We start from the raw sequence: 57671 nt of genomic DNA, 5'->3' as shown, positions 1-57671 counted from the left end.
CCGGCCTTCTCGAAGGCGGCGCGGACCTGGCGTACGACCTTGTTGTGGTCCACGTTGCCCGCCGCGGCGACCACGAGGTGGGTCGGGTCGTAGTGCTTCTTGTAGAAGCGGCGGATGCGGTCGGCGTCCAGGGCGTTGATCGTGTCGACCGTGCCGAGCACCGGGCGGCCGAGCGGGGTGTCGCCCAGCATGGTGTGCGCGAACAGGTCGTGCACGCAGTCGCCGGGGTCGTCCTCGGTCATCGCGATCTCTTCGAGGATGACGCCGCGCTCGGCGTCGACGTCCTCCTGGAGGATGAGGGAGCCCGTCAGCATGTCGCAGACGACATCGATGGCGAGGGGGAGGTCGGTGTCGAGCACGCGCGCGTAGTAGCACGTGTACTCCTTCGCCGTGAAGGCGTTCATCTCGCCGCCGACCGCGTCGAGCGCGGCCGAGATGTCGAGGGCGCTGCGCTTCTTGGTGCCCTTGAAGAGGAGGTGCTCCAGGTAGTGCGTGGCGCCGTTCAGGGACGGGGTCTCGTCGCGGGAGCCGACGTTGGCCCAGATGCCGAAGGTCGCCGAGCGCACGGAGGGCAGCGTCTCCGTGACGACGCGCAGGCCGCCGGGGAGGGTCGTCCTGCGGACGGTGCCGATGCCGTTCTCGCCCTTGATGAGGGTTTGGGTACGGGCGACGGCCCGCGCCTCCGAGGAGGTGCGGGCCGTCGTCGTGGTGCTACGCGACGTCACTTGTCGGTGTCGTCCTTCGTGTCGTCGTCCTCTTCACCCTCGATGACGGGGATGAGGGACAGCTTGCCGCGGGAGTCGATCTCGGCGATCTCGACCTGGACCTTCTGGCCCACGCCGACGACGTCCTCGACGTTCTCCACGCGCTTGCCGCCGGCGAGCTTGCGGATCTGCGAGATGTGCAGCAGACCGTCCTTGCCCGGCATGAGCGAGACGAACGCACCGAAGGTCGTCGTCTTCACGACGGTGCCCAGGTAGCGCTCGCCGACCTCCGGCATGGTCGGGTTGGCGATGCCGTTGATCGTGGCGCGGGCGGCCTCGGCCTGCGAGCCCTGGGCGGCACCGATGTAGATGGTGCCGTCGTCCTCGATCGTGATGTCGGCGCCGGTGTCCTCCTGGATCTGGTTGATCATCTTGCCCTTGGGGCCGATGACCTCACCGATCTTGTCCACCGGGATCTTGACGGTGATGATGCGCGGCGCGTTCGGGGACATCTCGTCCGGAACGTCGATCGCCTCGTTCATCACGTCGAGGATGTGCAGACGCGCGTCGCGGGCCTGCTTCAGCGCGGCGGCCAGGACCGAGGCGGGGATGCCGTCGAGCTTGGTGTCGAGCTGGAGCGCGGTCACGAACTGCTTCGTACCGGCGACCTTGAAGTCCATGTCACCGAACGCGTCCTCCGCACCGAGGATGTCGGTGAGGGCGACGTAGTGCGTGTCGCCGTCGATCTCCTCGGAGATCAGACCCATGGCGATACCGGCGACGGCGGCCTTCAGCGGCACACCGGCGTTCAGCAGCGACATCGTCGAGGCACAGACCGAGCCCATGGACGTCGAGCCGTTGGAACCGAGGGCCTCGGAGACCTGGCGGATCGCGTAGGGGAACTCCTCGCGCGAGGGGAGCACCGGCACGATGGCACGCTCGGCGAGCGCACCGTGGCCGATCTCGCGGCGCTTGGGCGAACCCACGCGGCCGGTCTCGCCGACCGAGTACGGCGGGAAGTTGTAGTTGTGCATGTAGCGCTTGCGCGTCACCGGGGAGAGGGTGTCGAGCTGCTGCTCCATGCGGAGCATGTTCAGCGTGGTGACGCCCAGGATCTGGGTCTCGCCACGCTCGAACAGCGCCGAGCCGTGCACGCGCGGGATGGCCTCGACCTCGGCGGCGAGCGTACGGATGTCCGTGACGCCGCGGCCGTCGATGCGGACCTTGTCCTTGATGACGCGCTCGCGGACCAGCTTCTTGGTCAGCGCGCGGTAGGCACCGGAGATCTCCTTCTCGCGGCCCTCGAACTTCGGGAGCAGCTTCTCGGAGGCGATCTCCTTGACGCGGTCCAGCTCGGCCTCGCGCTCCTGCTTGCCGGCGATGGTCAGCGCCTGGGCGAGCTCGGTCTTGACCGCGCCGGTCAGGGCCTCGAGGACGTCGTCCTCGTAGTCCAGGAAGACCGGGAACTCGCCGGTCGGCTTGGCGGCCTTGGCGGCGAGGTCGGACTGGGCCTTGCAGAGCGCCTTGATGAAGGGCTTCGCGGCCTCGAGACCGGCGGCGACGACCTCTTCGGTCGGGGCCTCGGCGCCGTCCTTGACGAGCTGGATGGTCTTCTCGGTGGCCTCGGCCTCGACCATCATGATCGCGACGTCGCCGTCCTCCAGGACGCGACCGGCGACAACCATGTCGAAGACGGCGTCCTCGAGCTCGGTGTGCGTCGGGAAGGCGACCCACTGGCCCTTGATGAGCGCCACGCGCGTGCCGCCGATCGGGCCCGAGAAGGGCAGGCCGGCCAGCTGCGTGGAGCAGGAGGCGGCGTTGATCGCGACCACGTCGTACAGGTGGTCGGGGTTGAGCGCCATGATCGTCTCGACGATCTGGATCTCGTTGCGCAGGCCCTTCTTGAAGGAAGGACGCAGCGGGCGGTCGATCAGGCGGCAGGTCAGGACCGCGTCCTCGGAGGGGCGACCCTCACGACGGAAGAACGAACCGGGGATCTTGCCGGCGGCGTACTGCCGCTCCTCGACGTCCACCGTCAGCGGGAAGAAGTCGAGCTGGTCCTTGGGCCGCTTGGAAGCGGAGGTGGCCGACAGCACCATGGTGTCGTCGTCCAGGTACGCCACGGCGGATCCGGCGGCCTGCTTGGCCAGGCGGCCCGTCTCGAAGCGGATGGTGCGGGTGCCGAACGTGCCGTTGTCGATGACGGCCTCGGCGTAGTGGGTCTCGTTCTCCACTGTTCTCCTACGTGTCTACGTTTCGTCTTCGCGCCCCTGGGCCCGTGTGGCCCGGGGGCGGCGTCCCGTCGGTCCTCGGCGGACCTCGTCCCGCGCGGAGCGGCCCTTGCGGGGCCTGTCCGGCGTGGACCGGGACTGGGTGGAGAAGCGCGCCGTGTGTGCGGGCCGGTCTTCGATCGAAGCACCCGGGATGTCCCGGGGGCCACTACCGAGGACCGGCGGCGGCTGGTGCGCCTCTCCCTCGTCGGGGTGGTGCTCGCTGTCCCCGTGGGCGTCGTGGGCGTCGATATCCCTACCCGCGAGGACGTGCGTATGTCACCAGACTACAAAGCGTCGGTGACACCGCGCATGTACAGCAGCTTGTACGGCAGCTTGTACGGCAAAGGGCTCGTGCCACTTTGCATGTACAGCAAAGGGAGCGGTCCACTTCGAGTGCCTCGAGTGGGAACCGCTCCCTTCACGACGTCTTACTTCGCGCCCGCCGCACCGCGGCGGATGCCCAGACGGTCAACCAGGGCACGGAAGCGCTGGATGTCCTTCTTGGCCAGGTACTGCAGCAGACGGCGGCGCTGACCGACCAGGATCAGCAGACCACGACGGCTGTGGTGGTCGTGCTTGTGGGTCTTGAGGTGCTCGGTCAGGTCCGAGATACGGCGGGAGAGCAGCGCCACCTGGACCTCGGGGGAGCCGGTGTCGCCCTCCTTCTGGCCGAACTCGGTCATGATCTGCTTCTTCGTAGCGGCGTCGAGCGACACGCGTACTCCTCGTGATGTCTTCGAGTGCCTCCGAGTGCCCCTGGTCTACATCTCAGGGGAGCTTCCGTGACTCGGGAGGCGGGGTGGGGCCGCCGGGCGCTTCTGTCAGGCCCTCCGAGCGGAGGTCAGGGGGAGCGTAGACATGCGGCCGTTACACAGGTTACCAGTCTGGGATCGATGCCTTGCCGGGGGCCTCCGCCGCCCCGCGTGGGCCGGGCTCAGCCGCTGCTGCGGTAGCCGTCCATCAGGGAGACCCTGGGGCCCTCGTCCTGTTCCCCGGTCTGGCGCTGAGCTTCCTTCTTGCCGAAGACCACGGTTCCGCGCTCGTACACGATGTCGAAGTCGTCGGCGAACATGTCCATGCTCGGCCGGTCCGAGCTGTCCGGAAGGATGAGGAGCAGCCGTTCCTTACCTGTCGCGGGGTCCAGGCGGACCATCGAGGAGAGGGCGGCGCCCGCGCTCTCCCGGTAGGCGATCACCTTGTCGCCACTCATCCTGACGGGGTACATCGGACGATCAGGCTTGGCGTCGAACGTGCGTACAGCCTTGCCTGTCCTCAGGTCGAAGGCGACGATCTCGTTGGGCTTCTTCTTGGAGAGGCCCGCTTCGAACATGTCACGAGGTTGGGTCGCCACATAGAGCTGCCGGTGGCCGACCACCACGCCACTGCACCGCTCGACCTCGGCACTGAAGGTCTCATCACAGTTGTGGACGTACCGCCGGTCGGTCAGGGTGATCGTCGCGCGGTGCCTGCCCCTGTCGTCCAGCGAGTGCAGGTACTCGATGGTCCCTTCCTCGCCGGTGGAGACGGCGATGACGGGCGGCTTCGAGGAGGCCAGGTAGACGCTGTTGATCCCCTCGGCGACCCGGTACGTCCACTCGGTCTTGCCCGTACGCGGAGAGACCTTCTGGACGCGGAACCGCGGATCGGCCGAGTCGCCGCACGACTGGAGCGCCAGCAGACCGCGACCCCCGGCGAATCCGACGTCGGTGCAGGAACGGACCTTCGCATCGGACCAGAGCCGCTTGCCCGTCGTCATGTCGTACGCGGCCGAGCCCCGCCCCCAGGTGGCCACGACCGTGCCACGGGTCATCGTCACGTTGACGTCCGTCGAACCGCCGCTTTCGGCAGGCAGCGGCTTCTCCCAGAGCTTCTTGCCCGTGTCGATGTCGACCACGGCCAGGTGGTCGCACGGTGTCCGCGGCTGCGGACCCTTGTCCCCCTTGGCGTGCCCACTCTTCGCCGGTCGCTTCCCGGGTACGGCGACGGCCGTCCTGCCGTCGACGCTGACGTGCCGGGTGACGGCGCAGAGCGGGCCGGCGAAGCGGGTCTCCCACTTCTCCTCGGCCGTCCCTATCTCCAGGCCCCTGATGACGTCCGCGAAGCTCTTGGCGGCTATGGAGCCGGAGACCCATGTGCCCTTCGTCGAGGCGGTCCGTCCTTCCTTCAGCTCCTCGGTCCATCCGACGGCGAGCTCACCTTCAGGGGTCTTCGGGACCGTCTCCACGGTCTCCCTGATCGCGTCGGGCGGCTGCTGAGCGGCGGACGGTACCGAGTCCTCCCCGTCGGTCAGACTCCACAGGGCCCAGCCGCCCGCGAACAAGGTGGCGGTCAGGGCCAGGACGACGCCGAGGACCAGCACGGTACGGCGCCTCTTGCGTGCACCGACGGCGAGCGTGGACTGGGTGTACGCAGAGGGGGGCGGCGGGCCGAAGCTCACGCTGGCAGACCTTTCATGAGGGCGGGGCGTCGGCAGAGGCAGGCGTCGAGACGTCAGCTGGTCAGGGCCCGTGCCGACGCGTACACGTCGAACACCGCGAGGGTCAGCGGGACGAGGGTGAGCAGGACGAAGGACTCGGCGATCTCCAGGAAGCGGCCCCAGAAGGGCGTCACGCCGGTGCGGGACGTGATGAGACCAATCCCCGCGACCACCGCGATCGCCGCGGCGATGCCCGCGACGAGCCAGACGGTCCTCAGGTCGAGGGCAGCCGAGTCGCCGGACAGGGCATCACGCATGAGGTCCCACGGAGGATTGAGGCAAAGGCCGATGCCGAGCAAAAGCAAGGAAGCGAGGCCCGCGGCGAGGGCGGAGCCGACCTGCGCGGTGTAGCGGAAGAGATGTGCCCGCATCATCATCGCGATCCCGGTGGCAAGGGCGAGAAGTTGACCCCACACGTTGTCGGAGAAGCCAAGGACCGCTGAGGCCCCGATGACTACCACAGCACAGCCGCCCACAAGTCCTACGAGCAGCTCGTGACCGCGACGGGCCTGAACCGCGATCCGGTGGGCGTCGACAGGATCCTGCTGGGCGGACTGCGCGCCGTACTCCTCGCGCGTGGCGTGCGGTGATGCGAAGCCGATGGGCAGTCGGGCGAACCGCATGGAGAGCCCGGGCAAGAAAGCGAGGGCTCCCACGGCAAAGGGGGCGCACATGGCGGCGGTCTCGACCGGCGCCAGATCGCGGAGGCTCGCGATGAACGTGGCGAGCAACCCGACGGCCGAGGCGAAGACACAGGCGACGAACGGGCCGTCACCCCGCGGTGACACCAGCGTGAGCAGCGTCGAGGCGATGAGCACCATCGTGCAGGCGAGCAGGAACTGGAGGCGGCCGATGCCCTCATGGTTCGTCACCGGCAGCAGTCCGGAACCCGCGACGGCCACATTCGCGAGGGCGCCGAGCCCGAGTGCGAGTGCCGCGGGGCGGTCGTCGTAGATCCGGGCACGTGCGGCGGACAGGGTGAGCAGCAAGAGCCCGGCGACAGCTGCCAGGATCCCGGGAAGGCTGTGCATGTCGTGGCGTGGTGCGGCACTCCACGCCACGAAGGCGAGAAGGAAGGAGAGCGCCGAGGCGCCGGTGAGCCCTGCGCTGCGCGTCAGGTCGGCGTTCCACAGCGCTCGGTCACGGGTCACCGCGGAGGCGACCGCTTCGGAGACATCGTCGAACACAGCCGGCGGAAGCGACTCCGAGAAGGGACGCAACGTCAACAACTCACCGTCGAGAATGCGCTGCGCGGCGAATGAGCGGGCACTGTCGAGGACCGCTCCGTCTCGCCGAACGAGGTGATAGCCGACCGGCGCCCCCTCGGCGGGTCCCTGCTGTGAGAGACGCAGGATCTCCGGGTAGATGTCCGCGACAGGAATGTCGTCGGGCAACGCCACGTCGATCCGGCTGTCGGGCGCGACGATGGTGACACGGCAGAAGCCGAGTCCCGCGCCGGTCACCGGAGCGGCGTCCTGGCCGGACCGGCCGCTTCCCGCGACCGCCGCGGAGGCCGTCATGCTCACCTGTTACTCCCCCTCACATGCTGGTGCTGTGCCCGTGATGCGCAGCATCGTGCGTTACACATGATGCCTGCGGGACGTGGAACACCGACCCGACTGTGCCCCAACCAGCAATGCGCCGTCGTCCACATCCATTCAGCTGGCCGGATCTCGAGCCCGTCGGCACTCGCGAACGGTGAAATGGACTGATTCTTCGGCCTGTTGGCCTTTGGGGCTCACGGCCGGATTTACATGTGCTCACGTGCACATTCGGCACCCTATCCCTCACCCGCCCCGTCGAATGTCAGTAGGATCACGCCGCGGAGCGCGTTCGCCCGACACGGGGAGGCGGACGGAACGCCGAGGCTTCGCAAGAGAATTGGTGCGTAGTGAGCCACATCATCGTCAAGCGTCCGCCCCGGGCTCTGCCGTCCGCAGTGCCCACCGAGGAAGTGGTGCTACAGCCACCGCCCGAACTGCCGAGGGGGGAGCAGGAGGGCGCGATGATGCAACTGCTGCCCATGCTCGGCATGGGCGGCTCAGTGGTCTTCTTCTTCATGCCCAGCGCCCACCCGTTCATGAAGATCATGGGCATGGTCATGGTGGCCTCGACGGTGGCGATGACGGTCGCGATGCTGATCCGCTACCGGCGCGGCACACAGGGCCAGCTGTCGGACCTGCGCCGCGATTACCTGCGGTACCTGAAGCAGACTCGACGGTCCGCCCTGGACACGGCCAGGGCTCAGCGGGACGCGCAGTACTACCTCCACCCCTCGCCCGATCAGTTGTGGGCCCTGGTGGCCGAAGGCAGTCGCGTATGGGAACGCCGTACCGGGGACGAGGACTTCGGACAGGTCCGCGTCGGCCTGGGTCCTCAGGGGCTCGCCACTCCCCTCGTTCCCCCGCAGACCGCTCCCGTGGACGAACTGGAGCCGCTCACCGCCGGCGCGATGCAGCGTTTCCTTGCCTCCCACAGCACGCTCGAAGGACTGCCCATGGCGGTCTCGCTGCGCGCTTTTTACCACGTGACGGTCAGCGGCGATCCGGAATCGGTACGGAGCTCGGCGCGCGCCTTGACTGCTTCTCTGGCCTCTCTGCACTCGCCCCAGGATCTGGTGATCGCGGTCGCGGTCGGTTCGTCGTCCTCCGACGCGTGGGAATGGACCAAGTGGCTCCCGCACTGCCAGGAGACGGCCGTCGGGGACGGGGCCGGCAGCCGCCGTCTCGTCACGCGCGACCCCGCGGAACTGGAGACGATGCTGTCGTCACGGCTCCAGGGACGGCCACGCTTCCACCCCGACGGGGCTCCGGTGCCGGACCAGCCGCACATCGTCGTCGTACTCGACGGCCTGTCGCTGCCTCGTGGTTCGGCGCTGGCCTCCCCCGAGGGCATGCAGGGCGTGACGATCGTGGAAGTCGTGCCCGGTGAGCTGACCAGCGGACGCGGCGATCTTGCTCTTGTGGTGGGCCCCGCGACACTACAGATCGAGTCGCGCCACGGTCTCGTGTACGAAGGCACTCCTGATCTACTTTCCTACGAGGCCGCGGAAGCCCTCGCCCGCCAGCTTGCCCCCTTGCGCATGGCCTCGGGCGGAGATGACGACGAACCGCTGCTCGCGAACCTGGAGTTCACCGATCTGCTCGGTCTGGGCGACCCGGAATCGGTGGACACCGGCCGCACGTGGCGCCCACGCTCCCCGTCGGAGCGACTGCGCGTGCCCATCGGCGTCGGCGAGGACGGCCGCCCTGTCATGCTCGACCTCAAGGAGGCGGCGCAGGAGGGGATGGGCCCGCACGGGCTGTGCGTCGGCGCCACCGGTTCCGGTAAGTCCGAGCTGCTGCGCACTCTGGTCCTCGGGCTTGCCGTGACGCACTCCTCCGAGACCCTCAACTTCGTTCTCGCGGACTTCAAGGGTGGTGCGACCTTCGCGGGCATGGCCCAGATGCCGCATGTCGCAGCGGTGATCACGAACCTGGCGGACGACCTGACCCTCGTCGACCGCATGGGCGACTCCATCCGGGGTGAGCTCAACCGTCGTCAGGAACTCCTGCGCGACGCGGGCAACTACGCGAACATCCACGACTACGAGAAGGCGCGAGCGGCGGGTGCTCCACTCCAGACGATCCCGTCTCTGGTCCTGGTGATCGACGAGTTCAGCGAACTGCTGACCGCCAAGCCCGATTTCATCGACATGTTCGTGCAGATCGGCCGCATCGGGCGCTCACTCGGCGTCCATCTGCTGCTGGCATCACAGCGTTTGGAGGAAGGAAGGCTGCGAGGTCTGGAGACCTACCTGTCATACCGGGTCGGACTGCGCACCTTCTCTGCCGCCGAGTCACGCGCGGCGCTCGGCGTGCCGGACGCGTATCAGCTTCCCAATGTCCCGGGTTCCGGTTACCTCAAGTTCGGTACGGACGAGATGGTGCGGTTCAAGGCTGCATACGTCTCCGGGGTGCATCGGCCCGGAGACGGGCAGGCGGCCGCAGCGAGCGGACCGCGTCAGGTGGACCGCAGGCCCGTGCTGTTCACTGCTGCTGAAGTCCCGGTGCGATACGTCCCTGCGGTACCGGGGCCACGCGTCCCGGCCGCCGCGACCACGGACGACGCCCTCGCCGACACCGTCCTCGACGTCATCGTCCGTCGCCTCGAAGCACAAGGCCCGGCCGCACACCAGGTGTGGTTGCCGCCGTTGGAAAGCCCTCCGTCCCTGGACGCGCTGTTGCCGGGGCTCACCGCCGTACCAGGGCGCGGGCTGACCCAACCGGGATACGAAGGCGCTGGGCGCCTCGTCGTGCCGGTAGGGCTGGTCGACAAGCCGTACGAGCAGCGACGCGATCCCCTGTGGTGTGATTTCTCGGGGGCCGCGGGCCACATGCAGATCATCGGAGGCCCTCAGTCCGGCAAGTCGACGCTCCTGCGCTCGCTGATCGCATCCTTCTCCCTGACCCACACCCCCCACGAAGTGCAGTTCTTCGGACTGGATTTCGGCGGTGGCGGGATGGCGTCCGTCGCCGGGCTGCCGCATGTCGGTGGCGTCGCGTCACGTCTCGATCCCGAGCGTGTGCGACGCACCGTCGCCGAGGTCTACGGCGTTCTCACGCGGCGCGAGGAGTACTTCCGCACGGCGGGCATCCCCTCGATGGCCGACTTCCGTGCCCGCAGGTCTCGCGGAGACATCTCCGTCACCGATCAACCGTGGGGGGACGTCTTCCTCATCATTGACGGGTGGGGCAACTTCCGCGCCGATTATGAGGCGTTGGAACCGGTCGTCCTCGACATCGCGGCGCGGGGTCTCGGCTACGGCATCCATCTGATCCTGGCCGCATCCCGGTCGATGGAGGTCCGCGCGAACCTCAAGGACCACCTCATGAACCGGCTCGAGCTGCGGCTCGGCGACACGATGGACTCGGAACTCGACCGCAAGGTCGCCGCCAACGTCCCCGCCGGCGTGCCAGGTCGAGGTCAGTCCCCGCAGAAACAGCACTTCATGGCGGCGGTGCCGCGTATCGACGGTTTGTCGTCCGATACGGATCTTGCCGACGCCACAGCGGTGTTGGCTGTCGAAGTAAACCGCCATTGGTCGGCGCCCGGGGCACCGAAGGTCCGGCTGCTGCCCCGGGAACTTCCCGCGGCCCACCTCCCGCCGGGGAACGCCTTCCCCGACCGCGGAATATCCTTCGCCCTCGACGAGGACACCCTTGAGCCGGTGTTCGTCGACTTCGACCAGGACCCGTTCTTCCTCGTCTTCGGCGAGAGCGAATCCGGCAAGTCCAATCTTCTGCGCCTGCTGATCCACCGATTGACGGAGCGGTACAGCGGAGACGTCTGCAAGCTCTTCGTGGTCGACAACCGGCGTTCCCTGCTCGATGTCACACCGTCCTCCCATCTCGCCGAGTACGTCCCCATGTCCAACGCCATGGAGCACCATGTGGCCGCCCTGTCCGACCTGATCCAGCGGCGCACGCCGACGGCCGACGTCACCGCCCGGCAACTGCGTGAACGCAGCTGGTGGCAGGGGCCCACCGTGTACGTGATCGTCGACGACTACGACCTGGTCTCCACGTCGAGCGGCAACCCGCTGGGCCAGCTCGCCGAGCAGCTCCCGTTCGCCCGGGACGTCGGTGTGCGTTTCATTGTCGCGCGCTCCACCGCCGGTGCGGGTCGCGCCGCGTACGAGCCGTTCATGCAGCGTATGCAGGAGCTCGGTGCCCAAGGCGTCGTACTGGCCGGTGATCCCAATGAAGGAGACATCCTGGGTGGGGTACGCCCCCGGCCCATGCCGACCGGACGGGGAATCTTCGTGTCGCGGAAGCGTGGGAAGCCCTTGGTCCAGACGGGCCTGATGCCCGAGCAGCACTGAACCCGCGCCGGCGCGCTTGCTGTTCCGGCCCCTTCTCCTGGGCTGCCTCAGCAAGCTCTGAACAGCGGCAGCATCACCCAAGTAATGTGAGCCACACGCTCTTTCGTACGTTGTGAAGGGACCGCTCCGCCATGACCGAGGCACGGGACACCGAGGCGCAGGACAAGGCCCGCAAGGAACGCGAGAAGGAGGAGCTCTACGCCCTCGACATCTCCGGAGCCGAGTGGCACAGCGCTCCCGGCGCGGAGGAGCACGAGGAGCGAGTGGAGATCGCCTACCTCCCCGAGGGCGCGGTGGCCATGCGATCCTCCCTGGAGCCCGCGACGGTACTCCGGTACACCGAGGCGGAATGGCGCGCCTTCGTCCTGGGAGCACGGGACGGCGAGTTCGACCTGGAACCGTCTACGCGCAACGGCGGGATCGAGGCGGAGTAACCACGCACTACGTCCGCCGTTCTTTCCGACGCAGCACATACGAGAACGGGGTGGGCGCCTCCCGCACGCGCCCACCCCGGTGGTCGAGAACCACCCCGGCTCACTGGAAGTAGCTGGCACCCTTCAGGTCGCCGCCCTTGTAGTCGCCGCCGGCCTGCCCGACCTTGTGCCCGATCTCGACGAGCGCACGGTGGATGGCGGCAGCACGGTCGTCCCACTCCTTCTGCTTGCCGACATACCTCGTGTGGGCTTCACCCTCCCACCCTTCAGCCACCTTAGCGACCGCACGCTTGATGTCGGCCAGGTCGGCCTCCAACTGCTTTGCCTGAATGCCGAGTTCGGTCGCAATGTCGTCGAGGCCGCTGTATTTGACCGCAAGTTCATTCACGTTGACGTTTGGCATGACTGGCCCGTTTCTCGGTAGATGTAGGGGAATTGGATCGGTGAGGAGCTCGCCCCTCAGTAGCTGTTGATGGCCGACTTCGTGGCGCCGTACTCGACGTCGATGCCGCTCATCGTGGACCGAATCTGGTCCTCGAGGCCTTCTGTGAGCTTCTCGTTCCCACTGATGCCCTCGAGGAAGTCCACCAGAATGTTGCCGATGGCCTGCATGTTCTGGTTGATCTCTCGCTGCTTGCCGTCGAATGCGTGCGCACCGATTCCTCGCCAGTGGACCTCCATCGTGTCGAGGGTTCCCTGGAGACGCTTGAGCTGCTTCTGAACCGAGTCGTACTTGGCTACGATCTCCTTCTTCAGGAGTGCCACTTGCTCATTATTGAGTTTCCTGCCGTCAGCCACGACTGGGCTCCTTTCGTGAAACTTGCTTGGATATCAGAGGGTGCTCCGGGACTCACGCTCTACGGCGAGCGCGCAGTGCGGCGAAGGCGCCTCCGCCGATCGCGATAACTGCAACGACAGCGCCGAGAATCGCCCACGACTGGCTGTCGCCATCAGATGACTTCTGGCTTGTGCTCGAACCGTTCGCCTGCGTTTCCGGGCCCGGCTCACGTGGGCGGTCCTTTGCCGCCTCCTTCGCGGAAGAGGACGACGACGGGCCGGGAGATTCGTCCGCGTGGGTGGCCATATTGGTGAGCGGGTCGATGTTCGCCGGGCCAGGCTTCCCGTTGCCCTTGAGGAGGTGCTGCGCCGGCCTGATCAATCCGTAACCCAGATAGTCGCTCGGCTTGTCCTTCGGCCAGTCACGACCGGCGGTGTCGATGAGGACACGGAGCACCTGGTTCGCAGTCCAATCGGGGTGCTCGGACCAGATGAGGGCTGCGGAGGCGGACGTGATGGCGGTGGCCGCGCTGGTTCCGCCTCCGTTGTCGCAGTAGGAGCGGAAGGTTGCGTCGCACCAACGGGGGATGCCCAGTCCGGGCGCGGCCAGATCCACGTACTTGCCGAACTCCGAGTACTTCGCGACCTTGCCGTTCCGATCAGCCGCAGATACGCCCGTGACCCCGGGGTAGGCCGCGGGGTAGCCGATGTAGTTCTTCTTCTCGGCGTCGTTTCCCACGCCGGCGAACATCAACTTCCCCTTGGAAGCCGCATACTTCACCGCAGCTTTTTCAGCCGGGTACATGAAGTCGCTGCCGAAGGACATGCTGATGATGCGGGCGTCACTGTCCGCCGCGGCCCGGATCGCCTCGGCGCTGTCGCTCTCCTGCTTGTCATCGAAGGTGGTCCGAAAAGAGACGATTCCAGCTCCGGGAGCCAGCCCTTTGAGCCCCCCGCCGCGACCGGAGCCGGCGATGAGTTCCGCCATCGTCGTGCCGTGACCGTCATAGTCGTCCAGCGGCCCCCCTCGCTTGCGCGTGACGTCCTTGCCGGACTGCACGCGACCTCTGAGAGAAGGCGTCACCGAGACACCGGAGTCGATGACGGCGACCTTGATCCCTTCACCTGTGGACTTCCGCCACAACTTGTCGGCACTCATCGCATCCAGGTACCACTGCTTCGACTGGACGCCGTCGGCGACCGCTGCCGGCGCGAAACCTGCGCCCAGCAGACACATCGCTGCTGCCGCTGATGCCACGACGACGGCATGCCGTCCCCCTGATCTCGGCACCAGAGGTGCACCACGCCTGCCGCGTCGGCTGATCCTTGCCTTCATGCCCTGCATGTCCTCGCTCGCGTTTAGTCGATCACTGGCGGCACAGGCCGCGGTCGACTGGGCAGGTGTATCTCCGGTTCCTCGACGAGGTAATCCGGCCGTTCGGTCTCCTCATTCCCGTCTCGATCAGACCTTGCCCGGCTACGCCCCGGACCGCGTACCAGCCCCGTACCGCCGGCCGTGAAGCCGCCCTTACGGCCTCGGTCGGCCGAACGTCCCTTAGGAGATCCGACCACCCCGCTGGGGCGACCCGCAGCATTGTGCGGCGTCTGCCTCGTGCTGCCGTTGCCTTGCGGTGGCACCCCGACGACTCCCCGCTGTCCCATTCCGCCGGTGCTGCCGCGCGAGTTGGCCGGGTCCTCAGCGCCCACCACGGACCCCCTCGGCACCTTGGAACCCGTGGGCCCCGGGGCGGCGGGCCGACCCCCTACTACACCGGGGGATCGCTGTGCACCGGTCGCATTGGGGGCGCCGGTACGGGGCGTCGGCGCACCGACTGGGCGAGGAGTGCCGCCGCTGATGCTTCGTCCCGCCGACGGTTGCCCAGGCACACTGGGCCCGGCGCCGGTCCGCGCCTGAGGCATCGGCCCGCTTCGCCCAACCGGCGCCGTCGGCCCGCGCCCCGGTGTGCCGGTCCGAGGAACAGCGGGTTCCGTACCGCCCGGCCGTCCCCGCCCAGGCATCGACCCCTTCCCCCCTCCCTCAGGCCCGATGGCACGAGGGGCTGGGCCTCCGACCACGGGCTTGAATCGGGTGTTCCCTCCCCATGACGGAACAGGCCCCACGTCGTGAGGGGCCGGGGCAGGGTGAGGACCTGGGGTGACCGGCGGTGGAGTGGCCGTCTGCGGTGGCAACGTACCTGCGTTGTCGATCTCCGTGCCGACAGGTCGATCCGGGAGGAGATCGTGACGCTTGCCTTCATGCGGAGTCGGCACCGGTCCATTCGCGTCCCTCCGATCCACGGTCTCAGGGCGTTCGATGCCCTCGGGCCCTGTGTGCGAGCCGGGAGAATTCACCGCGACCGAATGCGTGCCACTCGATACATCACCAGGCGTCATAGGGCTGTTCGTGGGGCGAGGCACTCCTACTTCGGGCATGGCCGAAAACGTGGGCGGCTCCTGTCGCGCCATCTCGTTCCGTGAGACCTGGTAGAACGACGACAACCGATTCATCTGGTTGATCGCCTCTTGCCGATGCTTCTCGGCCTTGACCGCTGCCGCGTAGTCCTTGTTCCCCTCGACTCGCTTCGGGGACGGGATGTCCTTCACCGTCTTTGGATCGGCGCGATCGTCCCGAGGCGGCATGGAACTGCGCACCGAGGCCAGCCCCGCGCCGGCCGAGGCCATCTGAACGCTGGCCGCGTCCGCGAAGTCGGACAGCTTGTGCGTGTCCTTCACGAGGTTTTTGCCCCACTTGCGGAAGGCGTTCCCCGCCTCACCTTCCCAGTCGACCCGGTCGATGTGCTCACCGAGCTCCGTCGCGGCCGAAGCGATGGCATCACGCGCCCGCTGCAACGCCTCGCCCGCGCCCTCCAACTCGGCGGGCTCGGCCTGATCCACCAGATCGATCATGTCGTTGAGGCGATGTCCTTCGAAGCCCATTACGACCACCCGGTGTTGGACTTGTCGCTTCCGTGGCCTCCATGAACGTCGGGACCACCACTCCGCTCGTTCCCCGTCGGGGGCTGGTCCCGGTCAATCCTGGCTTGTATCGCCCAGAAGCGCTGCCGCAACCCTTCCTCAAGATTGTCGAAGCCGACGTCTGCGCCGTGCACGGCGATCCCCATGGCGTCGATCTGCTCGCCGAGCATCTTGGAGAGCGAGGTCAGCCGCTCGTGGACCTGGTCGTACTGCTTGTACAAGCCATCCGCCTCAGGAAACGCGCTGCCCGTGCCACTGAAGGAAGTGCGGGACACCTTGTGGGCCCCCACCTTCGACGATCCGCCCGCGGATCCCTCGAACTCAGTGAGAAGCGTGTTGATCCGCCGCCGGAACGTCTTCAACGCCTCCAGGCCACGTCTGACGTCGGCGCCTGATGGCGGCGCAGTCCCCCCGCGTCCGTCCGTAGGAAGCACTCGGCCTTCCCTCCCCGTTGCCTGCCTGCTCGGCTTTATCGCCGTGCATTTGCGTGCCTGTCGGTTGCCCTTCCCCCAGGAGCAACTCTAGTCACACTGTGTTCTCGAACCAACTGAACGTGTAACTACACCAGTTGATAAATAGTCAAATGTTGGAACGGTTGACTCGCCATCCCGCACATACCGCGCGATTCGACCCCTTCCGGCCCGATATCGCTGGCACACGCCGACGGGAGTCACAACACGAACCGACCGCATTTCCGTCCGTCAGTGTGCTCACACACTGCCACTGCCGCCCCTGCGGCGCGCCGCAGATGCTACTCAACCTGTCTAGGTACACCTACTCAGTACCCAGGCCTCAACCACCGCTATTCTCACGGGAGTTTTGGCCCGCCAGCTCAATTGCAACCAGCGCGCCGACGCCCGGACGACGCACCCCAGGGAAGGGAAGGCCCGCATGGCGTGGGAGGAGTGGGAACAGGTCAAGGCTGACATATCCGCACAGCGTTCCGTGCAGATGCAACTCAACGGAGCACCGTCCGACAGCGCCGCATGCAACTGAGCCTCTGAACCGGTCGGCTCCCCACGCAGCAACAGCGGCTAGCCGCGGACTCCGTGCGCCGCCCGGAACTTCCACTGCACACAGGCGGAGTGCGGCCTCGTCAGCGTGGCGTTGAACGGGTTCTCGTACGACCTAGGATCGGCCAAAGACACCCACCGAGTGGGCGAAGGAAAGGTCGGGGTCCAACCGGTTCAGCGTCGGTCCCTGTTCGGCCGTCCCTTCCGCCTCGCATCCCGCACAGCCACTCCGATCCCGCCCAGCCCCGCCACGACGACCACCGCGCCCACGGCGATGTAGGTGGCGATACGTGCCGTCCGCTCCTGCGTCGTCTCGCCGAGGTGGAGTTTTGCCGGTATCGGCGCCTCCCCCCGGGTAACGCCTCCCCGCGCGGTCGGCGCCTCAAGCGGGTGATCATCTTCCGTCAAGGCGCGGACCGGGTCCACGACGCCCCATCCGACCAAGCGGTCGTGGCCGGGCACCGAGCGTTCCGCGGTCTGCTTGATCTGGGCGACGATCTGTCGGGCCGTCCAGTTCCTGTGCTTTGCCCTGATGAGGGCCGCGACTCCTGCCACGTACGGAGCGGAGAAGCTGGTGCCGTTGTCCGGGCAATGGCCCCCCGCTGGAACCGTCGAGATCATGTCGACGCCAGGTGCCGCCACTCCCACGAACTTGCCGGACTGTGAGAAGGGAGCGCGTTCGTTGTTGCGGTCCGAGGCTGCCACCGCCAACACCCCCTCGTAGGAAGCGGGGTAGGTTCTTTTGTCGTCCCCGCCCATGCCGTCGTTGCCCGCCGACGCGATGATCACACGTTCTCGGTCAAGGGCCCGATTCACCGCAGCGGCGAGTTCCGGGGCCGGCTTCACCGCGTCGGCCGTGTCCTGGGAGATGTTGATGACGTCGGCCCCGGCTCCGACCGCGTAGTCGATGGATTTCGCCAGGGTCTCGGCGGTGCCGTGGCCATCGGCATCGTTCTGCTGGATGGGGATGATCGTTGCACCCGGGGCGAGTCCTACGAAGCCAGTGCCTTTTGCGGGACGCGCCGCGATGATGCCGGCTACGCGTGTTCCATGGCCGACCGTGTCCGACGTGCCGTTTGATTTGCCGCGCTCGATCTTCTTGCCGTTGTCGTCCTTGGCCGGCAGGTAGTTGCGGCCTCGTGACACGTCCACCGCGGACGTGAGCTGCGGATTCTTGACGTCCACGCCGGTGTCGATCACCGCTACCCGAACGCCCTTACCGGTGGACTGACGCCACAGTTCATCCAGGAGTACGCGCTGCAACGCCCAGGGCCGACCCGCGTACTTCTTCGACGGGAATTCACACTGCCCCGAGGCCTGTGGCGCGGCAGTGACAGGAGGGGCTGCGAGCATGATTGTGATGACTGAGAAGGCCAGAACTGCGGCCGTCGCAGCGGCGCTTCTGGCCCGAGCGGCTCTTGTGGATGCGTGATGCACTCTCGCCCCCCTACGAACCTTGCGGTTGGCGAGCAGCCGCTGTCGACAGCCGCGGACCAGTCGGGAGGAGGGTGGACCAAGAGACCGGTATCGGAGCCACCTCCGCGTCCACGTACCCAAGACGGTTCTGCGCCTGCTGGGCTTCCTGCTGTTCCCTCTTGCGCTGTTTGGCCGACACTCCGATGCCCTCGTCGTCCGTCGCGCTGTCGCTGTTGGACTGCATCGCGTAACGCAGCCCGGTGTCCGTCACCAGGAAAAGACCACCCACCGTGGTCTCCGATCCGAGAAACTGCCGGTACAGCTGACCCGAGCCCGGCGTGACATACCCGCTCGACGAGCCGGTGGGCAAAGTGGCGGGGAAGTCGGCTCCGGCCCACGTACTCAGCGTCGTACGGCCGTTGTCCTTGTCCACGTGGCGCAGAACGTTGCACACCGTATTCCGTCCCCCGCTGGCCGAGGCAGACGCGTTGGCGGGGGACGACGCGGCCCGAGGCCAGTTGTACCGCCCGGCGAACTCGTCCTGGTCTGGACGGAAGGCTCCGGCGCTGATGGCGAGCGGCTCGCCTCCTTGCTCCAAACCGGCCAGGTCCCGGCTGCTCAGAAGGAGTTGAGCTGTGAAGTCGGAGATTGGTGCCACCCGTTTGGGCAGGACCACGTAGCGCTGCGTCCCGTCTCCGTCGTTCGCCTTGAGGACCATGCCGACCCTGTTCGCCGCGTTATCCGTGAGACCTTCCACTTCAGCATCGTCACCGGGGACCCCGTCCACCTTCGGGAAGGTGATCGGGTCACCCTTGTGCAGCGTCGCGAGCCACTCCTTCGAGACCCGTTGCGGTGCGCGACCGGAGCCCATCAGCGTGCGCGGGAGCAGTTCGTCCTTGCCTGAGACACGGTAGGCGGTACCTCGCGCATCGACCACAAAGCGGGTCTTGTCAGGGCCCACAACGTACAACAACTGCCCCCCGTGCAGTCGTTGCCTGCCCTCAACCCTCTTGTGGTCACGGGCCGCCAGAACGAAGGCGGCCTTCTGAATGGCCCTGCCACCCTGAACGGGCCGCTCACACACCACCCAACGCTTGACGGAACTCGCCTCCGACTCGGAAGGCAGACGATCTGGCGCGTAGGGGATGCCGATGGTCGCGCCATGCGGGATCTTGCCATCGTCGAGGACGGACTCGTCCACGTTGATGACCTCACCCTTGCCTGCGTCGAGGAGCAGTTTTGCGGACGCCATGTTGAGGACCGGGTGAAGCTGGCGCTTTCCCTTGGTCATGAGGACGACATAGCGAGTCGTCGAGTCACTGGCGATGATCACGTGTTCCTTGGGTTTGTCCCAACCGGGCTTGGCCGCCGGCTTGAACATCCCCCAGGCCCCGAAGACGGCCAGAATGATGACACCGACGATGACCCCGGGCACTACGCCGCGCAGTGGGCGAGGGGCGCCTTCTTCCGATCCCGAGGGTGACGGTTGGATGAAGGCGGCCAGCGTGCGGCGCTTCGCGAAGGTATAGGCGTTGAGTTCGTCCCGCCTTGATGCCATAAGTGTCTGCTTCTCCCCCTGCGGCACTGAGGGTGCGGCCCCCACCCTCTGCTGTCACACCAGGCACCTACTATGCCTGGTGTGTGATCGCGCGTGCGGGGTGGGTGAGGTTGAGGAGCTCTGGGAGCTTCAAGCGCCATTCACGCAGGGCGGTTCAGTCGAGTTTGCGGGGGTTGGTCTGGTGTCTTCCACGGTGCGACATCGTGCAGGCGGGCGGTCGGGCGACCGCACGAATCAACAGATAAATGGTGTCGGCCCCGGCACCGCGCCGTCCGGCCCCGGGTACACCCCACATCTGCGGTCACGTTCGCGGAGGTCGAGTTCGTTTCGTCTGCAACGACTCGTGTTCGTGGAAGTCGCCGCGGCCCTGTTGCTCACCGCATGGGTCGTGGACCCGCTGGCGGTCGCCCCGGCGGCGCTCGTCGCGATCATCCTCGTCCTGTTCACCGTTGTGCGCCGACACGGGCGGCCCTGGTCCGAATCGCTGGGCACCGCAAAGGCGTTGCGCGCAAGGCGACGCAGGGCCCGCACTGAGCCCGTCCCTGCCGGTACGGAGCCCGCGTTCGCCCCCGCCGTCGAATGTGATCCCTCGTTGCGCACCTACACGTACAGCGGCCGGGACCAGCGCCGGACGGGCATGGTCGGTGACGGCACATTCGTGACAGCGGTATTGCAGGTCGAATCGGATTCGACCGCCCTGCGAACCGCGCCGTACCGCCAGTCCCTGCCGGTCGGTCTGGTGCGCGACGCTCTCGTGGTGGACGACATCCGTCTCGAGTCCGCGCAGATCGTGCTGCACACCCAGCCCGCGCCCGCCCTGCATCTGCCGCAAGAGTCCGTGGCCGTCAGCAACTACGCGCCTCTGCAGGCCCAGACCGGAGCACCTGCGGTGCGGATCACCTGGATCGCGTTGAAGTTCGATCCCGAGACGTCGCCCGAGTCGGTCACGGCTCGTGGAGGCGGCCTCCTCGGCTCGCAGAAGTGCGTGATGCGCGCCGTGGACCATCTCGCCAGCCGTCTGACGGGTGCGGGATTCCGTGCCACGGTGCTCACGGAGGAGGAGCTGGCTTCCGCCATTGCCACATCGGCTTGCGCCAACCCGTTGGTGACGGCGGAATCCGGTCGGGCCGGACAACCGCAGCGTCGGACCGAGGAGGCTTCAGGCTGGTGGCGTTGTGACAACCGTCGGCATACGACCTATTGGGTGCGTCGCTGGCCTCGTTCGACGGCCTCGGGTGCGTCAACTCTTCCCCAGCTGGTCGCTGACGTCACCGCTGTCCCGACACTGGCCACGACCTTCAGCCTGACCTTGGCACACGATGAGCGGCAAGAGGTGGCCCTACGCGGACACGTCCGCGTGACGGGGCGGAGCGATGCCGAACTGGTGGACGCCCGCAGCGCCTTGGAGTACGCGGCACGCCAGGCCGGGGCGGGACTCGCCCGCCTCGACCGCGAGCAATTGCCCGGCATGCTCGCCACGCTGCCGCTCGGAGGGACGCGCTGATGAGCACCAGCCCCGCAGCGCCCGGACGATCCACCACTCCCGCTCCGGCCCCGGCCGCTGCCGCTGCCGCTGCCGCTGCCCCCAACGGCAGAGGGGCAGGTGGAGCACGCCGAGGGTTCGGCCTCCTCGGACCTCGACACGGCCGGCACACCCTGGCCACCGCCGAAGTGGATGCCCTCTCCCTGCCCATCGGGGACGACGGTGTTGTCATCGGTGTGGACGCCGAGGGACGGCCCGCCGTGCTCGGTGTCAACCGGCCCACGCCCTACGACATCGTGTTCATCGGTGGTTTGTGGACCGCTCAGGTCATCGCGTTGCGGGCCGCGGCGACCGGGGCGCGGGTTGCTGTGGAGACCGGGCGGGCCGAGGCTTGGGGGCAGTTGGTGCGGGCGCTGGGGGTGGGGCCTAGTGGGATGGCTGTGTATGACGTGGGGCGGGTGCCGCCGTTGGGGGCCTCGGCGGGGAGTCCGGTGCTTGTCGTGCGGGACTGCGGGATGCGGCCGCCTCGGGGGCGGGTCGTGTCCGGGCCCTGGCAGTCCGTGCTCACGGTGTTGCCCTATCTGAGTCCCGTCGCGCCTCGGCTCATTCGGCAGGCGCGGCTCGTGGGGGTGCAGCGGGTGTCGCCCGACGAGGCGACGCAGATCGGGCGGTCGCTCGGGCTTCCGAGCGGGGACGTCGGGTCGTTGCCGTCGCTCGCCGACGGGGTGACGTTGTGGTGCGCCGATCGTGACCGGCAGTACGTGATGACGCAGGCCACCGACGCCGAGACCGGATTGTTGGGTACCGCTCGGCGGATGGACTGAGACCCGGGCGCGGGCCTCGTAGCGGGTGGATTGTCCGTACTCCGTCCGCTGTTGGGACATTTGTCCGTCACGGTTTGATGTACGTGGATCGCTCCTGGGTGCGGCGTGACGCAATGGACAGCATCGGTGGGGTGGCCTGCCCTGCCGTGCCGGTGGTTTTGGTGATTAGGCTGGGACAGGGCGCGACGCCAGAACCCTTGAGCGGTTCGTGCGCGTCCCTCTACGGGGAGAGCCAGGCGGATCGGACGACAGGAACGGTCGCCCCCCACCACGGCACGAGGGTGCTCGACCACATCAGGAGGCATTGTGAACAGCGATCGGGACGAGATCCGCGGGGGCTGGGACTCACCCGTCGATGATCAGTCCGACGCGGAGTCCGCCGCCGAGACGACGGGCGAGTTCACCATCGACTACGCGCCGCCCGCCTGGTACACGCAGAACGCGTCGAATGCCTCTGGCAGTGCGGGGGAGACGCCTTCGGCGCCGCCCGTCTCGACTCCTGCCGCCGCTCCTTCTTCCGTTCCCGGTACGGGTACGGGAGCGGATACGGGCACGGGTATAGCTGCGGGTGCGGCTGTGTCTGCCTCGGATAGTTCTGGTTCGGATAGTTCTGGCTCGGATACGGCTTCCTCCGGTGCGGATTCCTCCAGTACGGGTTCCTCCGGTGCGTCTGGCTCGGGCCTGGGCTCTGGCTCGTCTTCGGGTGCCCTCGCGTCTGATGAGGGCGAGGACGAGGACCTGATCGGTGGTGTGGACTCCGGTGCGGGCGCGGCTGGTTCGGGAGCGGCGGCGTCCGCGTTTGCCTCCGCGCCTCCGCCGCCGGTCATGCCGTCCTTCTCGGCTCCGCCGGCTCCGCCTCGGCCGTTGACTCCGCCGGTGGCTCCTCCTTCGACTTCTTCGGCTTCTTCGGCTCCCGCGGGTCCTTCCGCCGAGGCTCCCGGCGTCGTGCCGAAGCTTCCTGTCGGGAGCGGGTTCCAGCCGGCCGTCCCGGAGGAGTCTTCGGAGGGCGAGAGTGTCGGTGACGCTCAGGCGCCGGCGGCCGGTGCGCCTCTTTCGCCGCCCGTCGTGCCGTCCGCCGTTCCTCCGGCCGCCGCGGGTGGCGGCGCCGCCGACTGGAGCGGTGCCCTTGCTGGGCCTGCGGCCTCGGTGCACGTGACCGGTGTCGTTCCCAAGGACGAGGTCGACGCGCTCATCGAGGGCCGGGATGGCCATGACGAGAGTGCGGCCTCGGTTGAGAGCGAGGCTGAGGTTGAGGGTGGCAGTGGTGACGGAGGCGATGACACTGGGGCTCGTGGCGCCGATCTCTCGTCCGGCCCCGCTGTCGCGTCCGCCCCGCCCGTCACTCCTGCCCCGCCCATCGCTCCTGCGCCGCCCGTCACTCCCGCCCCGCCCGTCGCGCCTCTCTCTTCCGATGCGTCTGCCCCTTCTGTCGGGGAGAGCTTCGGCGGTGGCGATCTGGAAAGTGGCGCCACCATGCGGTTCTCCGCTCGTGCGCTCAAGCGGGAGATGGAGGAGCTGGCCGACGCTGCTTCGGGTTCCGAGGTCGGCTCTGGTGTAGGTGGTGCCTCTCGGGATGGTGACGTTGCCTCTCGGGCGGGTGACGGTGACAGTGACGGTTCGTCCGGTGGTGGTGCTGACGTTTCCGTTGGCGATCAGGGGGCGGGGAACGACGGGGACTCCGCGCTCGCGTCCGATGAGTCCGCTCCTCAAGACTCCGTTCCGCAGGTCCCCGTACCCCAGGATTCCGCTCCCGCTGCCGCCGACGGTGACGACGTTCAGGACGCCGTGCCGGCTTCGTGGGCTGCGCCCGCGCCGCAGGGTGCGCTTCCGCCGTTGCCGCCCGCCTTCCAGCCTGCAGCGCCTACGTCGGCGCCGCAGTGGCCCGCGCCCACGCCGGTTCCGCCGCCCGCTCAGTCCTCGGACGGTCCTGCGGCCGCCTCCCCCGCGCCGGTTCAGCCACATGCTCCGCAGCCTGCGCTGGGGGCTTGGCCTGGGCCTTCCGCGCCGGTTGCGCCTATTGCTCCTGCCGCGGAGACCCCGCAGAGCGGGTACGGGTTCCCGCAGACTGGGGCCGCGCCCGCGCCTGCCGCCGGGCCCGGTGCGCCGTTCGCTCCCCATGCGCCCGCTCCTGCCGCCCATCCGGCTCCCCCGACCGCGCCCGTCGGCCCCAACCCGCCTGCCCAGGGCACCGGGTACGGGTTCCCGCAGCAGCAGCCCGCTCCTCAGGGGCAGCCGTCGGCTCCGATGCCGCAGCCCGGCCAGCCGGTGCACCCCGGTCAGCCGGTGCAACAGTCGCAGCAGCCAGGGCAGCCGGGGCAGCCGGCTCCCGGGCAGCAGGCGCACGCCGCCGCGCCCTACCCGTCGGCCCAGGCTCCCGCTCCCGTTCCGCACCCCCAGGCACCCCAGGCACCCCAGGCACAGGCTCCGATGCCTCAGCCCTCCGCGCCTCAGCCGCAGATGCCCCCTCAGACCCAGCCGCCCGCTCAGGCCCAACCGCCCGCCCAGGCCGGTGGCTACGGGTTCCCCCAGCAGCCCGCCCAGCCCCAGCCCCAGGCTCCCCAGCCGCAACCGCAGCCGCAGGCTCCGCAGCCGGGGCCCGTCGACCCCCGTACCGGTGCCGCCTGGCCGCAGGCCGTCCAGCACGATCAGCGGGAGCGGACCAACCCGGGCGCCCCCCTCGGCTACACCGCCGCCGTCGAGCTCTCCTCCGACCGGCTGCTCCGCAACAGCAAGCCCAAGGCCAAGAGCAGCCGGCCCTCGGGGGGCGGGTCGCGGTTCAAGCTCGGCGGCAAGAAGGAAGAGGCCGAGCGGCAGCGGAAGTTGGAGCTGATCCGGACTCCGGTGCTCTCCTGCTACCGGATCGCCGTCATCAGCCTCAAGGGTGGCGTGGGCAAGACGACCACCACCACCGCGCTGGGCTCCACCCTCGCCACCGAGCGGCAGGACAAGATCCTCGCGATCGACGCCAACCCCGACGCCGGTACGCTCGGCCGTCGTGTCCGGCGCGAGACCGGGGCCACCATCCGTGACCTCGTCCAGGCGATCCCGTACATCCACTCGTACATGGACATCCGCCGCTTCACGTCGCAGGCGCCGTCCGGGCTCGAGATCATCGCCAATGACGTCGACCCGGCCGTGTCGACCACGTTCAACGACGAGGACTACCGGCGCGCGATCGACGTACTCGGGAAGCAGTATCCGATCATCCTGACGGACTCCGGTACGGGGCTGCTGTACAGCGCCATGCGCGGGGTGCTCGATCTCGCCGATCAGCTCATCATCATCTCCACGCCGTCCGTGGACGGGGCGAGCAGCGCGTCCACGACGCTGGACTGGCTGTCCGCGCACGGGTACGCCGACCTCGTTTCGCGGTCCATCACCGTCATCTCCGGGGTACGGGAGACCGGGAAGATGATCAAGGTCGACGACATCGTGTCGCACTTCGAGACGCGGTGCCGAGGGGTTGTCGTCATTCCGTTCGACGAACACCTTGCCGCGGGTGCGGAGGTCGACCTCGACATGATGCGGCCGAAGGTGCGGGAGGCGTACTTCAATCTCTCGGCGATGGTGGCCGAGGACTTCGTGCGGGCTCAGCAGCAGCAGGGGCTGTGGACGTCGGACGGGAATCCGCCGCCGCATCTGGCTCCGCCTATGCCGGGGCGGGGGGCCGAGGGCGGCCAGGGGCAGGCGTATGGGGGGCCGATGCCGGGGCAGGCGCCCTACCCCGGACAGCCGCAGCCGCAGGCGCAGTCGCCGTCTCAGCCGTACGGTCCGCAGCCAGGGCAGCATGGGCAGGCGCCGCAGCCGCCGCAGCACGGGCAGCAGCCCTACCCTCAGCAGGGGTGGCAGGCGCCGCCTCCGCAGGGTCAGCCTCCCCAGGCGCAAGCTCAGCCTCCGCAGGCGCAAGGTCAGCCTCCGGCTCAGCCGCAGCCTGAGCAGGCCCCCCAGGCCCCCCAGCCCGTACAGCCCGGAGCGCCGTTCCAACCGGGGGCGCCGTTCCAGCCGGGTGGGCCTCAGCAGCCTCCGCCGCCGCAGCAGTAGTTGCCGACCCCCAAGTCGGCGTCGACGTCGACTCGTCAGCGGGCCCGCACCGTTCCTCGGTGCGGGCCCGTCGGCGTTCCGCCACACTCACCGAAGCCCGGCACCTTCGCGCTGTGCCCACCCGTTCCGCCGTGCGGAACGCCTGCCCACAGCGGGAGCGGGGCCAGGCGGGGCGCCCAAGCGAGGCACCCAGGCGAAGCACCGGAAGCGGAGAACCCAGCCGAGGGAACGGAAGCGGAGCCTGGGCGTGGCCCCGAAAGCCGAGCCCGAGCCGGGGTCGAAGTGGATCCCGGGGGCCCCGAGCGCAAGCCGGTCTAAGAGCCCAAGTGAGAGCCGGGGACGGAAGCGGAGCCCGGAACCCGGAGATCGGAAGCGGAGCTCGGAGCCCCGAGCCCAGGAGCCCCGGCCCCGAGCCGGGTCCGCAAGGCCGTAGCGCCGGGTCCGCCAGGCCGTATCCGGCCAGCTACCGCTCCCCCGAATGGAAGCGGTCCCCGAAAGGAGGCCGGAGCAGGCGTAGCTCGGGCGCAGGTCACGTCACCCTCTCCCCTCCCGTCACCCCCTCACCAGCCACGCTTCACTGGTCTTGACCAATGCGGATGAAATCACGGTCAACTCGTTATTTCCGCAGGCCACATGGGGTTCACCCGCCGTTGACGCGTGCAGACTGGCGCTGGTAAACACACATCCACCAGCTGACGTTCCTTGATCCACCAGCGTGCAACCAGCCATCCCTGCGCGAGCGATGACGCGAGGTCACCGACCCATGGACACACAAGATCAGCACGGCAGACAAGATCAGCACGGCAGACGAACAGTTCCGAAGCGAGCGGTACCGTCCCGCCCCCGCGGCCGCCTGAGGCTCCTCGCCGGTGGGCTCGCCGCCCTCGCCCTCACCGCCGGGCTCGCCACGCCGCTCAATCCGGCCCCGGACCAGGCGTCCGCCGAGGACGGGGGCAAGAAGGTGCTCACCGTCGCCGTCGCGCAGAGCGTCGACTCGCTCAGTCCGTTCCTCGCCCAGCGGCTGCTCAGCACCAGCCTGCACCGGCTGACGTACGAGTACCTGACGAACTACGACGCCAAGGACAACAAGGCGATCCCCGGCTTCGCCCTTTCCTGGAAGTCCTCGGCCGACAAGCTCACCTGGACGTACACCATCCGGGAGAACTCCAAGTGGTCGGACGGGAAGCCCGCCACCGCCGAGGACGCGGCGTGGACGTTCAACAAGGTGATGTCCAAGGAGGGCACCGCCACCGCGAACTCCAACTTCGTCACCAACTTCAAGAAGGTGACCGCGCCCAGCCCGACCAAGCTGGTCATCGAGCTGAAGGAGCCGCAGGCCACGATGGCCGCGCTCGACGTGCCGATCGTCCCCAAGCACGTCTGGGAGAAGGTCGACGACATCTCGAAGTTCAACAACGACAAGATGCCCGTCGTCGGCAACGGGCCGTTCATCCTGTCGGAGTACAAGGTCGACCAGTACGTGAAGTTGAAGGCGAACAAGAACTTCTGGCGCGGTTCGGCCAAGTTCGACGAGCTCGTCTTCAAGACGTACAAGGACCAGGACGCCGCCGTCTCCGCCCTGCGCAAGGGCGAGGTGTCGTTCGTCGCCGGGCAGCCCGCGCTCACGCCCGCGCAGGCCGCGTCCTTGAAGAACGAGGACAACATCAAGGTCAACGAGGGGCCGGGGCGCCGCTTCTTCGCGCTCGCCACCAACCCGGGCGCCAAGACCAAGGACGGCAAGAAGTTCGGCGACGGGAATCCGGCGCTGCTCGACAAGCGGGTCCGGCAGGCGCTCTTCCTCTCCGTCGACCGCGAGGCGCTGGTCGACAAGGTGTTCCAGGGGCACGCCGTCGAGGGCGCCGGTTACATTCCGCCGCGCTTCTCCACGTACGCCTGGAAGCCCTCCGCCGACCAGAAGATGGCGTACGACCCGAAGCGGGCCGCACGGCTCCTCGACGAGGCCGGGTACAAGAAGAACGGCGACGGCACGCGCGTCGGCAAGGACGGCAAGCCGCTGAACCTGCGCATCCTCTGCCACGCCACGGACCCCAACGACAAGGCCGTCGGCAAGTACCTGAAGGAGTGGTGGGGCGATCTCGGCATCGGGCTCAAGGTCAACTGCCTCGACGACGTGTCCGTGCCCTGGTACGCCGGTGAGTACGACCTCGCCTTCGACGGCTGGTCCGTCAACCCCGACCCCGACTTCGTGCTCGGCATCCACACCTGCGCCGCATTGCCGGTGAAGGCCAAGGAGAGCGCCGCCACCGACAACTTCATCTGCGACAAGAAGTTCGACGAGCTGTACGGCAAGCAACTGGCCGAGTACGACCCCGCCAAACGGGCGGACATCGTCAAGCAGATGCAGTCGTGGCTGTACGACTCGGGCTACATGAACGTCCTCGCCTATCCGAACGCCGTCGAGGCCTACCGCACCGACCAGATCAAGTCCATCACCACCATGCCGACGGCCGCCGGGAACATCTACGGCCAGGACGGATATTGGAGCTGGTGGTCGGCGGTCCCCGCGGATGGGAAGAGTTCCTCCAAGGACGGCAGCTCGACCGGTGTCATCATCGGTATCGCCGCTGCCGCGGTGGTGCTCGTGGGCGGCGGAATCCTGTTCGCCCTGCGCCGCCGTTCGACCGCAGAGGACCGCGAGTAACGCATGACCGCTGACAGCAATCCCGCTCTGCTCGACACCGAGGGCCCCCTGGGCCCCGGGGCCGACGGCGACCCGGCGAAGGCCGGGCCGGCGTCGGCCCGCGGGCCGCGCGCCCGCAACACCCGCGCCTACCTCCTCTATGTGGCGGGCAAGCTCGGCGGCGCGATCGTGTCGCTCTTCGCCGTGCTCGTCACCAGCTTCTTCCTCTTCCGGCTCATCCCCGGTGACCCCGTCAAGCAGATGACGGGCGGCAAGCGCGTCTCGGCCGAGCAACTGGCCGCGATGCGCAAGGAGTTCGGCCTCGACAAGCCGGTCATGGCCCAGTTCTGGGACTACACCGGAAACGTCCTGAGCGGCGACTTCGGCACGTCGTACCAGTTCCACGCCCCCGTGATGGACAAGATCACGAACGCGCTGCCCGCGACGCTGCTGCTCACCGGAACGGCGTACGTCCTCTACACGCTCATCGGCATCTGGCTGGGCACGCGGACCGCCTGGCGCAACGGAAAGCTCGGCGACCGCTTCAACACCGGGCTCGCCCTGACGCTGTACTCGGTGCCGTCGTTCTGGCTGGGCCTGCTCCTGATCATCACCTTCTCGGTGGGCATCGGGCCGATTCCCGGGATGTTCCCCACCGGTGGCCTGGAGTCCGGGGGCGAGACCGGCTTCGCGTACGTCCTCGATGTCGCGCACCACATGGTGCTTCCGGTCATCACGCTGGTCGCCGTCGGGTACGCGCAGACCCTGCTCGTCATGCGCTCCTCGCTCCTCGACGAGATGGGCAGCGACTATCTGACGACCGCGCGCGCCAAGGGGCTGCGGGACGATCTGGTACGGCGGCGGCACGCCGTCCCCAACGCCATGCTGCCGACGGTGACGCTGATGTTCGTCAACCTCGGCACGGTGGTCGCGGGCGCGATCCTCGTCGAGACCGTCTTCTCGTGGCCGGGCCTCGGCGGGCTCTTCTACCAGGCGCTGAGCGTGCCCGACCTGCCGCTGGTGCAGGGGCTGTTCTTCGTCTTCTCCGTCGCGGTGATCCTGATGAACACCCTGGCCGACGTGATCTATCCGCTGCTCGATCCCCGGGTGGGCCGATGACGACCGAATCCGCACCGACCACACCGACGACCCCGGCCACCCCGCCTACCGCGCCGGAGGCCAAGAGCGCCCGCTCGCTGGCCTGGACGCGGCGCCGGCACTCCGCCGTCCGCTTCTGGCGCGCGTACCGCACGCACCGCGCCGGGCTCGTCGGCCTCGCCGTGCTGGTCGTGATCGCCCTCGCCGCGGTCTTCGCTCCGCTGCTGGTGGGCTCCGACGCGCAGAGCGTGACCGGCGCGCCGGGCGATCCGATGGAGTCGCCGAGCGCGGAGTTCCCGCTCGGCACCGACCAGTTCGGGCGCGACCTGCTGGGCCTGCTCGTGTGGGGCGCGCGCATGTCGCTGACCGTCGGGCTGCTCGCCGCCGTGCTCTCGGTGGCCATCGGCACGCTCGTCGGGATCACCGCCGGGCACTTCAAGGGCTGGTACGCCACCGTGATCATGCGGATCACCGACTGGTTCCTGGTGATGCCGACGCTGGTGCTCGCCATCGCGCTCGCCGCGGTGATGTCCGGCACGATCTGGACGATCATCCTGGCGATCGGCGTGACGACCTGGCCGACCACGGCGCGGCTGGTCCGCGCGCAGACCCTCGCGGTGGAGTCCCGCCCGTACATCGAGCGCGCCCAGGCCCTCGGCGGCGGCCACGGCCACATCATGACGCGGCACGTGCTGCCCAACGTCATGCCGCTGGTCCTCGCGCAGACCACGCTGGTCATCTCCGGCGCCATCCTCACCGAGGCGACGCTCGCCTTCCTGGGCCTCGGCGATCCGACCAGCGTCTCCTGGGGCGGCCTGCTGCAGGACGCCCGCGAGGCGGGCGCGGTCAGCGCCGGGCACTGGTGGTACCTCGCGCCGCCCGGTCTGGCCATCGCGATCGTGGCGCTGGCGTTCACGCTGTGCGGCCGCGCCGTGGAATCCGTGCTCAACCCCAGGCTGGGGGCCACCCGTTGAAGGACGTCCAGAAGACCGGCGTACAGAAGACCGGCGTACAGAAGACCGACGCGCAGAGGACCGGCGTACGGAAGGCGGGCGAGCGGAAGACCGAAGCGCCGGCGACCGACGTACGCGAGGACGGAGTGCCGGCCGTCGAGCGGCACCGCCTCCTCGACGTGCGGGACCTGGAGGTGACGTACGCGAACGGCGCCGCCGCCGTGCGCGGCGTGAACCTGCACGTGGACGCGGGCCACAAGCTCGGCGTCGCCGGCGAGTCCGGCTGCGGCAAGTCCACGCTGGCACTGGCCCTGCTGCGCCTGCTGCCGGCCGGCACCAAGGTGTCCGGCGAGATCCTGCTGGACGGCGAGGATGTCCTCACCATGAAGTGGGGCCAGGTCCGCGCGGTGCGCTGGGCGGGCGCCTCGATCGTCTTCCAGGGCGCGATGCACTCGCTGAACGCCGTGCACCGCATCGGCGACCAGATCGCCGAGCCGATCCTGCTGCACAAGAAGGCGACGCAGGCGGGCGCCCGGCAGAAGGTGGGCGAGCTCCTCGAACAGGTGGGGCTGCCCGCCGCCCGCGCGCAGGCGTATCCGCACGAGCTGTCCGGCGGGCAGCGGCAGCGCGTGATGATCGCGATGGCGCTGGCCTGCGGCCCCCGCCTGATCATCGCCGACGAGCCGACCACCGCGCTCGACGTGATGATCCAGGCCCAGATCCTGCGACTGATCGAACAGTTGGTGGGCGAGCAGGACCTCGGCCTGATGATGATCAGCCACGACCTCGCAGTGCTCTCCGACACCTGCGACCGGCTCGCGGTGATGTACGCGGGCCGCGTCGTCGAGGAGGGACCGGCCACCGAGGTGTACGAGAACGCCCGCCACCCGTACGGCAGGGCGCTGTCGGCCGCCTTCCCGCGCATCGGCGACGCGGCGTCGCGGTTCGCCCCGCGCGGTCTGCCCGGCGATCCGCCCGACCCGTCCGACCTGCCGACGGGCTGCACGTTCCACCTCCGGTGCCCGGTGGCCCTGGACACCTGCGCCACGGAGGACCAGGCCCTGCGGGACGCGGGGCCGCAGCACCGGGCGGCGTGCGTCCACGCGGGCGCGCCGCTGCCGGCCCAGCCCACGTCGGCGCCCGCGACGGCGGAGCGCAAAGGGTGACGGGGAGCCCTCCGGTCTTCCGGAGCCTTCGCCACCCCCTGAGCCCCCGGCGCCTCCATCACCTCCATCACCTCCATCGCCTTCGGAGCCCTCGGCCCCCCGTGAAGAGGAACCGCGCATGACCGCACAACCGGACACGATCCGCACGGAGGCCGACCGCGGGCCGCTGCCCCTGCTGTCCGCCGCCGACCTGCACATCGCCTTCCCCGGCCGGCGCGGCGCGCCGACCGCGCGGGCGGTGGACGGCGTCGACCTCGACATCAAGGGCGGCGAGATCGTCGCCCTCGTCGGCGAGTCGGGGTGCGGCAAGACGACGCTGGCCCGTTCGCTGCTCGGGCTCGTGCCGCCGACGTCCGGCAAGGTCACGTTCGGCGGTGAGCCCCTGAACTACTCGGGGCGCGCCCTGAAGGCGTACCGCAAGCGGGTGCAGCTGGTCCTGCAGGATCCGAGCGGCTCGCTCAATCCCCGGCACACGGTGTACGACGCCGTGGCGGAGGGGCTGCGCATCCATGGGTACGCGGGTGACGAGCGGGCGGCGGTCGCGGAGGCGCTCTCGCGGGCCGGGCTGCGGCCGCCGGAGCGGTTCTTCCTGCGCTACCCGCACGAGCTGTCCGGGGGCCAGCGGCAGCGCGTCGTCATCGCGGGCGCGCTGGTCCTGGAACCCGAACTCATCGTCGCCGACGAGCCGGTGGCGTCGCTGGACGCGTCGGTACGGGGCGAGATCCTGGCCCTGCTCCTTCGGCTCCGCGACGAACTGGGGCTCTCCGCGCTGGTGGTGACGCACGACCTGGGGCTCGCGTGGAACATCGCGGACCGGGTGGCGGTGATGTATCTGGGCCGGATCGTGGAGACGGGAACGGTGGAGGAGGTCCTGACGGCGCCTCAGCACCCCTACACGCAGGCGCTGTTGTCGGTCCTGCCCGAGGCACCCGGCGAGCCGGTCGTCCTCACCGGCGAACCGCCGGACCCGTCCCGCATCCCGGGGGGCTGCCGCTTCCATGTGCGCTGCCAGGTGCTCGCCTCGGGCGAGGCGGAACGAGCGGGCGTGGCGGCCCGCTGCCGCGGGGAGGACTTGCCGGTCCTGGCGGGGGGCGACGCGACGCAGGTGGCTTGCCATTGGGCTGCGGCGACTTCTGGCGGGGGCGCCTTCACGGGTGGGGCGCCTTAAGGGGGGCGGGGTGTCGGTTGGCCGGCGGCTGCGGGTGCGCGGTGGTTGCTCGCGCAGTTCCCCGCGCCCCTGAAGCGGGTACCGGTTCGTCGACGACTGCGAGCGCGTCGTGGTTGCTCGCGCAGTTCCCCGCGCCCCTAAGACGGCGGGGCTGCGCCCCGGCCGCCACCACGGATGCGGGGTATCGGTTCATCGGCGGCTGCGGGCGCGCCGTGGCTGCTCGCGCAGTTCCCCGCGCCCCTGAAGCAGGGGCTGCGCCCCGCTTCCCCATGACGCGCGGGACCGAAGGGGTGCGGGAAACCACGCGACACCCCGAGCGAACCCGCCACAACCAACGACGAGCGCAACCGACGACGACCCAGGGGCGCGGGGAACTGCGCAACAAGCCCCCACCGGCCCGCAGCAACCAACGGCGGGCGGAACCATCGACGACCTAGGGGCGCGGGGAACTGCGCGACAAACCCCCACCGGCCCGCAGCAGAGCCAACGGCGGGCGGGACCTACGGCGGGCCCAGGGGCGCGGGGAACTGCGCAACGCACCCCCCGCCGGCCCCCACACCCCACCGACGGAGGACTACCCCCCGGCCCCCTCCACCAGCGCCCGACACCGCTTCACGTCATCCGCGATGGCGACCAACAACGCCTCGACGGAGTCGAACTTCGCCTGCCCCCGCACGAAGGCGAGAAAGTCGACGGCGACATGCAATCCGTACAGGTCAAGCCCGACGCGATCGATCGCGTACGCCTCGACCGTCCGCTCCGTCCCGTCGAACTGCGGATTCGTGCCCACGGAAATCGCCGCCGGCATCACCTCACCATCCGCGTGCAGCCACCCCGCGTAGACGCCGTCCGCAGGAATCGCGGTGTGCGGCAACGTCTCCACGTTGGCCGTGGGGAACCCCAGCTCACGCCCCCGCTGCGCACCCCGTACGACGATGCCCTCGACACGGTGCGGGCGCCCGAGGATCTCCGCCGCCCCCGTCATGTCGCCCTCGGCGATCAGCCGCCGCGTCAGGGTGGACGAGAAGGGCTCACCGCCGCCGGCCTCGCCGCGGACGTACAGGTCGATGACGTCGACCTCGTAGTCGTACGTCCGCCCCTGCTCGGTCAGGAAGGCGACGTCGCCCGCGGCCTTGTGGCCGAAGCGGAAGTTGGGGCCCTCGACGACCACGCGCGCGTGCAGCTTGTCGACGAGGACCTTGACCACGAAGTCGGCGGGCGACAGCTTCGAGAACTCGGTGGTGAACGGCAGGATCAGCAGCGCGTCCACACCCAGCTCGGCCATCAGCTCGGCGCGCCGGTGGTGCGGGGCGAGCAGCGGCGGGTGGCTGCCGGGGCGGACGACCTCGCTGGGGTGCGGGTCGAAGGTGACGACGACCGCGGGCACGCCGAGCTCACGGGCGCGCTCCACCGCACGGCCGATGATCAGCTGGTGACCGCGGTGCACGCCGTCGTAGGAACCGATGGTGACGACGCTGCGCCCCCAGTCCTGGGGGATGTCCTCCAAGCCACGCCAGCGCTGCACTTCTTTGCTCCTCGCCGAACCCGTATACGTCACGTACTTCTGTACGTTCCCCTTGCCGATTACGCAGGACTAAGACTGCCATGCCGACGGGTCACGGCTCGCACCGGAGCAAGTGGCGGGGGTCACTCCCGACCGGCCCGCCGGCCGGCCCTGCGCGGGGATGCGGACGCCGCCCGCGAGGGCCTCGATGGTGCGGCCGGCGCTCGGGCCGACCAGCGCGGCCCAGGCGTCCGGTGCGGCGCCGAGCCACGCGATGACCCGCGCGGCGAAGCCGGGACAGTCGCGCGCCGCCTCGACCAGACACCGGTCGAAGCGGGTGGCCCCTTCCGGGGTGCGGACCAGCAACTGCCCGATGCGGTGCACGCGCGCGTGGGTACGGTCCTCGCCGTACTCCCCCGCGGCGCGCGCCACCGCCCGCAGGGCGCTCTCCAGGACGTCCGGGTCCCGCTCCTGGCCGAGCAGTACGTCGAACAGCTCGCCCCGCAGGCCGCGCGAGGCGGGGGTGCCGGGCGCGGCGAGCACGGGCGCGAGCGCGGCCCGCACCCGCGCGGGACGGCTGCGCAGCACCCCCGTGACGAGCGGGAAGAGCGCAGAGCGCACGGCGGGACCGTGGTCGAGCAGCCGGTCGACGTACGCGGCCGCCACCCCGGCCGCCTCGGGACGCCTCTCCAGGAGATCGTGGACGAGGGCGGCCACGCGGTGGACGAGGGCGGGCGTGGTCACGTCGGCGAGGGCGCACAGGATCTCGTCGCTCACCGGCCCTGGCACGTGCAGCAGCCGGGTACGGAAGGCGTCGAGCACGGGCTCGGGATGGCTGGCCAGCGCGGCGGCGGGGGCGGTCGCGGGCAGCAGGGGATCGCCGGCGGCGAAGCGCGACAGGGCGTGGGGCAGGTGCCGGGAACGGGTCCGCGGATCGTGCACGAGGAGCGCGAGGGCGGCGCCGTGCAGGCTGTCGTCGGCCTGGGCGAGCAGCGCGAAGGCGGCGTGGCGCAGGAGGTCGCGGGCGGGCCCGTCGTCGGCGTACGGGGCGACACGCGGCCCGTACAGGGCAGCCGCGAACCGCCGACAGCCCCGCTCATCACGGGCCCACCGAGCCACGGCCCGACAAACGGCAGACGGCTCCTCCTCAACAAGCGCAGCAAGCAGCTCATCGGCACGGGCGGCGATGCGGGTGTGCGAGGGGGTGGAGGGGTCGCTCAGGGGGGCGGCGGCGGTACGGGGGTTCGCACGCCCGGCACGGGGGTCGACGCGGTCGGCTGGGGCGCCCGCGCAGGCGGAGGCACGTGCTTTGGCCGGTTCGACCGAGGGCTCGATGCAAGCGTCGCCTCGACCAGTCACCGCATCGGTGCCGGCGGCGGAACGGGAGCCGGTACGGACGTCTACGCGATCGGCCGGGGCGTCCGCGCAGGTGGAGACGGGTGCATCGGCCCGTTCGGCCGAGAGCTCGACACGGACGCCGTCTCGGCCCGGCACGGCACCGGTGCGGACGACGGCGAAGCGGGATCCGGTACGGATATCTACGCGGTCGGCCGGGGCGTCGGAGCGGGCGTCCGGGCCCCCGGCGCGGGGTTCTGCACCGACGGCCGGGTTCCCCTCGCGCATGCCGGCACGGTCGGCAACCGTGTCGGCGCGGTCGACCGAGGCATCGGCACAGGAGTCGGCGGGCACGCGCCGGGCATGGTCGGCCAGCGCATCTGCTAGGGCATCCGCCCGCGCCTCGGCCGAGCCGCGCGACGTGTCCCCGCGACTGGCCTCGACGCCACCCTCCGTACCGCCGTCCAAGACACCGGCGCCCACGCCCCCTGCCCGAACGCCACCCTCCACACCGTCGGCCAAGGCATCGGCACCGGCACCCGCCTCGGCTCGCTCCGCCGGGAACCCTCCATCCGTACCGTCGCCCAAGACACCGGCACCAGCATCCACGCCCCCCACCGGGAAGCCGCCCCCCACACCGCCATCCAAAGCACCGGCACCGGCCCCCGCCTCAACTCGCCCCGCCGGGAAGCCGGCGCGGATGTCGGCGTCGTCTGCGAGGGCACCCGGCGGGACGCGGCCCGGCACGTCTGCGCACGTCCCCGCCCGGCCCGCCGGGACGCCCGCGCCCTCACCCAACGCCGCGCCGCAGGCGCCCCCGCAGGCGCCCCCGCAATCGACCAACGTCTCCATGAGGTTGTCGATCGCACGGTGCCGATGCGTGTGGAGCAGCGCCTGGGCCGCGGAGGCGACCGTCGCGTGCGGCGCGGCCGCCAGCGCGCGTTCGTCGGCGAACCAGCGCACGAGGTGCGGTTGTACGGCCACGGGGTCGGCGGCCAGCAGGTCCGCCACCGCGTCCAGGCACCGCCCCGCCGCCCCCGGCGGCCCGTCCCGCACCACGAGCCGCCGCAACAGCGCGAACCGGTCGGCCTCCCCCAGCGGCAGCCGTAACCAGAAGGAGGCCCCGAACTCCCCCCGCTCGGCGAGGGGTTCGAGCACCGCGAGGTACGGCGACGCGTCGGGGACGCGCAGCAGCACCCCCTCCAACAACCGCCCGGCCCACCACCCGGCGTCCCCCGCCTCACCAGCCTCAGCCCCCATCCCCGCGCCCCCCGCGCATTCCCCCAACGCGTCCGCCAGCTCCAGCAACCTCGACGCCAACTCCGCCGCTCCCCGCTGGCGCCCCAGCAGCAGCAAGGCCTGGATCACCGGGCCGATGCGGTGCCGGGGCACCGGAAGCGGGCGCCGCGCCGTCGGCGTGAGGTCGCCCCGGTCCGGCACCGAGGCGGGCCGCGCCACCGCACCGGGACGATGCCGGTGGACCAGGGACATCAGCGCCCCGTCCACGTCCAGATGCATCCCCTGCAGCCAGTCCGCCGGCTCCTCGTGCGCGAAGCGGTACCCCGTCCCGGCCGGCACGAGCAGCCCCTCCGTGAGCACCGCCGACGCCCACCCCGTGCACCCGGAGAACTCCATCCCGCTCCGTTCGGCCACCGGCGCGCCCCATGGGAAGACCTCTTCGAACGCGGCCGTGTCCAGGCCGCCCTGCCCCGGCCCCAGGCACCGTCGCGCCGCCTCGTGGACCTGCCCCGAGACCACCGCCGCGAGCCGTCGCACCGCGCTCCCGCGCCGCCCGTTCGCCGCCGCGAGCCGTACCGCGATCCGCAGGCAGAGCAGGTCCAGATGGGCCCCGAAGATCTCGTCCCGGTCCGGTGTCCCCGCTGGCGGTGTGCCCGGCGGCGGCACGTCCGGTGGCGGTGCGTCCGGCAGCGCGGCCCGCACCTCGCCGAGCAGCCGCAGCGCCAGCGGATGCCTGGCGTCGGCGTCGGACAGCGCGCCCTCCGGGATGCCGTACCGCGTCCGGGCCCGGCGCGCCTGCGGCTCGGGCAGCCCTCCCAGGCGTACGCACCCGGGTAGCCCCGCCCCGTCCCCCGCCGCGTGCAGCGACCCCGCGTCGAAGTGCGCCCCGGCCTGCTCCCAGTACTCCGCCCGGCACGCCACCACCAGCCGCGCCCCCGTCTCCCGCAGCCAGCCCTCCGTGCCCTCGCTCCACCGCGCGAGGCGGTGCGCGAGCGCGGGCGGCATCTCCTCGGGGCCGTCGAGCAGCAGGAGCAGGGGCCGCCCCGCATCCCGCACGAGCCGCGCCACCCGGTCCGCCGAGACGTCCCCGAGACCCGCCCCGGGGCCCTCCCCTAGACCGTCCCCGAGGCCCTCCGCGGGCGCCTCCCCCGCCGCTTCGAGGATCCGCCCGGCGCGCTCAAGCGCCCGCTCCACCGCGTCGGCCACGGACCCGTCCGTGCCGCACAGGTCGGCGCCGCGCAGCCACAGCGTGGGCGCGGGCTCGGCGCCCCTGGCGCGGCGCCCGGCGAGCGCGGCCAGCTCCGTGGTGCGCCCGGTTCCGGGGTCGCCGACCAGGCCGAGGACCCGCGCTGGCCCCGCCGTGAAGGCGGCGAACTCGGCCGTGACGTCGGGCCGTTCGACCGGTTCGTGGAGCGGCGCCGGCGGGCCGTCGCACCCCGACGACGTGGCCGTCAGGTGCAGCGCGCCCGCGAGATTGAGGTCCCTGCCGTACGCGGGGACGGTCGCCGCGTTGCGCGCGAGGAGGGCGGCGAGCGGGCCCGCCGGGTCGGCGGCGGCCGCGTCCCGCAGCGCCACCGCGTAGCCCGCGGGGCGGTGGGTGCACGGGTCCTGGCCGGGCGGCGCGGGCTCGGGGCGCTGGGGCAGCAGCGCCGTCCCGAGGACGGCCACCACCGCACCGGACACGGCGTCCACCACCGGCCCGCCCGCGGCCCCGCCCCCGAGCCGCAGCGCGTCCGCGCCGTCCGTGCCGATCGCCAGCTCCAGGGCCGCGCCGACCAGATGGAAGCGGTCCGTCGCCGTGTACGTCACCGCCGCGGAGCCAAGGACGCGCGCCTCACGCCAGCCGCACGCGTCGATCCGCACGTACGAACCCCTCGGCACGGCGTCCCGCACGGTGACGGGGAGCGGCCGCAGCCCCAGTCCCTCGGTGCGGATCAGCGCGAGCCCGGCGTCGGGCAGTGCCACCACGTCGGCGGCGTGCACCACACAGGTGCGCTCGCCCGGCGCGTGCAGGACGACGCGGGCCAGGCCGTCGACCGCCTCGTGGCTGGTGATGATCGTGCCGTGCTCGTCGGCGGCGAACCCCGCGCCCCGCGGGCGCCCGGCGAGATCGTGTATCCGCACCACGGACCGGACGGGAGCCGGGACCGAGGGGCCGCTTCGGCCCCCTGCGTCCCCCGCGCCCCCGGACCGCGGGCCGCGTCCCGCCATGCTCGAACCTCCCCGCCATGCCCCGTTTCCACGACCGTAGGTCGGGGGTGATCAGTGGGAAAGATCGAGGCGCGAACGCGCCCCCTTGCGACCCCTCGGTTCACTCCGAGCGCCTGCCTGAAGGGGTGAATGAGGGCGTGCCGGTGGATACATCTCTCAGTGGGGGGATCGTGGAGCGGCGGACCTGTGTCCGCCGCTCCGCAACGAAGAGGCCCCACCGAGGCCTACCGAGGCCCGATCAAGGCCCTACTCGCGCATCACGCGAAGACGGCCAGGCTCTTGGCCTTGCCCCGTGACTCCTCCGCCAGGACCAGGAAGCGGCCCTCCGGATCGAAGACGGCGACGGCGCCGGCACCCGCGTACTCCTCGGGCATGTCGATCCGCACGCCGTTGAGCAGCAGCCGGCCGCGCTTGTCGTCCACGTCCCAGCGCGGGAAGGCCCGGCCCGCGGCCTCGGCCACCGGCATCACCGTCAGCTCCTCCTGGAGCTGGTCGAGGGTCTTCGCCGCGTCCAGCTTGTACGGGCCGACGCGGGTGCGCCGCAGCGCGGTCAGATGGCCGCCCACCCCGAGGTCGGCGCCGAGGTCGCGGGCGAGCGCCCTGATGTACGTGCCCGAGGAGCAGACGACCGAGACGACCAGGTCGAGGACGGGCGTGCCGTCCTCGGCGACGGCGTCGCGGACGTCGTACACCGTGAAGGCGGAGATCTTCACCGGCCGGGCCGGGATCTCGAACTCCTCGCCCTTGCGGGCGCGCGCGTACGACCGCTTGCCGTCGATCTTGATGGCGCTGACCTTCGACGGCACCTGCATGATGTCGCCGGAGAGCTTGGCGATGCCGGCGTCGACGTCCGCACGGGCCACCTTGGAGGCGTCGGTGGACGAGGTGATCTCGCCCTCGGCGTCGTCGGTGATCGTGTTCTGGCCGAGCCGGATGGTCCCCAGGTACTCCTTCTCGGTCAGCGCGAGGTGGCCGAGGAGCTTGGTGGCGCGCTCGACGCCGAGGACCAGGACGCCCGTCGCCATCGGGTCGAGGGTGCCCGCGTGGCCGACGCGGCGGGTCCTGGCGATCCCGCGCATCTTGGCCACGACGTCGTGCGAAGTGAAGCCGGACGGCTTGTCGACGATGACAAGGCCGTCCGGCGTTGTGGTGCTGCTCTTGCTCATGCTCGGGCGTCGCCGTCCGTCTCGTCGGCGTCGTCGTCCTCGGGCTTGCGGTACGGGTCCGCGCCACCCGCGAACTCGGCGCCCGCGGAGACCTCCCGGACCTTCTCGTCGGACATCCGTGCCTTGTCGAGCAGGTCCTCGATGGCCCGCGCGTTGTCCGGCAGGGCGTCCGCGACGAAGGCCAGCGTCGGCGTGAACTTCACGCCCGCGGCCTGGCCGACCGCCGAGCGCAGGACGCCCTTGGCGCTCTCCAGGCCCGCGGCCGCGGCCGCGCGGTCCTCGTCGTCGCCGTAGACCGTGTAGAAGACCGTGGCCTCCCGCAGGTCACCGGTCACCCGGGTGTCCGTGATGGTCACGTGCGTGCCGAGCCGCGGGTCCTTGATCCCGCGCTGCAGCTTCTGCGCAACCACCTCTCGGATGAGGTCCGCCAGCCTTTTCGCCCGCGCGTTGTCGGCCACTGCTCCGTCTCCCTTATCCCCGGGCATTCCCTGGGCTTGTCTTGCTGTTCAATCATCGTCGCCGTGCAGCCGCCGTCGTACCGACAGCAGCTCCACTTCGGGCCGGGCGGCGACGAGGCGCTCGCACCGGTCCAGTACGTCCGTGAGATGGCCCCAGTCGCCCGACACCACCGCGAGGCCCACTTCGGCCCTGCGGTGCAGGTTCTGATCGCCCACCTCCGCCGCGCTCACCGCGAACTTGCGCTGGAGCTCGGCGACGATCGGGCGGACGACGGAGCGTTTCTCCTTCAGCGAATGTACGTCGCCGAGGAGCAGATCGAAGGACAGAGTCCCCACATACATGTGTGTCCGGATGTCCCGCCGGTACGGGTTCGAGGCCCCGCCGACCACTCGGCGGGGACACCAGAACCGTACACGGAACGGCCGGGGCCGATCGACGGGATTTTCCCCGTCGACCGGCCCCGACACTGACCACGCGGATCAGGCTGTCCTCGGACAGTCGATCAGCCGCGCGGCTTCTCGCGCATCTCGTACGTCGCGATGACGTCGTCGATCTTGATGTCGTTGAAGTTGCCGAGGTTGATACCGCCCTCGAACCCTTCGCGGATCTCGGTGACGTCGTCCTTGAAGCGGCGCAGACCCTCGATGTTGAGGCTCTCTGCGATGACCTTGCCGTCGCGGAGCAGTCGGGCCTTGGTGTTGCGCTTGACCTCGCCGGAACGGATGAGCACACCCGCGATGTTGCCGAGCTTGGACGAGCGGAAGACCTCGCGGATCTCCGCGGTGCCGAGCTCGACCTCCTCGTACTCCGGCTTGAGCATGCCCTTGAGGGCCGCCTCGATCTCCTCGATGGCCTGGTAGATCACCGAGTAGTAGCGGACGTCGACGCCCTCGCGCTCCGCCATCTGCGCGGCACGGCCGGCCGCACGGACGTTGAAGCCGATGACGATGGCGTCGGAGCCCATCGCCAGGTCGATGTCGGACTCGGTGACCGCACCCACACCGCGGTGCAGGACGCGGATGTCGACCTCTTCGCCGACGTCGAGCTGGAGCAGCGAGGACTCGAGAGCCTCCACCGAACCGGACGCGTCGCCCTTGATGATGATGTTGAGGTCCTGGACCAGGCCCGCCTTGAGCACCTGGTCGAGGTCCTCGAGGGACACCCGGCGGGTGCGCTTGGCGAACGCGGCGTTGCGCTCACGGGCCGCACGCTTCTCGGCGATCTGACGCGCCGTACGGTCCTCGTCGACCACCAGGAAGTTGTCGCCGGCACCCGGCACGTTGGTGAGACCGAGCACGAGGACGGGGGTCGACGGGGTCGCCTCCTCCACGTTCTCGCCCTTGTCGTCGAGCATCGCGCGGACTCGGCCGTACGCGTCACCGGCGACCATCGTGTCGCCGACGCGGAGGGTACCGCGCTGGACGAGGACGGTCGCGACGGCGCCGCGGCCCTTGTCGAGGTGGGCCTCGATCGCGATGCCCTGCGCGTCCTGCTCCGGGTTGGCCCGCAGGTCGAGCGAGGCGTCCGCGGTCAGGACCACGGCCTCGAGCAGCTGCTCGATGTTGACGCCCTGGCGCGCGGAGATGTCGACGAACATCGTGTCGCCGCCGTACTCCTCGGCCACCAGACCGAACTCGGTGAGCTGACCGCGCACCTTGGTCGGGTCGGCACCCTCGACGTCGATCTTGTTGACCGCGACCACGATCGGCACGTCGGCCGCCTTGGCGTGGTTCAGCGCCTCGATCGTCTGCGGCATCACACCGTCGTTCGCCGCGACCACGAGGATCGCGATGTCGGTGGACTTCGCACCACGGGCACGCATGGCGGTGAACGCCTCGTGACCGGGGGTGTCGATGAAGGTGATGGCGCGCTCTTCGCCGTTGACCTCGGTCGCGACCTGGTAGGCACCGATGTGCTGGGTGATGCCACCGGCCTCGCCCGCGACGACGTTCGTCTTGCGGATGGCGTCGAGGAGGCGGGTCTTGCCGTGGTCGACGTGACCCATGACGGTCACGACCGGCGGACGGGAGACGAGCGCTTCCTCGCCGCCCTCGTCCTCGCCGAACTCGATGGAGAACGACTCGAGGAGCTCGCGGTCCTCCTCCTCCGGGCTGACGATCTCGAGGACGAAGTTCATCTCGTCCGCGAGGAGCTTCAGCGTCTCGTCGGAGACGGACTGCGTGGCGGTGACCATCTCACCGAGGTTCATCATCACGCCGACCAGCGAAGCCGGGTTGGCGTTGATCTTCTCGGCGAAGTCGGTCAGCGAGGCACCGCGCGACAGGCGGACGGTCTGTCCGTTGCCGCGAGGCAGCATGACGCCGCCCACCGACGGGGCCTGCATGGCCTCGTACTCCTGGCGCCTCTGCCGCTTCGACTTGCGGCCGCGACGGGCGGGCCCGCCGGGACGGCCGAACGCACCCTGCGTGCCACCACGGGCACCGGGACCGCCGGGACGGCCACCGAAGCCGGGACGACCGCCGAAGCCGCCGCCGCCACCGGGACGACCGGCACCGCCGCCACCCGGACCGCCGGGACGGCCGGCGAAGCCGCCGCCACCGCCACCGGGACGACCCGCGAAGCCGCCGCCACCAGGACGACCGCCACCGGCGCCGCCCGGACGACCGCCGCCACCGGGACCACGACCACCGCCGGGGCCACCGCCGGGGCGCGGGCCCGCGGCGGGACGCTGCGGCATCATGCCGGGGTTCGGACGGTTACCGGCGGGACCGCCGCCGGGACGCGGAGCGCCGCCCTGCGGGCGGGGCATGCCGCCCGGGGTCGGACGGGCGCCGCCCTGACCCTGCGGACGGGGAGCGCCACCGGGGCCGCCCTGACCGCCCTGCGGGCGCGGGGCGCCGCCGGGGCCACCGGGGCCGCCGCCGGGACGCGGGGCACCGCCCGGACGGGGCGCCTGCGGGCGCGCCATGCCGGTGGAGCCACCAGAGGTGAAGGGGTTGTTGCCCGGACGCGGACCCGCGGGACGGGCACCGCCCGGACGCGGGGCGCCACCCTGGCCGCCGGGGCGCGGGGCACCCTGACGGTCGCCGCGGTCACCACGGCCCTGGCCGCCCTGACCACCCTGGCCCTGACCGGGGGCCGGACGGCCACCGGGCTTCGGGGCACCCGGGCGAGCGGCCGGACGGGGGGTCTGCGGGGCCGCGGAGGCCGCCGGAGCAGCCGGGGCGGCGGGCGGAGCGGTGAACTCCGGGGCAGCGGGAGCCGGCGAGGCCGGCGCGGGCTTGGGGGCCGGCGGCTTCGGGCCGGGCGTCGGGCGCGGGCCCGGCGTGGCCGGAGAGGCCGGCTTCTCGGCCGCGGCGGGCTTGGGCGCCGGCGGCTTGGGCGCGGCCGGACCCGGACGGGCGGCCTGCGCGGGAGAGGGCGACGCCGAACCCGAGGGGGACGGCGGCTTGGGGGCGGCCTGCTTGCGCGGCGCGCCGGGCTTGGCGGCGGACTTGCCGTTGCCGCCGCCCTGCTGGAATGCGTCAGTCAGTTTGCGTACCACGGGCGCCTCGATCGTCGAGGACGCCGAACGTACGAATTCACCGAGATCTTGGAGCTTGGCCATGACGACCTTGCTCTCTACTCCGAACTCCTTGGCGAGTTCGTATACCCGGACCTTAGCCACTTCGCTCCTTTTAGGTCCGGGTTACGCCGGACCGTCGCTACTTCATGGGCGTACTCATCGCGTGCTCATCGAGTGCTCATCGCAATCTCGACCTACTTCCAACTCGCGGAATACCAAGGCCACACGGGGCTCCGTGCGACCACGTCTTACGTTGCTGCCTGCTGGATCGTCTCGACCGCTCGGCGTACCGCCTCGGTGTCGAGCGGACCCTGGGCTCGGAAGGCCCGCGGGAACGCCCGACGGCGGATCGCCTGGTCCAGACAGACCAGGGCGGGGTGTACATAGGCACCCCGGCCGGGCAGCGTACCGCTTGGATCGGGGGCGCAGGCGCCCTCTTTCGCCACGATGCGCAGCAGTTCGCTCTTGGCCGCTCGCTCCCGGCACCCCACACAGGTGCGCTCAGGGCATGCGCGGGCATGCGTCCGGCCAGACACGCTTAAGTCTACCTCCCCGCACCGACCTCACCCCTTTGGGGCAAGAATCGAACGGCTACTCGCCACATACTGTCGTGATCGCAGCGGTGGCCGCCCGGAATTTATTCCCGCGCCCGCTCCGCCGCAGGTCCGCTACTGGTCGGCCGGCTGCTCGGTGTCGGGCCGGATGTCGATGCGCCAGCCGGTGAGCCGGGCGGCGAGGCGGGCGTTCTGCCCCTCCTTGCCGATGGCGAGCGACAGCTGGTAGTCCGGCACGGTCACCCGGGCCGAGCGCGCGGCGAGGTCGACGACCTCGACCTTGCTGACGCGGGCCGGGGAGAGCGCGTGGGCGACCATGTCGGCCGGGTCGTCCGACCAGTCGACGATGTCGATCTTCTCGCCGTTGAGCTCCGCCATCACGTTGCGCACGCGGCTGCCCATCGGGCCGATGCAGGCGCCCTTGGCGTTGAGCCCCGAGCGCGTCGAACGGACCGCGATCTTGGTGCGGTGGCCGGCCTCGCGGGCGATGGCCGAGATCTCGACGGAACCGTCGGCGATCTCGGGCACCTCAAGCGCGAAGAGCTTCTTGACCAGGTTCGGGTGCGTGCGCGACAGGGTCACGGACGGGCCGCGGACGCCCTTGGCCACCCGGACCACGTACGAGCGCAGGCGCAGCCCGTGCGGGTACTCCTCGCCCGGCACCTGCTCCTGGACGGGCAGGATGGCCTCGAGCTTGCCGATGTCGACCAGCACGTTCTTCGGGTCTCGGCCCTGCTGGACCACGCCGGTGACGATGTCGCCCTCGCGCCCGGCGTACTCGCCGAGCGTCACGTCGTCCTCGGCGTCGCGCAGGCGCTGCAGGATGACCTGCTTCGCCGTGGTCGCGGCGATGCGGCCGAAGTCGGACGGGGTGTCGTCGAACTCCTTGGCCTCCTGGCCCTCTTCGAGGTCCGCAGGGTCCTCCGTCGCCCACACCGTCACGTGGCCGCTGTCGCGGTCCAGCTTGACGCGGGCGCGCCGGAAGCTTCCCTCGGTGCGGTGGTACGCGATGAGGAGGGCCGATTCGATCGCCTCGACGAGCAGGTCGAAGGAGATCTCCTTCTCCCGGACCAGACCCCGCAGGGCACTCATGTCGATGTCCACGGCTACGCCTCCTCTTCCTTCTTGTCCTTGCGGTTGAACTCGACCTGCACGCGCGCCTTGTCGATCTCGGTGAAGGCGAGGCGGCGGGACGTGGCCTTGCGGCCCTTCACGCCGGGCACCTCGAGGTCGAGCCCCTCGTCGTCCACGGTGAGGATGCGGGCGGTCAGCTCGCCGCCCTCGGTCAGCTGGAACTTCACCAGGCGGCCCACGGCGCGCAGGTAGTGACGGCGCTCGGTCAGGGCTCGCTCGGCGCCGGGGGATCCGACCTCCAGGTCGTACTCCCCCTCGCCCATGGCGTCGCTCTCGTCGAGCCGCGCGGAGAGCAGACGGCTCACTTCCGCGATCTGGTCCAGGTCCACGCCGTCGTCGGAGTCGATGACGACTCTCAGCACTCGCTTGCGTCCGACCGAGGCCACTTCGATCTCTTCGAGATCCAGGTCCTGGGAGCTGACGAGCGGTTCCAGTAGTTGCCGCAGCCTCTCGCTCTGGGTGGTGCTCATCCGGGTGACTCCTCGGCCGCGTGTGCTGTTGTGGGTGCGTTGCAAGTCTGCGTGTCAGGTCAAAGGGTATCCGGTCCGAAGGGGTGTTGCCGCCCACCGGGCGGGGGGCGGGCGCCGCTCCGGACCCGAGCCGCTCGCGGGCGCCGGGGCGGTCCGAAGGTACGGTGATCACCGGGTCCGTGCCCACCGATCTCCCTTTCCGTTCTTTTCCGTTCGTTTCCACCACTTTCTCGCTCGCGCCTTTTGGCCTTCCTTCCGAGGACGTCTGCCGTGCCGTCGTATCTCACCGCCCCGCGGTCCCGCCCGGGCCCGCGCCGAAGGAGTCTGCTCACCGGGGCCGCCGGCGTCGCGTCGGCCGCGCTGCTCGCGGGCTGCACGGACTCCGCCGAATCCGCCGACGAGCTCCCCTCCGCCGCGCGACGGGTGCGCGCGAGGGCGGCGGCGGAGAGCAAGGAACTGCTGCGCCTCTACGACGCCGTCATCGCCGCGCACCCCTCGCTCGCCGGGCGGCTCGGGCCGCTGCGTGCCGAGGTGAAGCGGCACACGGAGGCCTTCGAGGACGGCCCCGCCGAGGGCGCCTCGGCCTCCGCCTCCGGGTCGGCGTCCCCGTCCGCCTCCGCGCCCACCCCGGAACCGGCCGTGTCCCAGGACCCCCACAAGGCGGTGCGCGCCCTCGCCGACGCCGAGCGCGAGCTGGCCGACCGCCGCGGCGCCGCCCTCCTGGACGCCCCCGCCGAGCAGGGCAGGCTGCTCGCCTCGGTGGCCGCGGCGGGCGCCGCCCACGCGTATCTGCTGAGCGAGACGGAGGGTGACAAGTGAGCGACGCCGACGCCTCGAAGGACGAGGAGCTCAAGGCCCTGCAGGCGGCGCTCGGCGCCGAGCACGCCGCCGTCTACGGCTACGGCGTCGTCGGCGGCCGCATCGGCGGCAAGCGCAGGGCCGAGGCGCGCACGGCGTACGACGCCCACCGCGCCCGGCGCGACGAGCTGCAGCGCGCGGTGCGCGACCTCGGCGGCGAGCCGCAGTCCGCGGACGCGGCGTACTCGCTGCCGTTCCCGGTGCCGGACTCCGCGGCCGCCGTGCGGCTCGCCACCGAGCTGGAGGACCGGGTCGCGGGCGTCTACTCCGATCTCGTACGGGCCGCTTCGGGCGCCCGGCGGGGCAACGCGGCGCGGGCGCTGCGGGAGGCCGCGGTGCGGGCGGCACGCTGGCGGGGCGGGAGCGTAGCCTTCCCTGGGCTCGCCGAGCGGTCGACACCGTCCGCGCCGGCCACGCCCAAGGCGTAACGCTCAAGGAAGGGATCGACTCGCGCATGGCTCTCGAACCGCCGCAGCGCCTCGTCACCGCACTCGGCGAGAGCGCGCGGGACGGCGACGACTGGCTGGAGAAGCTGCCCGAGGCAGCCGAACAGGCCGTCGCTCTACGCGAGTTGACCGTCGAGCGGGTGCACGTGCCCGGCGGCCGCAGCAGCCTCGTCCTCATGGTGCAGCAGGCCGACGGCACACCCGCCGTGCTGAAGCTCGTGCCGCCCCGGTCGCGGCCGGAGAGCGAACGGGCCGCGCTCGCCCACTGGAACGGGCTCGGCGCCGCGCGGCTGCTCGACCCCGAGTGCGCGGACGGGGCGCTGCTCCTGGAGCGGCTGCACCGAGACGTGTCGGTGCGCTCGCTGCCCGAGGCGAAGGCGCTCCTGGAGGCGGCGGGGACGCTGCGGCGGCTGTGGGTCGCGCCGCCCGCCGGGCACCGCTTCGAGACGGTGGCCGAACGGACCGGGCGGCAGGCCGAGGCCATGCGGGCGTTCGCCGGCGCGGAGCCGGAGGTCGCCCCGCTGGTCGACGCCGCGCTCACGGCGCGGGACGGGCTGCTCGCCGCGGCCGCGGAGCCGAAGCTGCTGCACGGCACGTTCCGGCAGAGCAAGGTGCTGGCCGGGGACCGGCTGCCGTGGCTGGCCGTGGGGCCCGACCCGGTGGTCGGCGACACCGCCTTCGACCTGGCGCGCCTGGTCCGTGACCGGGTCGAGGACCTGATCGCGTCGCCGTCGGGCGCCTCGATCACCCGGCGGCGCGTGAAGAAGCTCGCCGAGTCCCTGGAGGTCGACCAGGAGCGGCTGCGCGGCTGGACGCTGTTCCGGGCCGTCGAGTCGGGCGTCCGGGCGCTGCGGGTGGGGCGCGGCCAGGACGCGGAGCTGCTCCTCGAGTTCGCGGGCTGGCTGTAGCGGTACGCGAGAGGGCGCACCCCGCGATGCGGGGTGCGCCCTCTTCGTCGGTCCGGTCAGGCGGTGAGGCGCGCGACGGCCTCGTCGACCGTGAGCTCCTCGCGCTCGCCGGTGCGGCGGTCCTTCAACTCCACGACGCCCTCGGCGGAGCGGCGGCCCGCGACCAGGATCTGCGGGACGCCGATCAGCTCGGCGTCGGTGAACTTCACGCCCGGGGAGACCCCGGCCCGATCGTCGACCAGGACGCGCGCGCCCGCGGCGCCCAGCTTCTCGGCGACCTCCAGGGCCAGCTCGGTCTGCAGCGCCTTGCCGGCGGCGACCACGTGGACGTCGGCCGGGGCGATCTCCTTGGGCCAGCACAGGCCCTTGTCGTCGGCGGTCTGCTCGGCGAGCGCCGCCACCGCGCGGGAGACGCCGATGCCGTACGAGCCCATGGTCACGCGGACCGGCTTGCCCTCCTTGCCGAGGACGTCGAGCTGGAAGGTGTCGGCGTACTTGCGGCCGAGCTGGAAGATGTGGCCGATCTCGATGGCGCGGTCCAGCTTCAGGCCGGCGCCGCAGTTCGGGCACGGGTCGCCCTCTTCGACCACGACGACGTCGAGGTAGTCGTCGACCTCGAAGTCGCGGCCGCAGACCACGTTCTTGGCGTGCTTGTCCTGCTGGTTGGCGCCGGTGATCCAGGCGGTCCCGGGGGCGACGCGCGGGTCGGCGATGTAGCGGACCTTCGCCAGACCCTGCGGGCCCACGTAGCCGCGGACGAGGTCGTCGCGGCCCTCGAAGTCCTCGGCGGTGACGAGCTCGACCTCGGCGGGGGCCAGGTGCTCGCCGAGCTTGCCGAGGTCGACCTCGCGGTCGCCGGGCACGCCGACGGCCACGATCTCGCCGTCCACCTTGACCAGGAGGTTCTTCAGGGTGGCGGAGGCCGGGACGCCGAGGTGCTCGGCGAGGGTCTCGATGGTCGGGGTGTCGGGGGTGTCCAGCTCCTCGACGGGGCCGTGCGCCGAGCCGTCGACGGGCGCCAGCGCGAAGGTCACGGCCTCGGTGTTGGCGGCGTAGTCGCAGGACGGGCAGTCCACGAAGGTGTCCTCGCCGGCCGGGGCGGGGGCCAGGAACTCCTCGGAGGCCGAGCCGCCCATGGCGCCGGAAACGGCGGACACGATGCGGTAGTCGAGGCCGAGGCGCTCGAAGATCTTCTGGTACGCGCCGCGGTGCAGGGCGTACGCCTCGGCGAGGCCCTCGTCCGTGGTGTCGAAGGAGTACGAGTCCTTCATCTGGAACTCGCGGCCGCGCAGCACGCCGGCGCGGGGGCGGGCCTCGTCGCGGTACTTCGTCTGGATCTGGTAGAGGATCACCGGCAGGTCCTTGTAGGACGAGCACTGGTCCTTGACGACCTGGGTGAAGATCTCCTCGTGGGTCGGGCCGAGGAGGTAGTCGGCGCCCTTGCGGTCCTTGAGGCGGAAGAGCAGGTCGCCGTACTCCTCGTAGCGGCCGGACGCCTCGTAGGGCTCCTTGGGCAGCAGCGCCGGCAGGAGGACCTCCTGGCCGCCGATGGCGTCCATCTCCTCGCGCACGACGCGGGCGATGTTCTCGTAGACCTTCTTGCCGAGCGGCAGCCAGGTCCAGATGCCCGCGGCGGTACGGCGGACGTAGCCGGCCCGGACGAGCAGCTTGTGGTTGAGCGTCTCGGCGTCCGCCGGGTCGTCGCGCAGTGTCTTGACCATCAAACGGGACATGCGCTGGACCTGGGCCATGATTGTTTACTCCTGCTGCGTGAGGGTGATGCCCAGGAGGTTAGCCGGGGCCCCGGCGCGGGCGGAAATCGGTTGTCGCCCGGACCCGTCGCGGCAGCGGCAGCGGGGCGCCCATCACGGCGTACGGCTTGGCGGCGCTCGGGAAGAGCACGCGGCGGGCCAGGTCCGTGTAGCCGAGGGAGCGGTACAGGCCGCGGGCGGGGCTCTCGACGTCGATCGCGGAGAGGATCGAGCGGGGCTCGGGGACGCCTTCGGTGATGGTGGTGATCAGCGCGCGGCCGACGCCGCGGTTCTGGTGGCCGGGGTGCACGTGCAGCTCGGTGATGACGAAGGAGTCGTCGAGCCAGTCGTCCAGGTTCTGGCTGCGCAGATACGGCTCGACGACCGTGGACCACCAGTGGTGGCGGTCGTTGGGCATGCCGTAGACGAAGCCGACGAGACGGCCGTCGGGGGTGGTCGCGCCGAACGCGCGGGCCTGTGGATAGGTGACGTGGCGCAGGACGATCTGGCGCCGCACGGCCACTTCCTCGTCGCTCAGCCCGAAGGCGTGGGCCTGGACGCGCAGCGCGTCGTCCACGCGTGCGGCGAGGTCGAGGGGCCCGATCACGACGTCGTCTGTCATGGGATCGACCCTACTTCGCCGGGGTCGCGATCAGAACAGGACGCTCATGAACGCCCCGACCTCCTGGAAGCCCACCCTGCGGTAGGCCGCCCTGGCCGCGGTGTTGAAGTCGTTGACGTACAGGCTGGCGACCGGGGCGATGTCGGCGAGGGCGTAGCGCAGGACGGCGGCCATGCCGGGGGCGGCGAGGCCGCGGCCGCGGTACTCGGGGGCCACCCAGACGCCCTGGATCTGGCAGGCCTGCGCGGTGGCGGCGCCGATCTCCGCCTTGAAGACGACCTTGCCGTCCCGGTCGACGCGGGCGAAGGAGCGGCCCGAGCCGACGAGTTCGGCGACGCGGGCCTGGTAGAGCAGCCCGCCGTCCCCCGCGAGCGGGGAGATCCCGACCTCCTCGGTGAACATCGCCACGCACGCCGGCATGATCGTCTCCATCTCGTCCTTGCGGACGCGACGGACGTACGGGTCGGGGGTGATGTCGTCCGGGAGCCGGTCGGTGACCATCAGGGGTTGCTGGGCGCGGACCTCGCGGGCGGGGCCCCAGGACGGCTCGAGGAGCCGCCACAGCTGGGCGGTGGAGGCGGCGGGCCCGACGATGGACGAGCAGCGGCGCCCGGCCCTGCGGGCACGGTCGGCGAAGCCGCGGATGGCTCGCGGGGTCGCGCAGATGGGGACGAGGTTGGCGCCCGCGTAGCAGAGGGAGGCAAGCATGCCGTCCTCGTACCAGCCCCACATCTCGCCGCCGAGGCGCCAGGGGTCGAGGCCCGCCACCTGGACACGGGCGGTCACGAAGGCGTTCGCGACCGGCTCGCGGTCGAGCACGGCGATCGCGGCGTCGAGGTCACTCGGTTCGAGGACCCGGGTGGTGGTCTGAGTCAACACGTGCGGGGGCCTCACCATACGGTCTGCTGATCTCCGCACTGTACCTGGCGGGGGCGCCTTGTGCGGGGGGTGCCTTTTGTCTGTTGCCTCCGCTCCGGCGCGGGCGGCTTGTCCCTGGTGTGGGGGCGGGGTGGTTCGCCGCTGCGCGACGGGGGGCGGTCGTGGGGTGTCGGTTCGGGGTGGTGTTTCGCGCCGTACACGCCGCTTCCTGCGCCGTGCCTCACTGGCCCGCCGCTCCGCGGCGGTTTCCCCACCCGCCCGCCCGCCTGGCTGTCCCTCACCACAAAAAGCCCCGCGCCGCCGGGAAGGCGGGGCGGGGCCGGGAAAGAGAGTGTGCGGGCGTCAGCCTGCGACGGAGATCGTCGGCTCGCCGGAGGCCACGCCGTCCTTCTCCATCTGCTCCGCGATCTTCATCGCCTCATCGATGAGCGTCTCCACGATCTTCGACTCGGGGACCGTCTTGATGACCTCGCCCTTGACGAAGATCTGGCCCTTGCCGTTGCCGGAGGCGACGCCGAGGTCGGCCTCGCGGGCCTCGCCCGGGCCGTTCACGACGCAGCCCATGACGGCGACGCGCAGCGGGACCTCCATGCCGTCCAGGCCCGCGGTGACCTCTTCGGCGAGCTTGTAGACGTCGACCTGGGCGCGCCCGCAGGACGGGCAGGAGACGATCTCCAGGCGGCGCTGACGGAGGTTGAGGGATTCGAGGATCTGGATGCCGACCTTGATCTCCTCCGCGGGCGGCGCGGAGAGGGAGACGCGGATCGTGTCGCCGATGCCCTCGGAGAGCAGCGCGCCGAACGCGACCGCCGACTTGATCGTGCCCTGGAAGGCGGGGCCCGCCTCGGTCACACCGAGGTGCAGGGGGTAGTCGCAGGCCGCGGCGAGCTGGCGGTAGGCGTTGACCATGACCACCGGGTCGTTGTGCTTGACCGAGATCTTGATGTCGCGGAAGTCGTGCTCCTCGAAGAGGGACGCCTCCCACAGGGCGGACTCGACGAGCGCCTCGGGGGTCGCCTTGCCGTACTTCTTCAGGAGCCGCGCGTCCAGCGAGCCCGCGTTGACGCCGATCCGGATCGGCGTGCCCGCGTCCTTGGCGGCGCGCGCGATCTCCTTGACCTTGTCGTCGAACTGCTTGATGTTGCCGGGGTTCACACGGACCGCCGCGCAGCCCGCGTCGATCGCCGCGAAGACGTACTTCGGCTGGAAGTGGATGTCGGCGATCACCGGGATCTGCGACTTCTTGGCGATGATCGGCAGCGCGTCGGCGTCGTCCTGCGTGGGGCAGGCGACGCGGACGATCTGACAGCCCGAGGCCGTCAGCTCCGCGATCTGCTGCAGCGTCGCGCCGATGTCGGACGTACGCGTCGTCGTCATCGACTGCACCGAGACCGGTGCGTCCCCGCCGACGGCCACCGCGCCGACCTGGATCTTGCGGCTGACCCTTCGGTCGGCGAGCTTGGTCGGAACGGACGGGATTCCGAGCGATACGGCAGTCATCTGGCGAGCATCCCCAAGAGTGTGGATCACAGAGGCGTGAGTCGAGGTCCCGAGATCGGCGGGCTCCAGGCTTCGAGATTACGGCACCCGGTAGTGGCCGAACACATCCCGTCCCAAAGTCCACCCAATGGAGGGCGGCCCGTCACATAGCGTTTCGGGCCGCCGCAAACCTCTCGTAAGAGGACGCTTGCGCAGAAGCGTCCGGTTCCCTCAGGAGAGTCGCACCGGGTTCACCACGTCCGCGATGAGCACCAGGATCGTGAAGCAGATGAAGATGCCCGCGACCACGTACGCGACCGGCATCAGCTTGGCGACGTCGAACGGGCCAGGGTCCGGGCGGCGCAGGACCTTCGCCGCGTTGCGGCGCACGGACTCCCACAGGGCGCCCGCGATGTGACCGCCGTCGAGCGGGAGCAGCGGCAGCATGTTGAACAGGAAGAGGGAGAGGTTGAAGCCCGCGATGAGGAACAGCATCATCGCGATCTGGTTCTCCGGCGGGATGTCCAACGTGAACACGTCACCGCCGACGCGGGCCGCGCCGACCACGCCCATCGGGGAGTCCTGCTTGCGCTCGCCGTCGCCGAACGCCGCGTTCCACAGGTCGGGGATCTTGGAGGGCAGGGCGACGATCGACTCGACGCCGTTCTCCATCATGTCGCCCATGCGGTCCACGGACTCGCCGAAGGACTGCTGGACGATGCCGGTGGCGGGCGTGAAGCCGAGGAACCCGGCGTACACGTACTTGCCCTCCACGTAGGCGCCGTCGCCGTCGGTCCTGGTGACCTGGTTCTTGATCAGGTTCGCGTGCAGGTCGACCCGCTTGCCGTCGCGCTCGACCGTGATGGTGGCCGGGCCGATGGTCTCCCGGATCTTCGTCTGGAGCGTGGACCAGTCCTCGACGGGCTTGCCCTGGAAGGCGACGATCTTGTCGGCGGGCTTCAGGCCCGCGGCCTTGGCGGGCGCGGCCTTGTCCCCCTTCGCACACTTGGTGCGGTTCTCGCTCTGCTGGATGACGCAGTCGGAGACCTTGCCGACCTGGGTGGTCTGGCTGCTGATGCCGAACGTCATCATCACGCCGAGGAAGATCGCGACGGCGAGGACGAGGTTCATGAAGGGGCCCGCGAACATCACGATCACGCGCTTCCACGGCTTGCGCGTGTAGAAGAGGCGGGACTCGTCGCCGGGCTGGAGCTCCTCGAAGGCGGCCGAGCGGGCGTCCTCGATCATGCCGCGCCAGGGCGACGTCGACCGTGCCTCTATCCGGCCGTCGGCGCCCGGCGGGAACATGCCGATCATGCGGATGTAGCCGCCGAGGGGGATGGCTTTGACGCCGTACTCGGTGTCGCCCTTCTTGCGCGAGAAGAGGGTCGGGCCGAAACCGACCATGTACTGCGGCACCCGGATGCCGAACATCTTGGCGGTCGACAGGTGGCCCAGCTCGTGCCAGGCGATCGAGAAGAGCAGCCCGATCACGAAGACGACTATCCCGAGGATCATCATCAAGGTCGTCATGCACGAGCCTCCGCGGTCGTCTTGCCTGCCAGTTCGCGTGCCCGAGCACGCGCCCAGGTCTCCGCTTCGAGGACGTCCGCGACGGTCAGGGAGGTTCCCGACCCCGCGGAGACCGGGGCGCCGTGTTCCTCCACGGTCCTCGTCACGGTCTCCATGATGCCGTTGAACGGCAGCGCACCCTTCAGGAAGGCGTCCACGCACTCCTCGTTGGCGGCATTGAACACCGCCGGGGCTGTGCCCGCGAGCTCTCCGACGTGCCGGGCGAGGCCGACCGACGGGAACGCGTCGTTGTCGAGGGGGTGGAACTCCCAGCTCGACGCCTTCGTCCAGTCGAAGGCCGGGGCCGCGTCGGGGACCCGTTCGGGCCAGCCGATGCCGATGGCGATCGGGCCGCGCATGTCGGGCGGTGTCGCCTGCGCGAGGGTCGAGCCGTCGGTGAACTCGACCATGGAGTGCACGTACGACTGGGGGTGGACGACGACCTCGATGCGGTCGAAGGGGATGTCGTAGAGGAGGTGCGCCTCGATGACCTCCAGGCCCTTGTTGACCAGGGTCGCGGAGTTCACCGTGATGACCGGGCCCATCGCCCAGGTGGGGTGCGCCAGCGCGTCCTCGGGGGTGACGTGCGCCAGGTCGGCCTTGGTCCGTCCCCGGAAGGGGCCGCCGGACGCGGTGACGACGAGCTTGCGCACGTCCGCGCGGGTGCCGGCGGCCAGCGCCTGGAAGAGGGCCGCGTGCTCGGAGTCGACCGGGATGATCTGGCCGGGCTTGGCGAGGGCCTTCACCAGCGGGCCACCGACGATCAGCGACTCCTTGTTGGCGAGCGCGAGGGTGCGGCCCGCCTCCAGGGCGGCGAGGGTGGGCGCGAGGCCGATGGAGCCGGTGATGCCGTTCAGGACCGTGTGGCACTCGGACGCGGCCACCTGGGTCGCGGCGTCGGGTCCGGCCAGGATCTCGGGAAGCGGCTCCCCCGCGCCGTACTCCGCGCGCAGTGCCTCGCGCAGCGCCGGTACGACGTCCTCGCGGGCGACCGCGACGGTGCTGACCCGCAGCTGTCGGGCCTGCTCGGCGAGGAGGCCGACGCGGCCGCCCGCGGCGGAGAGCGCGGTGACGCGGAAGCGGTCGGGGTTGCGCAGGACGAGGTCGATGGCCTGGGTGCCGATCGATCCCGTGGAGCCGAGGATCACGATGTCCCGCGGTCCCGCTCCGTCCCCGGCGGTCACGGGGTCGAAGACGAGATGCGGGTCGGCGAGGGGGGATGGGCTGTCGCTCATCCCCCCATTGTGGCCGCAACACGCCTCCGCTCCGACAGGGCATGCCCGGTTGGGGGCGCGCGTGGCGCGCGCGGGGGCCATTCGTCCGTACGGCGCGTACGCGCGGGACCCTGCCCAAGCCCTGCCGGGGCACGGTGCGACCCCGGCGGGCGGTCGGTGTCGCCCGGGGTCACGGCCCGCTCACCCCTCCTTGATCACCCTGCGCACGTCCGGGCGCGGCTTCTTCGGGAGCGTGGTGTCCGCGATCCACGGGCCCTCGCCCGAGGGGTCGACGACGCCCTCCTCCAGCCAGGTGTACGTGCCCGACAGGACGCCCTTGACCACGGTGCGGTCCAGTTCGTCGGTGTTGGTCCACAGGCGGTCGAAGAGCGCGTCGATCCGGATGCGGGACTGGCGGCAGAAGGCGTCGGCCAGTTGGTACGCCTCGCGGCCGTGGGCCTCGGTGGTGCGCAGGAGTTCGGCCCGTACGCAGGCCGCGCTCATCGCGAAGAGCTCCGCGCCGATGTCGACGACGCGGCCGAGGAAGCCCTGCTTGGTCTCCATCTTCCCCTGCCAGCGGGACATGGCGTAGAAGGTGGAGCGGGCCAGCTTGCGGGCGCCGCGCTCGACGTAGCGCAGATGGCCGGAGAGGTCCGGGTGGCCGTCGGGGTGGAACTCGGCGTACGACCGCGGGAGTTGGCCGGGCCCGGTGACCAGCTTGGGCAGCCAGCGGGCGTAGAAGCCGCCGGCCCGTGCGCCCGCCTTCGCCTTGTCGGACAGCGTCTTGTCGGGGTCGATGAGGTCGCCCGCGACCTTCAGGTGGGCGTCCACGGCCTCGCGGGCGATGAGCAGGTGCATGATCTCGGTGGAGCCCTCGAAGATGCGGTTGATGCGCAGGTCGCGCAGGATCTGCTCGGCGGGGACGGCGCGTTCGCCGCGGGCCGCGAGGGACTCGGCGGTCTCGAAGCCGCGGCCGCCGCGGATCTGGACGAGCTCGTCGGCCATCAGGCAGGCCATCTCGGATCCGTACAGCTTGGCGAGGGCCGCCTCGATGCGGATGTCGTTGCGGTCCTCGTCGGCCATCTGGGAGGACAGGTCGAGGACGGCCTCCAGGGCGAAGGTGGTCGCCGCGATGAAGGAGATCTTCTGGCCGACCGCCTCGTGGTACGCGACCGGCTTGCCCCACTGTTCGCGGGCGCCGGACCACTCGCGGGCGATCTTCAGGCACCACTTGCCGGCGCCGACGCACATCGCGGGCAGCGAGAGCCGCCCGGTGTTGAGGGTGGTCAGGGCGATCTTCAGGCCCGCGCCCTCCGGGCCGATGCGGTTCGCGGCCGGGACGCGGACGCGGTGGAAGCGGGTCACGCCGTTCTCCAGGCCGCGCAGGCCCATGAAGGCGTTGCGGTTCTCCACGGTGATGCCCTCGGAGGACGCCTCGACCACGAACGCGGTGATGCCGCCCTTGTGCCCCTCGGACTTC

General features: G+C 70.4%; 40 protein-coding genes and 1 pseudogene (2 of these 41 only partly in view). 14 read left to right on the top strand and 27 right to left on the bottom strand.

Going from position 1 to position 57671, the window contains the following annotated elements; translation table 11 throughout:
- The 5 genes from ACZ6CV_RS26985 to eccD all read right to left on the bottom strand — a co-directional run.
- On the bottom strand, window positions 1-725 hold the 5' portion of the coding sequence (locus tag ACZ6CV_RS26985) for a M16 family metallopeptidase (RefSeq protein WP_362374221.1). It extends 655 nt beyond the left edge of the window; 725 of the gene's 1380 nt are visible here — the first part of the coding sequence; the start codon lies at window positions 723-725; its stop codon lies beyond the left edge, outside the window.
- Window positions 722-2938: a polyribonucleotide nucleotidyltransferase gene (locus tag ACZ6CV_RS26980; RefSeq protein ID WP_469253228.1), complete on the bottom strand. Its 2217-nt coding sequence runs from the start codon at window positions 2936-2938 to the stop codon at window positions 722-724. Before ACZ6CV_RS26980 ends, ACZ6CV_RS26985 begins: the two co-directional genes overlap by 4 nt.
- A gap of 467 nt (window positions 2939-3405) precedes the next feature.
- Entirely contained in the window at window positions 3406-3693 is a 288-nt protein-coding gene (gene rpsO / locus ACZ6CV_RS26975; RefSeq protein ID WP_030363216.1) for a 30S ribosomal protein S15, read from the bottom strand.
- A 218-nt stretch (window positions 3694-3911) separates the two neighbouring features.
- Window positions 3912-5414: an outer membrane protein assembly factor BamB family protein gene (locus tag ACZ6CV_RS26970; protein WP_469253227.1), complete on the bottom strand. Its 1503-nt coding sequence runs from the start codon at window positions 5412-5414 to the stop codon at window positions 3912-3914.
- A gap of 53 nt (window positions 5415-5467) precedes the next feature.
- Entirely contained in the window at window positions 5468-6973 is a 1506-nt protein-coding gene (gene eccD / locus ACZ6CV_RS26965; protein WP_469253245.1) for a type VII secretion integral membrane protein EccD, read from the bottom strand.
- Window positions 6974-7344: 371 nt separating this feature from the next.
- Here eccD and eccCa point away from each other — a divergent pair, with 371 nt between their 5' ends.
- Both eccCa and ACZ6CV_RS26955 read left to right on the top strand, forming a co-directional pair.
- A complete protein-coding gene (eccCa, locus tag ACZ6CV_RS26960) occupies window positions 7345-11316 on the top strand; it encodes a type VII secretion protein EccCa (protein WP_469253226.1) in 3972 nt (1323 codons plus the stop codon).
- Between the two features lie 131 nt (window positions 11317-11447).
- Window positions 11448-11750 (top strand): DUF397 domain-containing protein, encoded by a 303-nt coding sequence (locus ACZ6CV_RS26955; protein WP_469253225.1) that lies wholly within the window; start codon window positions 11448-11450, stop codon window positions 11748-11750.
- Between the two features lie 100 nt (window positions 11751-11850).
- Here the strand turns inward: ACZ6CV_RS26955 and ACZ6CV_RS26950 are convergent, their stop codons facing one another.
- The 6 genes from ACZ6CV_RS26950 to eccB all read right to left on the bottom strand — a co-directional run bounded on the left by ACZ6CV_RS26950 (window position 11851) and on the right by eccB (window position 19490).
- Entirely contained in the window at window positions 11851-12153 is a 303-nt protein-coding gene (locus tag ACZ6CV_RS26950) for a WXG100 family type VII secretion target (protein WP_355811951.1), read from the bottom strand.
- A 56-nt stretch (window positions 12154-12209) separates the two neighbouring features.
- Entirely contained in the window at window positions 12210-12548 is a 339-nt protein-coding gene (locus tag ACZ6CV_RS26945) for a WXG100 family type VII secretion target (RefSeq protein ID WP_469253224.1), read from the bottom strand.
- Between the two features lie 52 nt (window positions 12549-12600).
- Entirely contained in the window at window positions 12601-13863 is a 1263-nt protein-coding gene (locus ACZ6CV_RS26940) for a S8 family serine peptidase (protein WP_469253223.1), read from the bottom strand.
- Window positions 13864-15463: 1600 nt separating this feature from the next.
- Window positions 15464-15724: a hypothetical protein gene (locus tag ACZ6CV_RS26935; protein WP_469253222.1), complete on the bottom strand. Its 261-nt coding sequence runs from the start codon at window positions 15722-15724 to the stop codon at window positions 15464-15466.
- 966 nt (window positions 15725-16690) lie between these two features.
- Window positions 16691-17869 carry a type VII secretion-associated serine protease mycosin gene (mycP, locus tag ACZ6CV_RS26930; RefSeq protein WP_469253221.1) on the bottom strand — a complete coding sequence of 393 codons (1179 nt, stop codon included), beginning with the start codon at window positions 17867-17869 and terminating at the stop codon, window positions 16691-16693.
- Between the two features lie 94 nt (window positions 17870-17963).
- The gene (gene eccB / locus ACZ6CV_RS26925) at window positions 17964-19490 is read right to left on the bottom strand and encodes a type VII secretion protein EccB (protein ID WP_469253220.1); all 1527 of its coding nucleotides are present in this window, start codon (window positions 19488-19490) and stop codon (window positions 17964-17966) included.
- A gap of 181 nt (window positions 19491-19671) precedes the next feature.
- Here eccB and eccE point away from each other — a divergent pair, with 181 nt between their 5' ends.
- The 9 genes and pseudogenes from eccE to ACZ6CV_RS26880 all read left to right on the top strand — a co-directional run bounded on the left by eccE (window position 19672) and on the right by ACZ6CV_RS26880 (window position 32864).
- Window positions 19672-20994: a type VII secretion protein EccE gene (gene eccE, locus ACZ6CV_RS26920; RefSeq protein WP_469253219.1), complete on the top strand. Its 1323-nt coding sequence runs from the start codon at window positions 19672-19674 to the stop codon at window positions 20992-20994.
- A complete protein-coding gene (locus ACZ6CV_RS26915) occupies window positions 20994-21797 on the top strand; it encodes a hypothetical protein (protein WP_469253218.1) in 804 nt (267 codons plus the stop codon). Before eccE ends, ACZ6CV_RS26915 begins: the two co-directional genes overlap by 1 nt.
- A 306-nt stretch (window positions 21798-22103) precedes the next feature.
- Window positions 22104-22184: pseudogene (locus ACZ6CV_RS26910) on the top strand (SCO5717 family growth-regulating ATPase); the annotation flags it as partial.
- Window positions 22185-24254: 2070 nt separating this feature from the next.
- Complete coding sequence (locus ACZ6CV_RS26905) at window positions 24255-25838, top strand: MinD/ParA family ATP-binding protein (RefSeq protein ID WP_469253244.1); 1584 nt, start codon at window positions 24255-24257, stop codon at window positions 25836-25838.
- Window positions 25839-26601: 763 nt separating this feature from the next.
- Entirely contained in the window at window positions 26602-28500 is a 1899-nt protein-coding gene (locus ACZ6CV_RS26900; protein ID WP_469253217.1) for an ABC transporter substrate-binding protein, read from the top strand.
- A gap of 3 nt (window positions 28501-28503) precedes the next feature.
- Window positions 28504-29598, top strand: coding sequence for an ABC transporter permease (locus ACZ6CV_RS26895; RefSeq protein WP_469253216.1), 1095 nt, complete (start codon window positions 28504-28506; stop codon window positions 29596-29598).
- Window positions 29595-30551 (top strand): ABC transporter permease, encoded by a 957-nt coding sequence (locus ACZ6CV_RS26890; RefSeq protein WP_469253215.1) that lies wholly within the window; start codon window positions 29595-29597, stop codon window positions 30549-30551. The genes ACZ6CV_RS26895 and ACZ6CV_RS26890 overlap by 4 nt, the downstream gene beginning before the upstream one ends.
- Window positions 30552-30676: 125 nt before the next feature.
- Window positions 30677-31696, top strand: a complete 1020-nt coding sequence (locus ACZ6CV_RS26885) for an ABC transporter ATP-binding protein (RefSeq protein WP_469253243.1) — start codon at window positions 30677-30679, stop codon at window positions 31694-31696.
- Between the two features lie 118 nt (window positions 31697-31814).
- Window positions 31815-32864, top strand: coding sequence for an ABC transporter ATP-binding protein (locus ACZ6CV_RS26880; RefSeq protein WP_469253214.1), 1050 nt, complete (start codon window positions 31815-31817; stop codon window positions 32862-32864).
- 574 nt (window positions 32865-33438) lie between these two features.
- Here the strand turns inward: ACZ6CV_RS26880 and ACZ6CV_RS26875 are convergent.
- The 9 genes from ACZ6CV_RS26875 to rimP form a co-directional block, all read right to left on the bottom strand.
- Window positions 33439-34389, bottom strand: coding sequence for a bifunctional riboflavin kinase/FAD synthetase (locus ACZ6CV_RS26875; protein ID WP_362374165.1), 951 nt, complete (start codon window positions 34387-34389; stop codon window positions 33439-33441).
- Window positions 34390-34458: 69 nt separating this feature from the next.
- Window positions 34459-39153, bottom strand: a complete 4695-nt coding sequence (locus ACZ6CV_RS26870) for a hypothetical protein (RefSeq protein WP_469253213.1) — start codon at window positions 39151-39153, stop codon at window positions 34459-34461.
- 257 nt (window positions 39154-39410) lie between these two features.
- Window positions 39411-40319 (bottom strand): tRNA pseudouridine(55) synthase TruB, encoded by a 909-nt coding sequence (truB, locus tag ACZ6CV_RS26865; RefSeq protein ID WP_469253212.1) that lies wholly within the window; start codon window positions 40317-40319, stop codon window positions 39411-39413.
- Window positions 40316-40777, bottom strand: a complete 462-nt coding sequence (gene rbfA / locus ACZ6CV_RS26860) for a 30S ribosome-binding factor RbfA (RefSeq protein WP_355811904.1) — start codon at window positions 40775-40777, stop codon at window positions 40316-40318. Before rbfA ends, truB begins: the two co-directional genes overlap by 4 nt.
- 48 nt (window positions 40778-40825) lie before the next feature.
- A complete protein-coding gene (locus ACZ6CV_RS26855; RefSeq protein WP_355811901.1) occupies window positions 40826-41119 on the bottom strand; it encodes a DUF503 domain-containing protein in 294 nt (97 codons plus the stop codon).
- 161 nt (window positions 41120-41280) lie between these two features.
- The gene (infB, locus tag ACZ6CV_RS26850) at window positions 41281-44406 is read right to left on the bottom strand and encodes a translation initiation factor IF-2 (RefSeq protein ID WP_469253211.1); all 3126 of its coding nucleotides are present in this window, start codon (window positions 44404-44406) and stop codon (window positions 41281-41283) included.
- Between the two features lie 146 nt (window positions 44407-44552).
- Window positions 44553-44840, bottom strand: a complete 288-nt coding sequence (locus ACZ6CV_RS26845; RefSeq protein WP_362374156.1) for a YlxR family protein — start codon at window positions 44838-44840, stop codon at window positions 44553-44555.
- A gap of 132 nt (window positions 44841-44972) precedes the next feature.
- The gene (gene nusA / locus ACZ6CV_RS26840; protein ID WP_469253210.1) at window positions 44973-45962 is read right to left on the bottom strand and encodes a transcription termination factor NusA; all 990 of its coding nucleotides are present in this window, start codon (window positions 45960-45962) and stop codon (window positions 44973-44975) included.
- A 2-nt stretch (window positions 45963-45964) separates the two neighbouring features.
- Window positions 45965-46462 (bottom strand): ribosome maturation factor RimP, encoded by a 498-nt coding sequence (gene rimP / locus ACZ6CV_RS26835; protein ID WP_469253209.1) that lies wholly within the window; start codon window positions 46460-46462, stop codon window positions 45965-45967.
- A gap of 270 nt (window positions 46463-46732) precedes the next feature.
- Between rimP and ACZ6CV_RS26830 the strand changes: the two genes are divergently transcribed.
- From ACZ6CV_RS26830 to ACZ6CV_RS26820, 3 genes are read left to right on the top strand one after another with little or no spacing between them, the layout of a single operon-like run.
- Window positions 46733-47281 carry a hypothetical protein gene (locus tag ACZ6CV_RS26830; protein WP_469253208.1) on the top strand — a complete coding sequence of 183 codons (549 nt, stop codon included), beginning with the start codon at window positions 46733-46735 and terminating at the stop codon, window positions 47279-47281.
- Entirely contained in the window at window positions 47278-47748 is a 471-nt protein-coding gene (locus ACZ6CV_RS26825) for a ferritin-like domain-containing protein (RefSeq protein WP_469253207.1), read from the top strand. The genes ACZ6CV_RS26830 and ACZ6CV_RS26825 overlap by 4 nt, the downstream gene beginning before the upstream one ends.
- 26 nt (window positions 47749-47774) lie before the next feature.
- Window positions 47775-48674 carry an aminoglycoside phosphotransferase family protein gene (locus tag ACZ6CV_RS26820; RefSeq protein ID WP_355811883.1) on the top strand — a complete coding sequence of 300 codons (900 nt, stop codon included), beginning with the start codon at window positions 47775-47777 and terminating at the stop codon, window positions 48672-48674.
- A 56-nt stretch (window positions 48675-48730) separates the two neighbouring features.
- Here the strand turns inward: ACZ6CV_RS26820 and ACZ6CV_RS26815 are convergent, their stop codons facing one another.
- The 7 genes from ACZ6CV_RS26815 to ACZ6CV_RS26785 all read right to left on the bottom strand — a co-directional run.
- The gene (locus tag ACZ6CV_RS26815) at window positions 48731-50425 is read right to left on the bottom strand and encodes a proline--tRNA ligase (protein WP_469253206.1); all 1695 of its coding nucleotides are present in this window, start codon (window positions 50423-50425) and stop codon (window positions 48731-48733) included.
- A 40-nt stretch (window positions 50426-50465) separates the two neighbouring features.
- A complete protein-coding gene (locus tag ACZ6CV_RS26810; protein ID WP_469253205.1) occupies window positions 50466-51047 on the bottom strand; it encodes a GNAT family N-acetyltransferase in 582 nt (193 codons plus the stop codon).
- A 30-nt stretch (window positions 51048-51077) separates the two neighbouring features.
- The gene (locus ACZ6CV_RS26805; RefSeq protein WP_355811875.1) at window positions 51078-51926 is read right to left on the bottom strand and encodes a GNAT family N-acetyltransferase; all 849 of its coding nucleotides are present in this window, start codon (window positions 51924-51926) and stop codon (window positions 51078-51080) included.
- A 342-nt stretch (window positions 51927-52268) separates the two neighbouring features.
- On the bottom strand, window positions 52269-53426 hold the full coding sequence (ispG, locus tag ACZ6CV_RS26800; protein WP_355811872.1) for a flavodoxin-dependent (E)-4-hydroxy-3-methylbut-2-enyl-diphosphate synthase: 1158 nt from the start codon (window positions 53424-53426) through the stop codon (window positions 52269-52271).
- Between the two features lie 210 nt (window positions 53427-53636).
- A complete protein-coding gene (locus ACZ6CV_RS26795; RefSeq protein ID WP_469253204.1) occupies window positions 53637-54938 on the bottom strand; it encodes a M50 family metallopeptidase in 1302 nt (433 codons plus the stop codon).
- Entirely contained in the window at window positions 54935-56212 is a 1278-nt protein-coding gene (gene dxr, locus ACZ6CV_RS26790; RefSeq protein WP_469253203.1) for a 1-deoxy-D-xylulose-5-phosphate reductoisomerase, read from the bottom strand. The genes ACZ6CV_RS26795 and dxr overlap by 4 nt, the downstream gene beginning before the upstream one ends.
- Before the next feature lie 180 nt (window positions 56213-56392).
- On the bottom strand, window positions 56393-57671 hold the 3' portion of the coding sequence (locus ACZ6CV_RS26785) for an acyl-CoA dehydrogenase family protein (RefSeq protein WP_469253202.1). Its footprint extends 668 nt past the window's final position; 1279 of the gene's 1947 nt are visible here — the last part of the coding sequence; its start codon lies off the right edge, out of view; the stop codon is at window positions 56393-56395.

Source organism: Streptomyces sp. NPDC041713, from assembly GCF_055591085.1.
The sequence above is the reverse complement of the archived record's forward strand: the minus strand, read 5'-3'. Positions and strand labels throughout refer to the sequence as shown.

Coding starts and splice junctions, on each gene's coding strand:
- ACZ6CV_RS26880 (WP_469253214.1), top strand. CDS start 31,815: ATGACCGCACAACCGGACACGATCCGCACGGAGGCCGACCGCGGGCCG.
- rimP (WP_469253209.1), bottom strand. CDS start 46,462: ATGAGCACCACCCAGAGCGAGAGGCTGCGGCAACTACTGGAACCGCTC.
- ACZ6CV_RS26895 (WP_469253216.1), top strand. CDS start 28,504: ATGACCGCTGACAGCAATCCCGCTCTGCTCGACACCGAGGGCCCCCTG.
- ACZ6CV_RS26905 (WP_469253244.1), top strand. CDS start 24,255: ATGCCCCCTCAGACCCAGCCGCCCGCTCAGGCCCAACCGCCCGCCCAG.
- eccB (WP_469253220.1), bottom strand. CDS start 19,490: ATGGCATCAAGGCGGGACGAACTCAACGCCTATACCTTCGCGAAGCGC.
- ACZ6CV_RS26890 (WP_469253215.1), top strand. CDS start 29,595: ATGACGACCGAATCCGCACCGACCACACCGACGACCCCGGCCACCCCG.
- dxr (WP_469253203.1), bottom strand. CDS start 56,212: ATGAGCGACAGCCCATCCCCCCTCGCCGACCCGCATCTCGTCTTCGAC.
- ispG (WP_355811872.1), bottom strand. CDS start 53,426: ATGACTGCCGTATCGCTCGGAATCCCGTCCGTTCCGACCAAGCTCGCC.
- ACZ6CV_RS26940 (WP_469253223.1), bottom strand. CDS start 13,863: ATGAAGGCAAGGATCAGCCGACGCGGCAGGCGTGGTGCACCTCTGGTG.
- ACZ6CV_RS26855 (WP_355811901.1), bottom strand. CDS start 41,119: ATGTATGTGGGGACTCTGTCCTTCGATCTGCTCCTCGGCGACGTACAT.
- ACZ6CV_RS26955 (WP_469253225.1), top strand. CDS start 11,448: ATGACCGAGGCACGGGACACCGAGGCGCAGGACAAGGCCCGCAAGGAA.
- ACZ6CV_RS26810 (WP_469253205.1), bottom strand. CDS start 51,047: ATGACAGACGACGTCGTGATCGGGCCCCTCGACCTCGCCGCACGCGTG.
- mycP (WP_469253221.1), bottom strand. CDS start 17,869: ATGCTCGCAGCCCCTCCTGTCACTGCCGCGCCACAGGCCTCGGGGCAG.
- ACZ6CV_RS26815 (WP_469253206.1), bottom strand. CDS start 50,425: ATGGCCCAGGTCCAGCGCATGTCCCGTTTGATGGTCAAGACACTGCGC.
- ACZ6CV_RS26820 (WP_355811883.1), top strand. CDS start 47,775: ATGGCTCTCGAACCGCCGCAGCGCCTCGTCACCGCACTCGGCGAGAGC.
- ACZ6CV_RS26870 (WP_469253213.1), bottom strand. CDS start 39,153: ATGGCGGGACGCGGCCCGCGGTCCGGGGGCGCGGGGGACGCAGGGGGC.
- ACZ6CV_RS26915 (WP_469253218.1), top strand. CDS start 20,994: ATGAGCACCAGCCCCGCAGCGCCCGGACGATCCACCACTCCCGCTCCG.
- ACZ6CV_RS26795 (WP_469253204.1), bottom strand. CDS start 54,938: ATGACGACCTTGATGATGATCCTCGGGATAGTCGTCTTCGTGATCGGG.
- truB (WP_469253212.1), bottom strand. CDS start 40,319: ATGAGCAAGAGCAGCACCACAACGCCGGACGGCCTTGTCATCGTCGAC.
- eccD (WP_469253245.1), bottom strand. CDS start 6,973: ATGACGGCCTCCGCGGCGGTCGCGGGAAGCGGCCGGTCCGGCCAGGAC.
- ACZ6CV_RS26900 (WP_469253217.1), top strand. CDS start 26,602: ATGGACACACAAGATCAGCACGGCAGACAAGATCAGCACGGCAGACGA.
- ACZ6CV_RS26950 (WP_355811951.1), bottom strand. CDS start 12,153: ATGCCAAACGTCAACGTGAATGAACTTGCGGTCAAATACAGCGGCCTC.